This window comes from Streptomyces sp. NPDC002867, assembly GCF_053591895.1.
This window is the reverse complement of sequence record NZ_JBSFUR010000023.1, coordinates 1-56,294: the sequence shown is the minus strand read 5'-3', so window position 1 is coordinate 56,294 and position 56,294 is coordinate 1. Positions and strand designations below refer to the sequence as shown.

Annotated in this window: 54 protein-coding genes and 1 pseudogene (1 of these 55 running past the window's edge); 32 read left to right on the top strand and 23 right to left on the bottom strand. The window is 72.3% G+C overall.

All coding sequences use genetic code 11. The features are described from left to right. A protein-coding gene (folE, locus tag ACWD0A_RS22030) for a GTP cyclohydrolase I FolE (protein WP_451300530.1) crosses the window boundary here: on the top strand, positions 1–132 show its 3' end. The gene continues 474 nt to the left of window position 1, outside the view; 132 of the gene's 606 nt are visible here — the last part of the coding sequence; its start codon lies off the left edge, out of view; its stop codon occupies positions 130–132. A 25-nt stretch (positions 133–157) separates the two neighbouring features. On the opposite strand, the gene ACWD0A_RS22025 is transcribed toward folE, so the two are convergent. The 6 genes from ACWD0A_RS22025 to ACWD0A_RS22000 all read right to left on the bottom strand — a co-directional run bounded on the left by ACWD0A_RS22025 (position 158) and on the right by ACWD0A_RS22000 (position 5,217). Next, the gene (locus ACWD0A_RS22025) at positions 158–646 is read right to left on the bottom strand and encodes a DUF3180 domain-containing protein (protein WP_451300619.1); all 489 of its coding nucleotides are present in this window, start codon (positions 644–646) and stop codon (positions 158–160) included. A gap of 104 nt (positions 647–750) precedes the next feature. Then, on the bottom strand, positions 751–1,401 hold the full coding sequence (gene folK, locus ACWD0A_RS22020) for a 2-amino-4-hydroxy-6-hydroxymethyldihydropteridine diphosphokinase (RefSeq protein WP_451300528.1): 651 nt from the start codon (positions 1,399–1,401) through the stop codon (positions 751–753). Continuing rightward, positions 1,398–1,757, bottom strand: coding sequence for a dihydroneopterin aldolase (gene folB / locus ACWD0A_RS22015; protein ID WP_177149541.1), 360 nt, complete (start codon positions 1,755–1,757; stop codon positions 1,398–1,400). The genes folK and folB overlap by 4 nt, the downstream gene beginning before the upstream one ends. A 196-nt stretch (positions 1,758–1,953) precedes the next feature. Next, the gene (locus ACWD0A_RS22010; RefSeq protein WP_307714181.1) at positions 1,954–2,400 is read right to left on the bottom strand and encodes a nuclear transport factor 2 family protein; all 447 of its coding nucleotides are present in this window, start codon (positions 2,398–2,400) and stop codon (positions 1,954–1,956) included. Then, complete coding sequence (folP, locus tag ACWD0A_RS22005) at positions 2,397–3,254, bottom strand: dihydropteroate synthase (RefSeq protein ID WP_451300526.1); 858 nt, start codon at positions 3,252–3,254, stop codon at positions 2,397–2,399. Before folP ends, ACWD0A_RS22010 begins: the two co-directional genes overlap by 4 nt. 106 nt (positions 3,255–3,360) lie before the next feature. Continuing rightward, positions 3,361–5,217 carry a phosphatidylglycerol lysyltransferase domain-containing protein gene (locus tag ACWD0A_RS22000; protein WP_451300524.1) on the bottom strand — a complete coding sequence of 619 codons (1,857 nt, stop codon included), beginning with the start codon at positions 5,215–5,217 and terminating at the stop codon, positions 3,361–3,363. Between the two features lie 188 nt (positions 5,218–5,405). Between ACWD0A_RS22000 and ACWD0A_RS21995 the strand changes: the two genes are divergently transcribed. Next, positions 5,406–6,515, top strand: a complete 1,110-nt coding sequence (locus ACWD0A_RS21995; protein WP_451300522.1) for an alpha/beta hydrolase — start codon at positions 5,406–5,408, stop codon at positions 6,513–6,515. Positions 6,516–6,547: 32 nt separating this feature from the next. On the opposite strand, the gene ACWD0A_RS21990 is transcribed toward ACWD0A_RS21995, so the two are convergent. Beyond that, on the bottom strand, positions 6,548–7,720 hold the full coding sequence (locus ACWD0A_RS21990; RefSeq protein ID WP_451300520.1) for an ABC transporter ATP-binding protein: 1,173 nt from the start codon (positions 7,718–7,720) through the stop codon (positions 6,548–6,550). Positions 7,721–7,861: 141 nt separating this feature from the next. Between ACWD0A_RS21990 and ACWD0A_RS21985 the strand changes: the two genes are divergently transcribed. The 4 genes from ACWD0A_RS21985 (at position 7,862) to ACWD0A_RS21970 (ending at position 11,391) form a co-directional block, all read left to right on the top strand. Beyond that, positions 7,862–8,560: an ABC transporter permease gene (locus tag ACWD0A_RS21985; RefSeq protein WP_451300518.1), complete on the top strand. Its 699-nt coding sequence runs from the start codon at positions 7,862–7,864 to the stop codon at positions 8,558–8,560. Beyond that, positions 8,560–9,243 carry an ABC transporter permease gene (locus ACWD0A_RS21980; RefSeq protein WP_451300516.1) on the top strand — a complete coding sequence of 228 codons (684 nt, stop codon included), beginning with the start codon at positions 8,560–8,562 and terminating at the stop codon, positions 9,241–9,243. The genes ACWD0A_RS21985 and ACWD0A_RS21980 overlap by 1 nt, the downstream gene beginning before the upstream one ends. A 70-nt stretch (positions 9,244–9,313) precedes the next feature. Further along, complete coding sequence (locus ACWD0A_RS21975) at positions 9,314–10,291, top strand: glycine betaine ABC transporter substrate-binding protein (protein ID WP_451300514.1); 978 nt, start codon at positions 9,314–9,316, stop codon at positions 10,289–10,291. Between the two features lie 83 nt (positions 10,292–10,374). Next, on the top strand, positions 10,375–11,391 hold the full coding sequence (locus ACWD0A_RS21970) for a hypothetical protein (protein WP_451300512.1): 1,017 nt from the start codon (positions 10,375–10,377) through the stop codon (positions 11,389–11,391). A gap of 53 nt (positions 11,392–11,444) precedes the next feature. On the opposite strand, the gene ACWD0A_RS21965 is transcribed toward ACWD0A_RS21970, so the two are convergent. Together ACWD0A_RS21965 and ACWD0A_RS21960 are read right to left on the bottom strand one after the other, a co-directional pair. Continuing rightward, the gene (locus ACWD0A_RS21965; RefSeq protein WP_451300510.1) at positions 11,445–12,587 is read right to left on the bottom strand and encodes an NADH-quinone oxidoreductase subunit D; all 1,143 of its coding nucleotides are present in this window, start codon (positions 12,585–12,587) and stop codon (positions 11,445–11,447) included. Further along, positions 12,584–13,609: an SAM-dependent methyltransferase gene (locus ACWD0A_RS21960; protein WP_451300508.1), complete on the bottom strand. Its 1,026-nt coding sequence runs from the start codon at positions 13,607–13,609 to the stop codon at positions 12,584–12,586. Before ACWD0A_RS21960 ends, ACWD0A_RS21965 begins: the two co-directional genes overlap by 4 nt. 96 nt (positions 13,610–13,705) lie before the next feature. Between ACWD0A_RS21960 and ACWD0A_RS21955 the strand changes: the two genes are divergently transcribed. Together ACWD0A_RS21955 and ACWD0A_RS21950 are read left to right on the top strand one after the other, a co-directional pair. Then, entirely contained in the window at positions 13,706–14,905 is a 1,200-nt protein-coding gene (locus ACWD0A_RS21955) for a sensor histidine kinase (RefSeq protein WP_451300506.1), read from the top strand. A 42-nt stretch (positions 14,906–14,947) separates the two neighbouring features. Beyond that, positions 14,948–15,625, top strand: a complete 678-nt coding sequence (locus tag ACWD0A_RS21950; RefSeq protein WP_307717760.1) for a response regulator transcription factor — start codon at positions 14,948–14,950, stop codon at positions 15,623–15,625. A 225-nt stretch (positions 15,626–15,850) separates the two neighbouring features. Here the strand turns inward: ACWD0A_RS21950 and ACWD0A_RS21945 are convergent. Beyond that, a pseudogene (locus ACWD0A_RS21945) lies at positions 15,851–17,082 on the bottom strand (threonine aldolase family protein). Between the two features lie 118 nt (positions 17,083–17,200). On the opposite strand from ACWD0A_RS21945, the gene ACWD0A_RS21940 reads away from it, so the two are divergent. The 10 genes from ACWD0A_RS21940 (at position 17,201) to ACWD0A_RS21895 (ending at position 25,148) form a co-directional block, all read left to right on the top strand. After that, positions 17,201–18,121 (top strand): Rossmann-like and DUF2520 domain-containing protein, encoded by a 921-nt coding sequence (locus ACWD0A_RS21940; RefSeq protein ID WP_365992560.1) that lies wholly within the window; start codon positions 17,201–17,203, stop codon positions 18,119–18,121. Beyond that, positions 18,118–19,143: a pantoate--beta-alanine ligase gene (gene panC / locus ACWD0A_RS21935; RefSeq protein ID WP_451300503.1), complete on the top strand. Its 1,026-nt coding sequence runs from the start codon at positions 18,118–18,120 to the stop codon at positions 19,141–19,143. The genes ACWD0A_RS21940 and panC overlap by 4 nt, the downstream gene beginning before the upstream one ends. Beyond that, positions 19,140–20,840 (top strand): L-aspartate oxidase, encoded by a 1,701-nt coding sequence (locus tag ACWD0A_RS21930; RefSeq protein ID WP_451300501.1) that lies wholly within the window; start codon positions 19,140–19,142, stop codon positions 20,838–20,840. The genes panC and ACWD0A_RS21930 overlap by 4 nt, the downstream gene beginning before the upstream one ends. After that, complete coding sequence (gene nadC / locus ACWD0A_RS21925) at positions 20,837–21,844, top strand: carboxylating nicotinate-nucleotide diphosphorylase (RefSeq protein WP_451300499.1); 1,008 nt, start codon at positions 20,837–20,839, stop codon at positions 21,842–21,844. Before ACWD0A_RS21930 ends, nadC begins: the two co-directional genes overlap by 4 nt. Next, positions 21,844–22,641 carry a type III pantothenate kinase gene (locus tag ACWD0A_RS21920; RefSeq protein WP_451300497.1) on the top strand — a complete coding sequence of 266 codons (798 nt, stop codon included), beginning with the start codon at positions 21,844–21,846 and terminating at the stop codon, positions 22,639–22,641. Before nadC ends, ACWD0A_RS21920 begins: the two co-directional genes overlap by 1 nt. A gap of 130 nt (positions 22,642–22,771) precedes the next feature. Continuing rightward, positions 22,772–23,446, top strand: coding sequence for a hypothetical protein (locus tag ACWD0A_RS21915; RefSeq protein WP_451300617.1), 675 nt, complete (start codon positions 22,772–22,774; stop codon positions 23,444–23,446). Between the two features lie 14 nt (positions 23,447–23,460). Further along, on the top strand, positions 23,461–23,634 hold the full coding sequence (locus tag ACWD0A_RS21910) for a hypothetical protein (RefSeq protein ID WP_307714165.1): 174 nt from the start codon (positions 23,461–23,463) through the stop codon (positions 23,632–23,634). A 101-nt stretch (positions 23,635–23,735) separates the two neighbouring features. Beyond that, entirely contained in the window at positions 23,736–24,131 is a 396-nt protein-coding gene (locus ACWD0A_RS21905) for a BlaI/MecI/CopY family transcriptional regulator (protein WP_451300495.1), read from the top strand. Between the two features lie 9 nt (positions 24,132–24,140). Next, positions 24,141–24,668, top strand: a complete 528-nt coding sequence (locus tag ACWD0A_RS21900; RefSeq protein ID WP_307714163.1) for an amino-acid N-acetyltransferase — start codon at positions 24,141–24,143, stop codon at positions 24,666–24,668. A gap of 144 nt (positions 24,669–24,812) precedes the next feature. Continuing rightward, on the top strand, positions 24,813–25,148 hold the full coding sequence (locus ACWD0A_RS21895; protein WP_307714162.1) for a histone-like nucleoid-structuring protein Lsr2: 336 nt from the start codon (positions 24,813–24,815) through the stop codon (positions 25,146–25,148). Here ACWD0A_RS21895 and ACWD0A_RS21890 read toward each other — a convergent pair. Further along, a complete protein-coding gene (locus ACWD0A_RS21890) occupies positions 25,127–25,687 on the bottom strand; it encodes an SCO3374 family protein (RefSeq protein WP_451300493.1) in 561 nt (186 codons plus the stop codon). The genes ACWD0A_RS21895 and ACWD0A_RS21890 overlap by 22 nt on opposite strands. 431 nt (positions 25,688–26,118) lie before the next feature. Here ACWD0A_RS21890 and ACWD0A_RS21885 point away from each other — a divergent pair, with 431 nt between their 5' ends. Then, entirely contained in the window at positions 26,119–28,644 is a 2,526-nt protein-coding gene (locus tag ACWD0A_RS21885; protein ID WP_398905995.1) for an ATP-dependent Clp protease ATP-binding subunit, read from the top strand. A 79-nt stretch (positions 28,645–28,723) separates the two neighbouring features. Here the strand turns inward: ACWD0A_RS21885 and dacB are convergent, their stop codons facing one another. Next, positions 28,724–30,325: a D-alanyl-D-alanine carboxypeptidase/D-alanyl-D-alanine endopeptidase gene (gene dacB, locus ACWD0A_RS21880; protein ID WP_451300491.1), complete on the bottom strand. Its 1,602-nt coding sequence runs from the start codon at positions 30,323–30,325 to the stop codon at positions 28,724–28,726. Between the two features lie 543 nt (positions 30,326–30,868). On the opposite strand from dacB, the gene ACWD0A_RS21875 reads away from it, so the two are divergent. Then, complete coding sequence (locus ACWD0A_RS21875; RefSeq protein WP_451300489.1) at positions 30,869–31,576, top strand: M23 family metallopeptidase; 708 nt, start codon at positions 30,869–30,871, stop codon at positions 31,574–31,576. 169 nt (positions 31,577–31,745) lie between these two features. Here ACWD0A_RS21875 and cseC read toward each other — a convergent pair whose 3' ends face one another. The 6 genes from cseC to ACWD0A_RS21845 form a co-directional block, all read right to left on the bottom strand. Next, positions 31,746–33,062, bottom strand: a complete 1,317-nt coding sequence (gene cseC / locus ACWD0A_RS21870) for a two-component system sensor histidine kinase CseC (RefSeq protein WP_451300487.1) — start codon at positions 33,060–33,062, stop codon at positions 31,746–31,748. Positions 33,063–33,098: 36 nt separating this feature from the next. Further along, positions 33,099–33,800: a two-component system response regulator CseB gene (gene cseB / locus ACWD0A_RS21865; RefSeq protein ID WP_307714157.1), complete on the bottom strand. Its 702-nt coding sequence runs from the start codon at positions 33,798–33,800 to the stop codon at positions 33,099–33,101. 68 nt (positions 33,801–33,868) lie between these two features. Continuing rightward, positions 33,869–34,534 (bottom strand): hypothetical protein, encoded by a 666-nt coding sequence (locus ACWD0A_RS21860; protein ID WP_451300485.1) that lies wholly within the window; start codon positions 34,532–34,534, stop codon positions 33,869–33,871. Further along, entirely contained in the window at positions 34,522–35,094 is a 573-nt protein-coding gene (locus tag ACWD0A_RS21855) for a SigE family RNA polymerase sigma factor (protein ID WP_451300483.1), read from the bottom strand. Before ACWD0A_RS21855 ends, ACWD0A_RS21860 begins: the two co-directional genes overlap by 13 nt. A gap of 169 nt (positions 35,095–35,263) precedes the next feature. Next, positions 35,264–36,178 carry an A/G-specific adenine glycosylase gene (locus ACWD0A_RS21850; RefSeq protein ID WP_451300481.1) on the bottom strand — a complete coding sequence of 305 codons (915 nt, stop codon included), beginning with the start codon at positions 36,176–36,178 and terminating at the stop codon, positions 35,264–35,266. Positions 36,179–36,349: 171 nt separating this feature from the next. Further along, positions 36,350–36,997, bottom strand: a complete 648-nt coding sequence (locus tag ACWD0A_RS21845; protein WP_451300479.1) for a phosphatase PAP2 family protein — start codon at positions 36,995–36,997, stop codon at positions 36,350–36,352. 175 nt (positions 36,998–37,172) lie between these two features. Between ACWD0A_RS21845 and ACWD0A_RS21840 the strand changes: the two genes are divergently transcribed. After that, positions 37,173–37,982 carry a hypothetical protein gene (locus ACWD0A_RS21840; protein WP_451300477.1) on the top strand — a complete coding sequence of 270 codons (810 nt, stop codon included), beginning with the start codon at positions 37,173–37,175 and terminating at the stop codon, positions 37,980–37,982. Positions 37,983–38,060: 78 nt separating this feature from the next. Here ACWD0A_RS21840 and disA read toward each other — a convergent pair whose 3' ends face one another. Together disA and radA are read right to left on the bottom strand one after the other, a co-directional pair. Further along, the gene (gene disA, locus ACWD0A_RS21835; protein ID WP_451300475.1) at positions 38,061–39,212 is read right to left on the bottom strand and encodes a DNA integrity scanning diadenylate cyclase DisA; all 1,152 of its coding nucleotides are present in this window, start codon (positions 39,210–39,212) and stop codon (positions 38,061–38,063) included. Positions 39,213–39,293: 81 nt separating this feature from the next. Further along, positions 39,294–40,688: a DNA repair protein RadA gene (radA, locus tag ACWD0A_RS21830; RefSeq protein ID WP_307714151.1), complete on the bottom strand. Its 1,395-nt coding sequence runs from the start codon at positions 40,686–40,688 to the stop codon at positions 39,294–39,296. 206 nt (positions 40,689–40,894) lie between these two features. Here radA and ACWD0A_RS21825 point away from each other — a divergent pair, with 206 nt between their 5' ends. After that, positions 40,895–42,568 carry a hypothetical protein gene (locus ACWD0A_RS21825; RefSeq protein WP_451300473.1) on the top strand — a complete coding sequence of 558 codons (1,674 nt, stop codon included), beginning with the start codon at positions 40,895–40,897 and terminating at the stop codon, positions 42,566–42,568. Between the two features lie 111 nt (positions 42,569–42,679). Here the strand turns inward: ACWD0A_RS21825 and ACWD0A_RS21820 are convergent, their stop codons facing one another. Then, positions 42,680–43,531: a hypothetical protein gene (locus ACWD0A_RS21820; protein WP_451300471.1), complete on the bottom strand. Its 852-nt coding sequence runs from the start codon at positions 43,529–43,531 to the stop codon at positions 42,680–42,682. A gap of 40 nt (positions 43,532–43,571) precedes the next feature. Here ACWD0A_RS21820 and ACWD0A_RS21815 point away from each other — a divergent pair, with 40 nt between their 5' ends. From ACWD0A_RS21815 to ilvD, 4 genes are all read left to right on the top strand, one after another. Continuing rightward, a complete protein-coding gene (locus ACWD0A_RS21815; protein WP_451300469.1) occupies positions 43,572–44,504 on the top strand; it encodes a Ppx/GppA phosphatase family protein in 933 nt (310 codons plus the stop codon). A 22-nt stretch (positions 44,505–44,526) separates the two neighbouring features. Continuing rightward, on the top strand, positions 44,527–45,372 hold the full coding sequence (locus ACWD0A_RS21810) for a sugar phosphate isomerase/epimerase family protein (RefSeq protein ID WP_177149500.1): 846 nt from the start codon (positions 44,527–44,529) through the stop codon (positions 45,370–45,372). A 30-nt stretch (positions 45,373–45,402) separates the two neighbouring features. Continuing rightward, positions 45,403–46,029, top strand: a complete 627-nt coding sequence (locus tag ACWD0A_RS21805) for a TetR/AcrR family transcriptional regulator (RefSeq protein WP_451300467.1) — start codon at positions 45,403–45,405, stop codon at positions 46,027–46,029. 128 nt (positions 46,030–46,157) lie between these two features. Further along, on the top strand, positions 46,158–48,011 hold the full coding sequence (ilvD, locus tag ACWD0A_RS21800; RefSeq protein ID WP_451300465.1) for a dihydroxy-acid dehydratase: 1,854 nt from the start codon (positions 46,158–46,160) through the stop codon (positions 48,009–48,011). 36 nt (positions 48,012–48,047) lie between these two features. Here ilvD and ACWD0A_RS21795 read toward each other — a convergent pair whose 3' ends face one another. Next, a complete protein-coding gene (locus tag ACWD0A_RS21795) occupies positions 48,048–50,201 on the bottom strand; it encodes a serine/threonine-protein kinase (protein ID WP_451300615.1) in 2,154 nt (717 codons plus the stop codon). Between the two features lie 151 nt (positions 50,202–50,352). Between ACWD0A_RS21795 and ACWD0A_RS21790 the strand changes: the two genes are divergently transcribed. The 6 genes from ACWD0A_RS21790 to proC all read left to right on the top strand — a co-directional run bounded on the left by ACWD0A_RS21790 (position 50,353) and on the right by proC (position 54,529). Next, positions 50,353–50,661: a peptidase gene (locus ACWD0A_RS21790; RefSeq protein ID WP_307714144.1), complete on the top strand. Its 309-nt coding sequence runs from the start codon at positions 50,353–50,355 to the stop codon at positions 50,659–50,661. A gap of 31 nt (positions 50,662–50,692) precedes the next feature. After that, entirely contained in the window at positions 50,693–51,226 is a 534-nt protein-coding gene (locus ACWD0A_RS21785) for a hypothetical protein (protein WP_451300463.1), read from the top strand. Between the two features lie 25 nt (positions 51,227–51,251). Beyond that, entirely contained in the window at positions 51,252–52,004 is a 753-nt protein-coding gene (locus ACWD0A_RS21780) for a class I SAM-dependent methyltransferase (protein WP_451300461.1), read from the top strand. Between the two features lie 111 nt (positions 52,005–52,115). Beyond that, positions 52,116–52,883: an ABC transporter ATP-binding protein gene (locus tag ACWD0A_RS21775; RefSeq protein ID WP_451300459.1), complete on the top strand. Its 768-nt coding sequence runs from the start codon at positions 52,116–52,118 to the stop codon at positions 52,881–52,883. Next, a complete protein-coding gene (locus ACWD0A_RS21770) occupies positions 52,880–53,617 on the top strand; it encodes an ABC transporter permease (protein WP_451300457.1) in 738 nt (245 codons plus the stop codon). The genes ACWD0A_RS21775 and ACWD0A_RS21770 overlap by 4 nt, the downstream gene beginning before the upstream one ends. Positions 53,618–53,719: 102 nt before the next feature. Then, a complete protein-coding gene (gene proC, locus ACWD0A_RS21765) occupies positions 53,720–54,529 on the top strand; it encodes a pyrroline-5-carboxylate reductase (protein WP_451300455.1) in 810 nt (269 codons plus the stop codon). A 54-nt stretch (positions 54,530–54,583) separates the two neighbouring features. On the opposite strand, the gene trpS is transcribed toward proC, so the two are convergent. Beyond that, a complete protein-coding gene (gene trpS, locus ACWD0A_RS21760) occupies positions 54,584–55,579 on the bottom strand; it encodes a tryptophan--tRNA ligase (RefSeq protein ID WP_451300453.1) in 996 nt (331 codons plus the stop codon). Positions 55,580–56,294: the final 715 nt, after the last annotated feature.

Below are 56,294 nucleotides of genomic sequence, written 5' to 3'. Positions count from 1 at the left end.
TGCGAGCACATGTGCATGTCGATGCGCGGCATCCGCAAGCCCGGAGCCAAGACGATCACCTCGGCGGTGCGCGGCCAGCTGCGGGACGCGGCGACGCGCAACGAGGCGATGAGCCTGATCATGGCGCGCTGACGGCTCTCGCCGCAGGCGCCGCGGATCACACCGCCCGGGCCGCCTGGTCGGTGTCGTCGTCGCCGTCCTCGGGCAGCCTGCAGACGCGCTCCAGGAACATCGCGGCCGCGATCACGGCGATGCCCGCCACCACCGAGACCCCGGCGTACATCGCCTGGTCCCGGCGGGCGGGCACGTCGAGCGAGCCGAGCAGGAACACGCCGGTGCCGCCGTACATCCCGCTCACCAGCGCCGCGACCAGTGCGCTCGCCTGGCCGAAGACCACGGCGCGCGCCGCCATCAGCGGTTCGACGCCCTTCGCCCCCGGGCGGCGCTCGCGCTGAGCCTTCAGCCGGGCGCGCAGCGACAGGGCCGTGGCGGCGAGGACGGCGGCGATCACCCCGAGCACGATGGGCGCGGCCAGCGGCACGCTCGGCAGGGTGCCCAGGGAGTCCCACAGACGGGCGCCGCCCCAGGAGAGGACTCCTGCCGCGGCGAAGAGTCCGGCCAGCACACCGAGCCGTAGTTGCTTCACCGCTAAGAGCCGCCCTTCAGCTGTGGTGTCGTACGGGGCATCCCGCACGCGTCGTCCCGCACGGGACCGCGCCGCAGCGCGATCGTCCCGTACGAGCCTAACGACTACTCGGGCAGCCGCAGTTCCAGGTCGGCCCGGGGCTGCACGCCGGCGACGCCTATGCCCGCGAGCAGTTCGGCGACCGCGCCGTGGCCCGGCAGCTGGGCCTCGGGCTGGACGTCGTGCCAGGGGGCGAGCACGAAGGCGCGCTGGTGGGCGCGCGGGTGGGGGAGGGTGAGGACCGGGTCGTCGGAGACGACGTCCGCGTACGCCACGATGTCGACGTCGATCGTGCGCGGGCCCCAGCGCTCGTCGCGGACGCGGTCGAACGCCTCCTCGATGGCGTGGCCGCGCTCCAGGAGCGAGGACGGCGGCAGGGTCGTCTTGATCACGACCACCGCGTTGAAGTAGGACGGCTGACTGCCGGGCTCGACGCCCCACGGCTCCGTCTCGTACACCGGGGAGACCGCCTTGACCCGCAGACCCGGGGTGTCCTCGAGGGCGTCGATCGCGCCCTGGAGGGTCTCCAGGCGGTTGCCCAGGTTGGAGCCGAGCGAGATCACCGCTTGTTTGGGGTTGGACAGAGTGATGTCGGCGGCGTCCACCTGATCCACCACGGAGGTGGGCACCGGCTGCACAGTGGGGTCGCCATGGACCGGGCGCCGGGCAGCGGCTGCCTGGGGGGCGGTGACCGGGTGACGGGTGGGCCTGGTCATACGCGGCTCCGGGTGATCGTGATGGTCACATCGTCGAAGGGCACCGTGATCGGGGCGTCCGGCTTGTGCACCACCACCTCGACCTCCTCGACGCCGTCGTGCTTCAGACACTGCTGGGCGATGCGCTCGGCCAGCGTCTCGATCAGGTCGACCGGCTCGCCCTCGACGACCGCGACGACCTCCTCCGCCACCACGCCGTAGTGCACGGTCTTCGCCAGGTCGTCGTCGGCCGCCGCCGGGCGGGTGTCCAGGCCGAGCACCAGGTCGACGATGAAGGTCTGGCCCTCCTCCCGCTCCCGGGGGAAGACGCCATGGTGCCCGCGGGCCTTGAGGCCGCGCAGCGCGACACGATCCACGCGAATCACTCCTGCTTTCTGTACGAGCGGGATGCGGGCTCCCGGCCACGTGCGGATGGCGCGGTACCCGCATTCGAATCTACCTGCGAGCACCGACACGACATGCCCACGGGTCCCGGGGAACCGCGTGGGCTTGGGGTTAGCCGCGTATACCCGGGGGAGGCTGCCACGAACCTCCTGTGGGGCGCTTACCCACTTACGAGGGGCTGTCCTCGTCCTCTTCGCCCTCGGTTTCGGTCAGTACGGGGGAACCGTGGTGTGACCAGATCTTCCAACCGTCGGACGTGCGGCGGAACACATTGGTGGCGACGACCAGCTGGCCGACGAGCGGCCCGAGTTCGCCCGCCTCCTCGGCGGGACCGCCGCTGAGAATGTTTTCGGTGCAGGTGACGAGCGCCGTGTCGCCGGCCACGCTCACCTTCACGTCGGTCAGGAAGAACTGGATGTACTCGGTGTTCGCCATGATCAGCGCGTACGAGCGCAGGACCTCACCGCGTCCCGAGAGGACGGGCCACCCGGGGTGGACGCAGGAGATGTCCTCGTCCAGCCAGAGCGTGGACAGTTCCTCGAAGTCGCCCTGTTCCATCGCCTCGTAGAAGGCGGTGTTGGCCTTCTCGACCAGCTCCGTGTCGGTAGGGCTCACCGGGCGCCCTCGACGGCGCGTGCGACGCGCACGGCGTCGGCCGTGGCCCGCACCTCGTGGACCCGTACGGCCCAGGCGCCCTCGTGGGCGGCGATGGCGGAGACGGCGGCGGTGGCCGCGTCGCGTTCCCTGGCCGGTGGTGCGGTGCCCTCCTTGGCGAGCACCCGGCCGAGGAACCGCTTGCGGGAGGCGGCGACGAGGACCGGGCGGCCGAGGGCGCGCAGCTCGTCGAGATGGGCCACGAGCGCGAGGTCGTGCTCGGCCGTTTTGGCGAAGCCGAGGCCCGGATCGATCACGATGCGCTCGGGCGCGATGCCGCCCGCGACGACCGCCTCCATGCGCTCACGCAGCTCCGAGACCACCTCGGCGACGACGTCGCCGTACACCGCGCGGCTGTTCATGTCCTCGCTGAACCCGCGCCAGTGCATGACGACGAACGGGGCGCCGGTCTCGGCGACGGCGGGGACCATGCGGGGGTCGGCGAGACCGCCGCTGACGTCGTTGACCAGGACGGCACCGGCGGCGATCGCCTGCTCGGCGACGGAGGCGCGCATCGTGTCGACGGAGACGACCACGCCCTCGGCGGCGAGCCCGCGGACGACCGGGACGACCCGGCGCAGCTCCTCGGCCTCGTCGACGCGGGTCGCTCCGGGCCTGGTGGACTCGCCGCCGACGTCGACCAGGTCGGCGCCCTGGGCGACCAGGTCCAGGCCGCGCTTGATCGCTGCCGTGGTGCCGAACCAGCGGCCTCCGTCGGAGAAGGAGTCGGGCGTCACATTGACGACCCCCATGACCGCACAGCGATCCCACTCCGGCAGGCCGTCGGCCGTACCTCGTGCGCGCAACGTACTCATGTGGCCAGCCTAGGGCCTGCCCGGCGGATCGTGGCCGGGGCCGGTCGCGGGGGCCGGTCGCCCGGCATCCGGGCCCGGCCCCGTCGCCGGGCGCACCCAGGCGCGGTCAGGCGGCGCGGACCTCGTGCTGTTCGGCGCGGCGGGTGAGGTGGGCGCAGGGGCGCGGCTCGCGTGCCGCGCGGCGGCGGGCGAACGGGCGGGGCGGCGAGAGGTTCACGAAGCCCTCCGCCTGCATCGCGGCGAAGCCGATGCGGGGCAGATCGCGGGTGCTGCGGAAAACCACGAATCGCGGTTCCCAGCGCGGCCGGAACTTGGCGTTGAACTTGTACAGCGACTCGATCTGGAACCAGCGGGAGAGGAAGACGAGCAGCCCGCGCCACAGTCGCAGCACCGGGCCGGCGCCGATCTTCTCGCCGCGGGCGAGCGCCGAGCGGAACATGGCGAAGTTGAGGGAGACCCGCTCGATGCCGAGGGCGGGGGCGGCCTGGAGGGCGGCGACGATGAGCAGCTCGTTCATTCCGGGATCGGCGGAGCGGTCGCGGCGCATCAGCTCCAGGGACATGCCGTCGTCCCCCCAGGGAACGAAGTGGATGATCGCCTTCAGATCGCCGTACGGGGCGTGCTCGTCGGCCTTGTGGGCGGTGGCGATCACGGCGTCGCCGTCGGCCGGGTCGCCTATCCGGCCGAGCGCCATCGAGAAGCCGCGCTCGGTGTCGGTGCCGCGCCAGTCGGCCGCGGCCCGGCGGATCCGTTCCAGCTCCTCGTCGGTGAGGTCACGGGCGCGCCGTACGCGGGTCTCGTAGCCGCCTCGCTCGATGCGCTTGACCATCTGGCGTACGTTCCGCATCGCACGCCCGGCCAGGGAGAAATCCGCGACGTCCACCACCGCCTCGTCCCCGAGTTCCAGCGCGTCGAGGCCGGTCTCGCGCGTCCAGACCTCGCCGCCGGTCTCCGAGCAGCCCATGACGGCGGGGGTCCAGGAGTGGGCCCTGGCCTCGTCCATGAAGCGCTCGATGGCGCCCGGCCATGCCTCGACGTCGCCGATCGGGTCGCCGCTGGCCAGCATCACGCCGGAGACGACGCGGTAGCAGACAGCGGCCTTGCCGCTGGGCGAGAAGACGACGCCCTTGTCGCGGCGGAGCGCGAAGTGGCCGAGCGAGTCGCGGCCGCCGTGCGTGGCGAGCAGGGCGCGCAGCCGGCGCTCGTCGTCGGCGGTGAGGCGGGCGGCGGGGTGCTCGGGACGGAAGGCGAGGTAGATCGTGGTGACGGCGGTCAGCAGGCCGAGCGAGCCGAGCGAGTAGCCCACGGTCCACGGGACGTTGCCGGTCCAGTCGACCGGGCCCTCGAAGCCGGCCAGCCCGTACATGACGTGTTCGAGGCGGTCGGTGAGACCGGGGCTGCCGACGATCCTGCCCGGGTGGGCGCTCACGATCACCAGTCCGAGGCCGAGCGAACCGGCGCTCATCACGACGAAGTTGGCCAGCGCGCGCCACCGGCTGCGGGGGTCGGGAAGGGCGGCGAACTCGCCCCTGTGGCGCAGCAGGAGGGTGAGCAGGCCCAGCGAGAGAAGGACGCCGACGACGGAGTGGCGGTAGACGAACTGGGCGACGGCCCCGGCCGGCAGGAGGATCACCGCGGCCCGCCAGGCGCGCCGCTTGTGGCGTCTGATGCCGTGTGCCAGCAGGAGCAGCAGGACTCCGGTGCTGAGCGAGAGCGCGGCGGCGAACGGGCCGAGGGCTCCGGGCAGCACCTCGGCGAGGGTGTGCATCCTGCTGTGCCGGAACCGCGGGAAGACCCCGGCCGCGATGTCGATCAGGCCGACGAGGGTGCAGGCCGAGCCGACGAGCGCGGGTACCGCCTCCGGGCGGGGCCCGCGCAGGACGCGGCGTACCCGGTTCATCGCCCGATGCGTCGCCCGTTTCGGAACCAATGCTGATTTGTCCCCATCTACCGTTGCAGACATCGCTTCCCGTGACTCCGCGAGAGATCGTGCGTCCGGGCCACAGGTCGGTCGGCCCCGGACGATGTGCGCTCTCTAGGACGGCACTTACAGGAAGCGGGTTCATCCGCCGCCGGGAAATTCTCGGCGAACCGGCCCTGTGCCGGGCGCCGACCACCGACGCCGGCCCGTAGCAGAAAGCACTCGCCACCATGGGTCTGACCAGCAACAAAGTCCTGGCCTTCGCCATAGCCGCAGCCGTGCTGCTGTTCGCCGCCACCGTGTGGCTGTGGCCCAGGCTGGCCCGCAGGGGTCTGCGTCCGGTGGCCGGGCGGATCGGGCTGCTGCTCGCCACGCAGCTGGCGCTCTTCGCCGCCGTCGCCCTCGCGGCCAACAACTCCTTCCTCTTCTACGGCTCCTGGGCCGACCTCTTCGGGCAGGAACAGGAGACGGGCGTGGTCGAGGACCAGGCAGCGGGCAGCAGCATCGAGGTCGTCGAGAGGCGCGCGCCCGACGTGCCGGGCGGGTCCCGCGCGGTGACCGGCGGGCAGATCCACAAGGTCGTCGTGTCGGGCGCGACGTCGGGGATCGACAGCCCCGCGTACGTCTACCTGCCGCCGGAGTACTTCCAGGAGAAGCACCGGAAACGCACCTTCCCCGCGGCCGTCGTGCTCACCGGCTACCCGGGCACGGCCGAGAACCTGCTCAAGGGCCTCAAGTACCCCGCCACTGCACACCGGTTGGCCGGGCAGGGCCGGATGCAGCCGATGATCCTGGTGATGCTGCGGCCGACCGTCGCGCCGCCGAGGGACACCGAGTGCGTGGACGTGCCGGGCGGGCCGAAGGCCGAGACGTTCTTCGCGACGGACCTGCCGATGGCGGTCTCGGAGACCTACCGGGTGGGCACGGCCCCGCGGAACTGGGGCTTCATCGGCAACTCCACGGGCGGCTACTGCGCCCTGAAGATCGCACTGCACCATCCCGGGCAATTCGCGGCGGGCGCCGGCCTGTCCGCGTACTACAAGGCCGCGGAGGACCCGACCACAGGCGACCTCTTCCACGGTGACGACCGGGCGCGGAAGCGGGCCGACCTGCTGTGGAGCCTGGACCATCTGCCGCAGGGCAGGTCGTCGTTCCTGGTCACGACGTCCCGGCAGGGCGAGGGCAACCTGAAGGGGACCCTCGCCTTCATCGAGAAGGTCAAGGCGCCCGCGCGGGTGTCGTCGATCGTGCTCGACAGCGGCGGTCACAACTTCAACACGTGGCGGCGGGAGATCCCGCCGGCCCTGGAGTGGCTGAGCGGACGGCTCAGCGCGACGTGACCCCGGCGCGACGCGCCCCGGGCCCGCCGCCGTCAGGGCTTGTCCACGGACAGCGGCGGCGGGACCGTGCCGATCGACTCCAGGGTGACGTCCGCGCGCGCGATGTCGTGGGCGTCCGCGTCGATCGAGCGGCGCAGCGCCTCGTGCAGCCGGGCCGGGGTCAGCACTCCGAGGAAGCGGCCGGTCTCCTCCTTGTCGATCACCGCGATCCAGCCCGCGTCGTGCTGGAGCATCGTGGCGAACGCCTGCTTGAGCGAGGCGCCGACCGGCAGCCACGCCTCCATGCGGCGGGCGTGCTCGCGCACCGAACCGCTGCGCCGCGCCTGTTCGGCGGAGATCCAGCCGTGCAGGTTGTCCGCCCCGTCCAGGACCACGGCCCAGCGCGAGCCGAGTTCGCGAGGGAGCGGATCGTCCAGGTGCACCACAGGGGGCTGCTCCAGATCGTCCTCCTCGATGAGGGTGACCGAGAGCCGCTTGAGCCCGCGGTCGGCGCCGACGAAGTCGGCCACGTAGTCGTTGGCGGGCGCGCCCAGCACGGTGGCGGGAGCGTCGAACTGCTCGATCCTGCCCTGGCCGTAGACGGCGATGCGGTCCCCGAGCCGTACGGCCTCCTCGATGTCGTGCGTGACGAACAGGACCGTCTTGCGCACCTGCGACTGAAGCCTGAGGAACTCGTTCTGCAGGTGCTCGCGCACCACGGGGTCGACCGCGCCGAAGGGCTCGTCCATCAGCAGCACGGGTGGGTCGGCGGCGAGCGCGCGGGCGACGCCGACGCGCTGGCGCTGGCCGCCGGACAGCTGCTCGGGGTAGCGGTCGCCGTGGACGGACGGGTCGAGGCCGACAAGGTCGAGCAGTTCGGCGGCGCGCGCACGGGCCTTGGCGCGGCCGGTGCCGAGCAGGTGGGGGACAGTGGCCGTGTTGTCGAGGACGGTCCGGTGCGGGAAGAGACCCACCTGTTGGATCACGTAACCGATCCGGCGCCGCAGCGCGACGGGGTCGACGGTGGAGATGTCCTGTCCGCCCACGGAGATGCGGCCGCTGCTCGGCTCGATGAGGCGGTTGACCATTTTCATCGTGGTCGTCTTGCCGCAGCCCGAGGGACCCACCAGCGTGACCAGTTCACCCTCGGCGACCTCGAAGGAGAGGTCGTCCACGGCGGTCGTGCCGTCGGCGTACCGCTTGGTGACGTTGTCGAAACGGATCATGGCTCCCCATTGTGACGGCGCATGTGTGAAAGCCATGTTGCGGCAATGTGCCGGTCCCCGGCGATTGTCAGTGGCGAGGGTTAGGGTCGAATCCGTGGACCGCCGGCATTGATCCGGCGTTCCGGGGGAGGTTGGGGAGGGATGAGTGCGGAGCGGGCCGCGAGCAGCTGCCTCGCGGCGAACGACTGGTTCTGCGCGGAGTATCTGCGCAGCCGCAGCGAGGAGCTGACGGACGCGACGGTCCAGCACGTCTGGATCACCGCGGCCTCGGTGCTGATCGGGCTCGCGGTGGCGCTGCCCCTCGCGCTGCTCGTGCGCGCCCGGCCGCGGTTCGCCGGACCGGTCCTCGGCCTGACGACCCTGCTCTACACGATCCCCTCGCTCGCGATGTTCTCGCTGCTGCTGCCCTTCTTCGGACTGTCCGCGGCACTGGTCGTGACGGGCCTCGTGCTCTACTCCCTCACCATCCTCGTGCGGAACATCCTGGCCGGGCTCCGGGCGGTGCCCGCCGAGGCGCGTGAGGCCGCCCGCGGCATGGGTTACGGACCGGTCCGCCTGCTGTGGGAGGTGGAACTGCCCCTGGCGCTCCCCGCGTTGATGGCGGGCGTGCGCATCGCCACGGTGTCGACGATCGCGCTGACCACGGTCGGCGCCCTCGTCGGCAAGGGCGGCCTGGGCAATCTCATAGACGACGGGGTGCAGACCACCTTCAAGGCACAGGTGCTGACCGCATCCGTGCTGTGCGTGCTGCTGGCGGCGCTCGCGGACCTGCTGCTGCTCGGAGCGCAGCGGCTGCTCACCCCCTGGACCCGCGTGCGCGCGGCGGAGGCGAAGGTCTGATGGCTGTGCCGGCCGACGCGTGGACCTGGCTCACCACCGGGGCCAACTGGTCGGGCGAGAGCGGTGCCTGGCACCGGCTCGGCGAGCATGTGTACGTCAGCGGTGTGGCGCTCGCCCTGGCCTGCGCGATCGCCCTCCCGGTGGCCCTGTGGCTGGGGCACATCGGCAAGGGCGGCGCCCTGGCGGTCAACATCTCGAACGCGGGCCGGGCGATCCCCGTCTTCGCCGTCCTCGCGCTCTTCATGCTCACGCCGCTGCGCAGCGCCGGCTACGTGCCGACGATCACCGCGCTGGTGCTGTTCGCCGTGCCCCCGCTGCTGACCAACGCGTACGTGGGGATGCGGGAGGTGGACCGGGCGGTGGTCGAGGCCGCGCGGGGGATGGGCATGTCGGGCGGCCAGCTCTTCCTCCGGGTGGAGCTGCCCCTCGCCTACCCCCTGCTGATGACCGGGCTGCGGTCGGCCGCCGTCCAGGTGGTGGCCACGGCGACGATCGCCTCGATGGTGGGCCAGGGCGGCCTGGGCCGGATCATCACCGCCGGCTTCAACACGTACAACACCGCTCAGGTCGTCGCGGGCGCGCTGCTCGCCGCCGTGCTCGCGCTCCTCGTGGAGGGGCTGCTGGTCGCCGCCGACCGGCTGCTGAACCCGCTGCGCAAGGCCGCGACGGCGCCGGCCGGCTGATACGGCGAGAGCGGATGGACCCTTTTGTTCGATTTTGTTCGATGTGTCGGTCGCAGGGACGGAGAACCTGATGAGCAAGACCTCGCGCGTCGCGGGCGCGGTACTCGGTGTGGTGGCCCTCGTGGGTTCTCTTGCCGCGTGCGGCGGTGAAAGCCTGGAGCAGGAGAAGGACAGCGCCGCATCGGCCGGCGGATCCGGGGAGAAGGGCACGCTCGTCGTGGGCGCGGCGGCCTTCACCGAGTCCAAGGTGCTCGCCGAGCTCTACGCCCAGCTGCTGGCCGACGCGGGATACGAGACGTCGGTCACCACGGTGAAGAACCGCGAGCTGTACGAACCGTCCCTGGAGAAGGGCGAGATCGACGTCGTACCGGAATACGCGGCCACCGTCGCGGAATTCCTCAACGCGAAGGTGAACGGGCCGAAGGCGCCGGAGGAGAAGCCCGTCGCCTCCAGCGATGTGGGCGCCACCGTCGCCGCGCTCACCGCGCTCGCCGAGCCGCGCGGACTGAAGGTGCTCGACGCGGGCGAGGCCGTCGACCAGAACGCGTTCGCGGTCTCCCGGGAATTCGCCGAGAAGAACAAGCTCAAGACACTTTCGGATCTTGGGAAGTCGAAGCTGAAGGTGAAGATCGCGGCGGGCGACGAGTGCGAGGTCCGGCCTTTCTGCGCCCCCGGTCTGAAGAAGACGTACGGAATCGACGTCGCCGGCGTGGACCCCAAGGGGGTCGGGACGCCGCAGGCCAAGCAGGCCGTCAAGGACGGTGAGGACCAGCTCGTCCTGACCACCACCACCGACGCCACGCTGGAAAGCTTCGGCCTGGTCCTGCTGGAGGACGACAAGAAGCTCCAGAACGCCGACAACGTCCTTCCGCTGGTCAATGCGCGGGACGCCGGGGACAAGGAGATCGCCGAAGTCCTCGGCGCACTCACCGAGGTGCTGACCACCGCGGATCTCGCCGAGTTGAACCGCACGGTGGACGCCGAGCGTGCGAAGCCCGAGGACGCCGCGAAGGACTATCTCCTGTCGAAGGGGCTGATCGAGAAGTAGAGGCGTGCCGGCCCGGAGTTCTCGTCCAGAGATTTGCCGGGCCGACACCCCATTCCCCGCCTACGCACGGTAAATTTCGGGCCATGCCACGTGGACGCCACCGCCATTCCCCGCCCCTGCACAAACTGCTGCCGCCCTCGGCCGTGGCCGGAGCGTCGGTACTGTGCGCCGCCGGCGCGTGGCTCGTCGGGGATGCCGTCGTGCTGCGCATCCTGGTGGGGGCCGCCGCTGCCGCCGCCGTCACCGGTGCGGTCCTCATGCGAAGTTGGGACCGGAGCGCCGGCCGCCGGGTCGCGGAGCTCACGCGCGCCCGCGCCGGCGACCAGTGGAAGACCGAGGAGCGCATAGCGGAGCTCGAGGCGGACATCGAGGAGTCGCGCGAACTGCGCATCAAGCTCGATGCCAAGCTGCGTGCCAAGCGGGTCGAGCTGGCCGGGCTCCGCGGCGAACACGCCGCCCTGCTGCGGCGGTACGCGAACGCCGAGACGGAGCGGGCCAGCGCCCTGGAGGGCCGCAGGCAGCTCGCGATCGAGGCGGCCGCGCCCTCGAAGGCGCTGCCCCCGGCCGGTTCGACGCCCACCCCGGCCACGTACCTGCGGGCCGCCAAGGCGCTGGACGAGCTGTCACGCAACGCCGCGGCCCAGGAGGCCAGGCGCACCGTCGAGGAGGCGCGCGCCCGGGATCTGGCGGAGCGATCCCAGGAGGCGGACGAACCGCAGGGGAAGCACGCGGCGGGCGCCGGGGCCGGGCAGCACGCCCGTCCGGCGTCCGCCCTGCCCGCGCGCCGTCCCGTGCCCGCCGCGTCGGCGATCGTCCCCTACGGCGCCGAGCGTGCGCGCGCCAAGCGCCCCGAGGGCGGCTTCGACTTCTTCGGCACGGGGGCGGGCAACGGCACCGGCTCCGCGCCGGCGGAGGCGCAGCCCGCACAGAAGGCGATCGAGGCCGTGCAGCATGAGGACCTGGCCGACGTGGTGGGCGAAGAAGCCCTCGCGGCCGTGCGTATGAAGGACCCCCGCGCGATCGGCAAGGTCATCGACCTGACGGCCCACGACGAGACGGAGCAGCTGGACGTGGCCCACCTGCGCAACGCCGTCTCGTAGCGACGAGGAAAGACCCGATCGGAAGGCCGCCCGCGCAGGGCGGCCTTCCGCGTCTACTTGTCGATGTCGCCGACGACGAAGAACAGCGATCCCAGGATCGCCACCATGTCGGCGACGAGCGTCCCCGGCAGCAGCACGGCCAGCGCCTGGATGTTGTTGTACGACGCCGACCGGAGCTTGAGCCGGTACGGCGTCTTCTCGCCCTTGGACACCAGGTAGTAGCCGTTGATGCCGAGCGGGTTCTCGGTCCAGGCGTAGGTGTGGCCCTCGGGCGCCTTGAGCACCTTGGGCAGGCGCTGGTTGATCGGGCCCGGCGGCAGCCCGGCGATCCGGTCGAGGCAGGCGTCCGCCAGGTCCAGCGCGTTGTGCGTCTGCTCCAGCAGAACCTCGAAGCGGGCCAGGCAGTCGCCGTCGGTGCGGGTGACGACCGTGAGGGTGTCCTGAAGCTCCCCGTACGCGAGGTACGGCTCGTCCCGGCGCAGGTCGAAGTCGACGCCCGACGCCCGGGCGATGGGTCCGCTCACCCCGTACGCGTGCACGGCCTCCGCCGACAGGACGCCCACGCCGCGGGTGCGGCCGCGGAAGATCTCGTTGCCGAGGACCAGCCGGTCGTAGACGTCCATCCGCGAACGGACGTCGGCCACCGCGTGCCGGACCCGGCCGAGCCAGCCGGCGGGCAGGTCCTCCTTGAGGCCGCCGACGCGGTTGAACATGTAGTGCATCCGGCCGCCGGAGACCTCCTCCATGACGTGCTGGAGCTCCTCCCGCTCGCGGAAGGCGTGGAACACCGGGGTGATACCGCCCAGTTCGAGCGGATACGACCCGAGGAACATCAGGTGGTTGAGGACCCGGTTGAGCTCGGCGAGCAGCGTGCGGGTCCACACCGCGCGCTCCGGCACCTCCATGCCGAGCATGCGCTCGACGGCCATCACCACGCCGAGCTCGTTGGAGAAGGCGGAGAGCCAGTCGTGGCGGTTGGCGAGCACCACGATCTGGCGGTAGTCGCGCGCCTCGAAGAGCTTCTCGGCGCCGCGGTGCATGTAGCCGACGACCGGCTCAGCGTGCCGGATGCGCTCGCCGTCCAGCACGAGGCGCAGCCGCAGCACACCGTGGGTGGAGGGATGCTGGGGACCGATGTTGAGCACCATGTCGGTGCTCTCCGCCGCTCCACCGATGCCGACCGTGGTCTCCGTCATGCGCACCAGTCTGACAGAGGCCCGCCGGGCCGCCCCGGCCCGATCCGCCGCACCAGCCAGGCGAAGTCGCCCAGGCCGCCCCGCGCCGTCAGCTCCGTCGCCTCGCCGGCCCGCGACAGGGCGCGGACGTACGCCGCGGGGTCGGACGACGCCAGGGCCAGCGGCGGCCGCCCGGCCGTCACGCCCAGCCGGTTCAGGGCCTCGCGCTGCGTCAGCAGCCGGGCCGCCGGCACCGCGGCGGCGCACGCGTCCAGTGCCACATGGGCCGTGATGTCGCAGCTGCCGTCCGGGACCGGGCGTACCTCCCGACCGTCCCGGAAGCCCGTCAGCGTGCCGAAGGGCGGTCGGGCGCCGGCCGTGTGCGCGTAGTCGACGGCCACCGCGAGGCCCGACGCCACCCGGCCGGACGCCCGCGCCCACGCCTCGTCGCGCGGCCGGCCGATCTCCGCCCGGGATCCCGGCTCCGTCAGCGGCCACCAGCGGGCCAGCCACGCGGCGTCGTCGCCGTCGACCTCGTCACCGAGCCGCTCCTGCCCGGCGGAGTCCACCAGCACCCTGCGCACCGTGCCCTGCTCGTCCGCCTCGGCGACGTCGACGGGGACGTTGTCCAGCCACTCGTTCGCGAACAGCAGCCCGCGCACCCCGTCCGGGGGCGTGTCCGTCCACGCGATGCGCGGATCGAGCCCGGCGGGCCGCGCCGCCCGCTCCACGGCGCAGGCGCGCACCGGGTAGCCGGGGGGCAGAGCGGCCAGCACGCCCGTGAGCAGCTCGCCGCGGCCCGCGCCCATGTCGACGAGCGCGGGCTCGTCGATCCCGTACGCGTCCGCCACGTCGAGCAGCAGCCGCGCGACGGCCGAGGCGAACAGCGGGGAGGCGTGCACGGACGTACGGAAGTGCCCGGCGGGGCCTTCCGGCCGCAGGTAGAAGCCGTCCGGCCCGTAGAGCGCGGCCTCGGTCGCGGCCCGCCACCCGCGCAGGCCGGAGCCCACGGCAGGGGGTCCGGCAGAGGTCTCGTACGTCACGCGCACCAGTCTCCACCTTGCGGAGTACGCCTTCGCCTACCGGATCGCCCCTCCGGTTGACTCCGGCACCTATCCCCCTTCCTTACGCTTGGTCACGTGCAGCGCCTCTACGACTTCCTCCGCAGACACCCGACGGGCGTCGACTGCTTCTGGGCCGTCGTGCTCTTCGGGTTCGCCATGATGTGGGCTGTCCAGGAGCCCGTCGGCGCGGGGCCCCGGCTCACGGCGGTCGGGGTCGTCCTGGTGCTGAGCGTCGTGGTCGCGCTGCGCCGCCGTATGCCGGAGAAGATGCTGGTCCTCGCGGCGCTCGCGGGTGTCGCGCAGCTGGTGCTGGACGTCGAGGTCAACCCGGCCGACTTCGCGATGATGGTCATCATCTACACGGTCGCCGCGCACGACGGTCCGCGCTGGGCCTCCCGGCTCGCCCTGGTCGGCGGCCTGTCCGCCGCCACGCTGGCGCAGATCCGCTGGCCCGCGGAGGAGCAGGGCACCCTCGGCCGGATCTTCGTCACCGTGGTCATGAGCCTGCCGTTCGCCCTCGCCTGGGTCCTCGGCGACTCGATACGCACCCGGCGCGCGTACTTCGCACAGCTCGAGGAGAGGGCGACCCGGCTCGAGAAGGAGCGCGAGGCGCAGGCGAAGGTCGCCGTCGCGGCCGAACGCGCCCGTATCGCTCGCGAGCTCCACGACGTCGTCGCCCACAACGTCTCCGTCATGGTCGTCCAGGCGGACGGCGCCGCCTACGTGCTCGACGCCGCGCCCGATCAGGCCAAGCAGGCGCTGGAGACCATTTCCTCCACCGGCAGGCAGGCGCTCGCCGAGATGCGGCGGCTGCTCGGCGTGCTGCGCACCGGGGACGCCCCGGAGAGCGGCGAATACGTGCCGCAACCGGACGTCGAGCAGATCCAGGAACTGGTCGAACAGGTCCGCGCCGCCGGGCTGACCGTCGACTTCAAGATCGAGGGCACGCCGCGGCCGCTGCCGAGCGGCGTCGAGCTCACCGCGTACCGCATCGTGCAGGAAGCCCTCACCAACACCCGCAAGCACGGCGGCCCGGAAGCCGGCGCCAGCGTGCGGCTCGTCTACTTCGACGACGGGCTCGGCCTGCTCGTCGAGGACGACGGGCGCGGCTCGTCGCACGAGCTGTACGAGGACGGCGGCGCGGACGGCCGCGGCCACGGGCTGATCGGCATGCGGGAGCGCGTCGGTATGGTCGGCGGCACGCTGGACGCCGGGCCGCGGCCGGGCGGCGGCTTCCGGATCAGTGCTCTGCTGCCGCTCAAGCCCGCCCACTGACCAGCCCCCTACAGCCACCTACAGGCCGAGGAGCCGACCGTGCTGCCCATCCGAGTGATGCTCGTCGACGACCAGGTGCTCCTGCGCACCGGATTCCGCATGGTGCTCGCCGCCCAGCCGGACATGGAGGTCGTCGCCGAGGCCGGGGACGGCGCGGAGGCGATCGAGAACCTGCGCTCCACCGCCGTGGACGTCGTCCTGATGGACGTCCGCATGCCGCGCCTCGACGGTGTCGAGGCCACCCGCCGCATCTGCGCCGAGCCGAACGCGCCGAAGGTGCTGATCCTGACCACCTTCGACCTCGACGAGTACGCCTTCTCCGGACTCAAGGCAGGTGCCAGCGGCTTCATGCTCAAGGACGTACCGCCGGGCGAACTGCTCGGCGCCATCCGCTCCGTGCACAGCGGCGACGCGGTCGTCGCGCCGTCCACCACGCGCCGGCTGCTCGACCGGTTCTCACCGATGCTGCCGAGCTCCGGCGCGGAGCCGCAGCACAAGGAGCTGCAGCGTCTCACCGATCGTGAGCGCGAGGTCATGATGCTCGTCGCGCAGGGCCTGTCGAACGGCGAGATCGCGGCCCGGCTGGTGCTTTCGGAGGCCACCGTGAAAACCCATGTGGGCCGCATCCTCACCAAGCTCGGCCTGCGCGACCGGGTGCAGGTCGTGGTGCTGGCGTACGAGACGGGCCTCGTGCGCGCGGGCGGCGGCGGACAGGTCTGAGCGCCGTGCCGCGCAGGCATCGCGGGACGGCTGCGGCGGGAGGACGGTATGAACGCGATGCACCAGTACATGATCGACAACTACCGCGCCGCCGTGCGGGGTGATCAAGGTCCCGCACCAGCCGCGCCGGCACGACTGGCAGGTGATCCGCGAGATCGGACGCGTACCGCCGCTTCCGTCGCGTGGCCGCCTGCCGTCCGGCCGAGGGCCGCGTCCGCCGGGCGGTCACCCGCCCGCTGTGCCCCCCCCGCCGGCCTGCCGCTGACGTCCGCCCCCTCCCCACCCCGGCCGCGGGTGGGCGGACCCCGGCCGGCCGTCACCCAGCCGGCGCACGAACTCGCCCACCGCTTCCGCCACGTCCCCGGCCGTCCACTCCAGACCCTCCGACGACACGGTCATCTCCGTCATCGAGACCCCGGGCGGACAGCCCTCCGCGAACCAGCGGCGGAAGAGCGTCACCCCCGTCTCCTCCGACTGCGCCGGCGCCGCCTCGTTCAGCGCGTCCGTCTCGTACGGCAGCCACACCTGGAACTGGTGCGTGTGCGGGACCGGCGGATGGACGCGCGACCAGGGGACGCCCGCCTCGCGGAGCGCACCCGTCAGCGCCGTCGCGACCACCTTCGCGTGGGCGACGTACGACGGCAGGCGCGGCAGCTCGCGCTCCAGGCCGATGAGGGCCGACAGCACCGCCGGGTACTGCTGGAACACCTGGCCGCCGTACCGGTGGCGCCAGGCGCGTGCCTCGTCCGCGAGCGACTCGGGCCCCGCGAGCACGGCACCCGCCATGCCGCCGGGGGACTTGTAGAAGGAGACGTACACGCTGTCCGCGAGCGCCGCGATCTCGTCCAGCGGGCGGCCGAAGTGAGGGCGCATTCCCACAGACGCGCGCCGTCGAAGTGCACCACCGCATCACGTGCGCGCGCCGCCTCCACGACGGCGACCAGGTCGTCCCACGACGGCAGGACGAAACCCGCGTCCCGCAGCGGCAGTTCGAGCATCAGCGTGCCGAAGGGCTCGTCGCACTCGGCCACTTCGTCGGCCGTCGGCAGCCGCGGCCGGTTCGTCGGATGGATCGTGCGCAGGCCGCTGACCACCGAGAGCGCCGAGCGCTCGTGCACCTCGGGATGCGCCTGCGGATGCGGCGCCACCGCGTGGTTGCCGGTGCGGCCGGCCCAGCAGCGCAGGGCCACCTGCTGCGCCATCGTCCCGGTCGGGAAGTACACCGCCGCCGGAAGGCCCAGCAGGGCGGCCGTGCGCCGCTCCAGCTCCGCCACGACCCCGTCGCCGTACATGTCGACCGGCTCGTCGGGGTCGTAGACGTCGGCGGCGCCCGAGGCGAGCGCCGCAAGGCCGTCCCCCACGCGCAGTTCGGCGGACGTCCGCCACAGCACGCGCTCCGACGTGCGCCACGCGGCCAGTCTGCGCCGCCGCTCGCCGTGCTCGCTCGTATCCGTCACGGTCCGATCATCGCCCACAGCCTGTGGACAACTGCGGGGGCGGCGGAAACGCTGGCGTAGCATCGTGACGAGAAATCGTCCGGTACCCCCCGCGGACTGGAACGGAAGGCACCGCCGCGTGAACGCCACACCACCACAGGAACCGCTCGACCCGCGGGACCGCCCCGCCCGGCTGACCGTGGGCGTGGTCGGGGCGGGCCGTGTCGGCCCCGCCCTCGCCGCCTCGCTCCAGCTGGCAGGGCACCGGCCGGTGGCCGTATCGGGCGTCTCGGACGCCTCCGTGCGCCGGGCCGCCGAGCTGCTGCCGGACGTGCCCCTCGTGCCGCCCGCCGAGGTGCTCGCCCGTGCCGAGCTCGTGCTGCTCACGGTCCCCGACGACGCGCTGCCCGGCCTCGTCGACGGCCTGGCCGGCGCCGGCGCCGTGCGGCCGGGTCAGCTGCTCGTGCACACCTCGGGCAGGTTCGGCGCCAAGGTGCTCGACCCGGCGACCCGCGCCGGGGCGCTGCCGCTCGCGCTGCACCCGGCGATGACGTTCACGGGTACGGCCGTGGACGTGCAGCGGCTCGCGGGCTGCTCGTTCGGCGTGACCGCGCCCGAGGAGCTGCGGCTCGCGGCCGAGGCGCTGGTCATCGAGATGGGCGGCGAGCCCGAGTGGATCGAGGAGGCGGCCCGCCCGCTGTACCACGCGGCCCTCGCGCTCGGCGCGAACCACCTCGTCACCCTGGTCGCCCAGTCCATGGAGCTGCTGCGCGCGGCGGGGGTCGCGGCCCCCGACCGTATGCTCGGCCCGCTCCTCGGCGCGGCCCTGGACAACGCGCTGCGTTCGGGGGACGCCGCCCTGACCGGCCCCGTCGCCCGCGGCGACGCGGGCACCGTCGCGGCGCACGTCGCCGAGCTGCGCAAGCACGCCCCCGGCGCCGTCGCCGGATATCTGGCCATGGCCCGTACGACCGCGGACCGGGCCCTCGCACACGGCATGCTCAAGCCGGAGCTCGCCGAAGACCTGTTGGGCGTCCTCGCGGAGGGGGACCTGCGATGAGCCGTAAGACCAGGCGAGACGTCGAGCTGGTGCCGACGCGGGAGGACCTCGGGTACGTCGTCGGGCACTACGCCGTCCCCGGCCGCACCGCCGTCGTGATGACCATGGGCGCCCTCCACGAGGGCCACGCCGGGCTCATCCGGGCCGCCCGTGAGCACGTCGGCGACAAGGGCTTCGTCATCGTCACCGTCTTCGTCAACCCGCTGCAGTTCGGCGCGGGCGAGGACCTCGACCGCTACCCGCGCACGCTGGACGCGGACCTGGCGGTGGCCCAGGAGGCGGGCGCCGACGTGGTGTTCGCCCCGTCCGTCGAGGAGGTCTACCCGGGCGGCGAGCCGCAGGTGCGCATCACCGCGGGCCCCATGGGCGGCGTGCTGGAGGGCAGGACACGCCCCGGCCACTTCGACGGCATGCTCACCGTCGTCGCCAAGCTGCTGCACCTCACCTCACCGGACGTCGCGCTGTTCGGCCAGAAGGACGCCCAGCAGCTCGCCCTGATCCGCCGCATGGTCCGCGACCTGAACTTCCCCGTGGAGATCGTGGGCGTGCCCACCGTCCGCGAGGACAGCGGCCTCGCCCGCTCCAGCCGCAACGCCTACCTCTCGCCCGCCGAGCGTCGGACCGCGCTCGCCCTGTCCCACGCGCTGTTCGCCGCCCGTGACCGCCTCGCCGCGCAGCAGGCGCTGCACGCGCGGGCCGAGGCGGTCCCCGCCGCCCCGGCCCGCGCCGCCGCCCTGTCCGCGATGGGCGAGGCCCGGGCCGCCGCCGACGCCCACGCGGTCGCGCAGGCCGCCCCGCCGGGCGGCGCGGACGCCGTGCGGGCCGCCGCCCGCACCGTGCTGGACGAGGCCGCCCAGGCCGACCCGCCGCTGGTGCTCGACTACCTGGCACTCGTCGATCCCGTCACCTTCACCGAGGTCCCCGACGACCACACCGGTGAGGCGATCCTCGCCGTCGCGGCCAAGGTCGGCACGACCCGCCTGATCGACAACATTCCGCTGACGTTCGGAGCCCAGCAGTGACCGGAATACGGCTGACCGCCCCCGCTCCCGGCTGGGCCATCGAGGCCGACGTCGTCGTGGTCGGCTCCGGAGTCGCCGGCCTCACCGCAGCCCTGCGGTGCGCCGCGTCCGGTCTGAGCACCGTGGTGGTCACCAAGGCCCGCCTCGACGACGGCTCCACCCGCTGGGCGCAGGGCGGCATCGCGGCGGCGCTCGGCGACGGCGACACACCCGAGCAGCATCTCGACGACACCCTCGTCGCGGGCGCGGGTCTGTGCGACGAGGAGGCGGTACGCACCCTGGTCACCGAGGGCCCCGACGCCGTACGGCGGCTGATCGCCACCGGCGCGCGTTTCGACACCGACCCGGCGTCCGGCGAGATCGAGCTCACCCGCGAGGGCGGCCACCACCGCCGGCGCATCGCGCACGCGGGCGGCGACGCGACCGGCGCCGAGATCTCCCGCGCCCTGGTCGACGCGGTCCGCGACCAGGGCCTGCGCGCCATCGAGAACGCCCTGGTCCTCGATCTGCTCACCGACGCCGAGGGCCGCACGGCCGGCATCACGCTGCACGTCATGGGCGAGGGCCAGCACGACGGCGTGGGCGCCGTGCACGCCCCCACGGTCGTGCTCGCCACCGGCGGCATGGGCCAGGTCTTCTCGGCGACGACCAACCCCGCCGTCTCGACCGGCGACGGCGTGGCGCTCGCGCTGCGCGCCGGAGCCGAGGTCTCGGACCTGGAGTTCGTGCAGTTCCACCCCACCGTGCTGTTCCTCGGCCGGGACAGCGAGGGCCAGCAGCCGCTGGTGTCCGAGGCGGTCCGGGGCGAGGGCGCGTACCTCGTGGACGCGGACGGGATCCGCTTCATGGCCGGGCAGCACGAGCTGGCCGAGCTCGCCCCGCGCGACATCGTGGCGAAGGGCATCATGCGCCGGATGCAGGAGCAGGGCACCGAGCACATGTACCTGGACGCCCGCCACTTCGGCGCGGAGATGTGGGAGAACCGGTTCCCCACGATCCTGGCCGCCTGCCGCGCCCACGGCATCGACCCGGTGACCGAGCCGATCCCGGTCGCCCCGGCGGCCCACTACGCCTCCGGCGGCGTGCGCACCGACCTGCACGGCCGGACCACCGTCCCGGGCCTGTACGCGTGCGGCGAGGTGGCCTGCACGGGCGTCCACGGCGCCAACCGGCTCGCGTCCAACTCCCTCCTGGAGGGCCTGGTCTTCGCCGAGCGGATCGCGGCCGACATCGCGTCCCGCGCGGACGCCCGCGCCGGTGCGCCCCAGGAGGCGGCCGGCGACACCGTCCCGCTGCTCGCCCCCGAGGAGCGCCACGAGGTCCAGCGGATCATGACCCACGGCGCCGGCGTGATCAGGACGGCGGCCAGCCTCGACGACGCGGCCGACGCCCTGGAGGCGCTGTCGCTGAACGCGGCCCACGACGCCGACGGACCCAAGGCGGCCGAGCCCGGCGTCGAGTCCTGGGAGGCCACCAACCTGCTCCTCGTCTCCCGGGTCCTCGTCGCCGCGGCCCGCGAGCGCGCCGAGACCCGCGGGTGCCACTGGCGTGAGGACCAGCCCGACCGCGACGACGCCGGCTGGCGCCGTCACATCACGGTGCGCCTCACGCCAGACCGCGGCCTCGTCCCACGGCGTACCGCCAGTGAAGCCTTTCCGCCCGTAACGCCCATCGCCCCCAGGGAGCCGCAACCGTGACCACGCCCGAAGAACGTCCGGAGCCCGTGGACGTACCGCTGATCCAGATCGGCGCCCCCGCCGCCGGCACGGGTTGCGGCGACGGCTGCGGCTGTGCCGACGAGACGTACGAGAGCGGCCTCGACCCCGCGCTCGCCGAGCTGCTGGCCGCGGCCGGCCTGGACCCCGTGCAGGTCGAGGACATCGCCCACCTCGCCATCGAGGAGGACCTCGACGGCGGCGTGGACGTCACCAGCGCGGCGACCGTCCCGCAGGACGCCGTGGCCACCGGCGACTTCACGGCCCGCGAGGCCGGCACGGTCGCGGGCCTGCGGGTCGCCGAAGCCGTCCTGTCGATCGTGTGCACCTCCGACTTCGAGGTCGAGCGGCACGTCGAGGACGGCGACCGCGTCGAGGCGGGCCAGAAGCTGCTCTCCGTCACCGCGGGCACGCGCGACCTGCTCACCGGCGAGCGCAGCGCACTGAACATCCTGTGCCGCCTCTCCGGCATCGCGACCGCGACGCGCGCCTGGGCCGACGCCCTCGAAGGCACGAAGGCCAAGGTGCGCGACACCCGCAAGACGACGCCCGGCCTGCGCGCCCTGGAGAAGTACGCGGTGCGCTGCGGCGGCGGCGTCAACCACCGGATGTCGCTGTCCGACGCGGCGCTGGTCAAGGACAACCACGTGGTGGCGGCGGGCGGGGTCGCCGCGGCGTTCAAGGCCGTGCGGGACCGTTTCCCGGACCTCCCGATCGAGGTCGAGGTCGACACGCTGCACCAGGTCCGCGAGGTCATCGACGCAGGCGCCGACCTGATCCTGCTGGACAACTTCACCCCGGCCGAGACCGAGGAGGCTGTCACGCTCGTGGCCGGCCGCGCGATCCTCGAGTCCTCCGGCCGGCTCACCCTGGCCAACGCCCGCGCGTACGCCGAGACGGGCGTCGACTACCTCGCGGTGGGCGCGCTGACGCACTCGTCGCCGATCCTCGACATCGGTCTCGACCTCCGCGAGGTCGACGCCTGATGCTGCTCACCATCGACGTCGGCAACACCCACACCGTGCTGGGCCTCTTCGACGGCGAGGAGATCGTCGAGCACTGGCGCATCTCCACCGACTCGCGCCGCACGGCGGACGAGCTCGCCGTCCTGCTGCAGGGTCTGATGAGCATGCACCCGCTGCTGGGCGAGGAGCTGGGCGACGGGATCGAGGGCATCGCCATCTGCTCCACCGTCCCCTCGGTTCTGCACGAGCTGCGCGAGGTCACCCGCCGTTACTACGGCGACGTCCCGGCGGTCCTCGTGGAGCCCGGCATCAAGACCGGCGTCCCGGTCCTGACGGACAATCCCAAGGAGGTCGGCGCGGACCGGATCATCAACGCGGCCGCGGCGGTCGACCTCTACGGGGGGCCCGCGATCGTGGTGGACTTCGGCACGGCGACGACGTTCGACGCGGTGAGCGTGCGGGGCGAGTACGTCGGCGGCGTGATCGCCCCCGGCATCGAGATCTCCGTCGACGCGCTCGGCGTCAAGGGCGCGCAGCTGCGCAAGATCGAGGTCGTCCGCCCCAGGAGCGTGATCGGCAAGAACACGGTCGAGGCGATGCAGGCGGGCATCGTCTACGGCTTCGCCGGCCAGGTGGACGGGGTGGTCCACCGGATGAAGCGGGAGCTGGCGGAGGACCCGGACGAGGTGACGGTGATCGCGACGGGCGGTCTGGCGCCGATGGTGCTGGGCGAGTCGTCGGCGATCGACGAGCACGAGCCGTGGCTGACGCTGATCGGTCTGCGCCTGGTCTACGAGCGGAACGTCTCGCGCCTGTGACGGCCCGGGGCGGTGGCCGGGAACCGGCACCACCTTGGGCGCAACGCCCGCTTTCGTACCATTAAACGGAATTTGTGCCGTCGGCTCGTATGGTCGGGCCATGCCCACGCCATACGGATCCCACGGCGGCATGGCGTTCGGCGCTGACGAGCTGCGAGTGCTCCGACGCGCCCTCGCCGCCGCCCTCCATCCCGCTCCGCTCGCCGACGAGGACGTCAGGGACTGCCTGCGACTGGCCGATTCCGTCGACGAGGCCGTGCGCGAGGCGGGCCGGCAGCGGGACTTCCTCGTCGCCGATCTCGCCCGCTACCGCGCTGCCCTGCCCGGCTCCGCCACCGGCTATCTGGAGCTCCTCCAGGAAGCGCTGGCCGCCGGCCACGAGCCCCTGACCGACGATCTCGCCGCCCTGCGCGCACTGCGCGGCCATCCGGTGGCCGCCGCCGTGCTCCGGCGCTGCCTGGCGCTCGCCGAGCAGTCCGTGCAGGCCCGGCTCGCCCGGCAGGCCGTCCCCGTGCCGGGCGTCCCCGTGCCGGGCGTCCCCGTGCCGGGCGTCCCCGCGTCGGCCGTGCACGTGCCGGCGCCGGCGGGCGCCCGTCGTGCCCGGCTCACGGCGCTGCCCGGCGGACGTGCCGCCGAGAACCCGAAGAGCAAGCCGCAGCCGCAGCAGCCGCAGCAGCCGCAGCAGCCTCAGCAGCCGAAGCCCACGCCGCCCGCCCCGGACGAGCGGCCGGTGCCGAAGCCCTCGGAGGTCTTCCCGCCACGCCGCAAGCCGGTGCCCCCGCCGGAGCAGCGCGCCGCCGGATAGCTACTCTGGAGGGCATGGACTACGTTTCCGCGCTCGTGCCCCCGGTGGTGATGGCCGCCTTCTTCATCGGTCTGGTCGTGACGATCGTCAAGAGCCAGGGCGGTTCGAACAAGGCCAAGGAGGACGCGGCGGTGGACGCCGCGCTCGCCCGCGCCGAGTCGGCGAAGCAGGCGGGGCCCGACGCCTGACCCGAGCAGCACAACGAGGACGTACGGCAGATTTGCGGCCGTACGTCCTTTTTGCTCCATCAATAGGCGATGACTCCAGGATCTCCCACTATGGTGGCAATGTGCCCCGTCAATTGGGAGAGCTCGAAGACGCCGTCATGACTCGGGTCTGGCAATGGAACCGGCCGGTCACGGTCAGGGAAGTCCTGGAAGACCTCCAGCAGGAACGGTCCATCGCCTACACCACCGTCATGACGGTAATGGACAATCTCCATCAGAAGGGCTGGGTGCGCAGGGAAGTCGAGGGCCGCGCCTATCGATATACGGCCGTCTCGACCCGGGCCGCCTACTCGGCCGCACTGATGAACGAAGCCTGGTCCCAGAGCGACAACCCGGCCGCCGCACTCGTCGCCTTCTTCGGGATGATGTCGCCCGAGCAGCGCGAGCAGCTGCAAGCCGCCATGCACATCGTTCAGGGCGGCGAGGCCGCCGACGGCACCGGCGCCGCGGGGCGATAGCGTCGGGCCATGCCTTATGCCGCAGCAAATGCCATCACCGTCCGGCGGGCCCGGACCAGCGATGTGCCGGACGTCCGCCGTCTCGTGGATCCGTACGTGAGCGAAGGCATCCTGCTCGACAAAGCGACGGTCACCCTTTACGAAGCCATCCAGGAGTTCTGGGTCGCGGAACGCGACGCGGACGCGAGGGTTGTCGGCTGCGGCGCCCTCCATGTGATGTGGGAAGACCTCGCCGAAGTGCGCACACTCGCCGTGGACCCGGCCTTCCAGGGGCACGGCATCGGTCACCAGGTGCTGGGCAAGCTGTTGCAGACCGCCCGCTGGCTGGGAGTGCGCCGGGTTTTCTGCCTCACCTTCGAAGTGGACTTCTTCTCCAAGCACGGCTTCGTCGAGATCGGCGAGACACAGACTCCGGTGGACACGGATGTCTACGCCGAGCTGCTGCGCTCCTATGACGAGGGTGTCGCCGAGTTCCTGGGGCTCGAACGAGTGAAGCCGAACACCTTGGGCAACAGCCGGATGCTTCTGCACCTGTGATCGCCGCAAGAGCCCGGATCTCTATGTCCGAATCGCGCACGTTTCCCGTGTTCTCGCGGTTCTGAACCTCTGCCGAGGGTTTGTGTTTTCCAGGGAAAAGCGGTTTCCTTTCCGCGTACTGCATTTTCGATGAAAGGAAATCCGGTGGCACAGAAGGTTCAGGTCCTTCTTGTCGACGACCTCGACGGTGGCGAGGCGGACGAGACGGTGACGTTCGCTCTGGACGGCAAGACCTACGAGATCGACCTCACCACCGCCAATGCGGACAAGCTCCGGAGCCTCCTCGAGCCCTACGCGAAGAACGGCCGGCGCACCGGCGGTCGCGCGGCGACCGGCCGTGGCAAGGGCCGCGCGGCGTCCGGCGGCAACAAGGACACCGCCGAGATCCGCGCCTGGGCCAAGGCGAACGGCTTCGAGGTCAACGACCGCGGCCGCGTCCCGGCGACGGTCCGCGAGGCCTACGAGAAGGCGAACGGCTGAGTTCCCGTCGGCTGCATCCGCGCGCGTCCGGCACGCAGCAGTCGGACGCGGTGGCACTCCGTGGCCGCCGTGTCCACCAGCCGTACGAGATCGGGGGCATCCCCACTGTCCCCGAATGCGGCGAGAGCCGGCAGCCGGCTCCAGCGCCCCGGAGGGCGCAGCCAGCGGGCGGTTCCCCGGACGTCGCCGCGTCCGGGCGGCGGCGGGGCGGTCATCCGCCCGCCCTCGCCCATGGCGGTCAGGTCGAGATCGACCCCGCCCCATTCGAGCCAGTCGAGCAGCCCCGGCAGCTCCTCCGCGCTCCCAGCGGCCACCAATAGCCGCATCCTGCGCCCCTGAACGGCCACGGGCCCGCTGCGGTCCGTCAGCCGCAGCACGGCGGCCCCGGCCTCCGCGGGCAGCTCCAGTACGTCGAAATCCCGTCCGGTCACCAGCTCCGGGGGTGAGCCGTCGGCCACCGCCCAGCCGAGTGCGCTGCGGTACCAATGCGCGGCGCCGCCTTCGAGAGGCGCGCGGGGGTGCGGGACGGCGAGGACCATGTCCGGGGAACTGCGTACCGCCCTGGTGGGTTACGCAAGGTGCACGTTTCGTCGCACAACGTGGGCGAATCGGCGCTGTCCGGACGCGTGCACCGGCGCAAGGTTGTTCGCCCGTAGCTGAGGGAACGGCTGCGTGCCGCATGGACTGTCGGTGGCAACGGGTAAGACATTCCTAGTGGGGAGGGGCGACACGCTCGCCGGGCCGGCTCACGTTCGCCATCGGCGTACTGCTGGTGGGGGTAACTGCCTGGCCTGCGGGAACATCGTCTCGCACCATCGGGTTGGAGCAGTTGTCGGCGTTCAGGGGTCAGGAGGCCACAGACGGGTGTCGGCAGTTGGAATGAGCGGTCCCCGCTTGCGGGACTAAGCTGCGGAAGGACAGGGAGGGGACCGACCCCTTACTGCCTGACCGCTCTGAGGAGCGATTAACGATGTTCGAGAGGTTCACCGACCGCGCGCGGCGGGTTGTCGTCCTGGCTCAGGAAGAAGCCCGGATGCTCAACCACAACTACATCGGCACCGAGCACATCCTCCTGGGCCTTATCCACGAGGGTGAGGGTGTCGCCGCTAAGGCCCTGGAGAGCCTCGGGATTTCGCTCGAGGCGGTCCGCCAGCAGGTGGAGGAGATCATCGGCCAGGGCCAGCAGGCCCCGTCCGGTCACATCCCCTTCACGCCCCGTGCCAAGAAGGTCCTGGAGCTGTCGCTCCGGGAGGCTCTTCAGCTGGGCCACAACTACATCGGCACCGAGCACATCCTGCTCGGCCTGATCCGCGAGGGCGAGGGCGTCGCCGCCCAGGTCCTCGTGAAGCTGGGCGCCGATCTCAACCGGGTGCGGCAGCAGGTCATCCAGCTGCTCTCCGGTTACCAGGGCAAGGAGGCCGCCACGGCCGGCGGCCCGGCCGAGGGCACTCCCTCGACCTCCCTCGTCCTCGACCAGTTCGGCCGGAATCTCACCCAGGCCGCTCGTGAGTCCAAGCTCGACCCGGTCATCGGGCGCGAGAAGGAGATCGAGCGGGTCATGCAGGTGCTGTCCCGCCGTACCAAGAACAACCCCGTGCTCATCGGCGAGCCCGGCGTCGGCAAGACGGCGGTCGTCGAGGGCCTGGCGCAGGCCATCGTCAAGGGCGAGGTGCCCGAGACCCTCAAGGACAAGCACCTCTACACCCTCGACCTGGGTGCGCTGGTCGCCGGCTCCCGCTACCGCGGTGACTTCGAGGAGCGCCTGAAGAAGGTCCTCAAGGAGATCCGCACCCGCGGCGACATCATCCTGTTCATCGACGAGCTCCACACCCTCGTGGGTGCGGGTGCCGCCGAGGGCGCGATCGACGCCGCGAGCATCCTCAAGCCGATGCTGGCGCGAGGCGAGCTGCAGACCATCGGCGCCACCACGCTCGACGAGTACCGCAAGCACCTGGAGAAGGACGCGGCCCTGGAGCGCCGCTTCCAGCCCATCCAGGTCGCGGAGCCGTCGCTGCCGCACACGATCGAGATCCTCAAGGGTCTGCGCGACCGCTACGAGGCCCACCACCGGGTCTCCATCACCGACGAGGCGCTGGTCCAGGCCGCCACCCTGGCCGACCGGTACATCTCGGACCGCTTCCTGCCGGACAAGGCGATCGACCTGATCGACGAGGCCGGTTCCCGGATGCGTATCCGCCGGATGACCGCGCCGCCGGACCTGCGCGAGTTCGACGAGAAGATCGCCGGCGTGCGCCGGGACAAGGAGTCCGCGATCGACTCCCAGGACTTCGAGAAGGCGGCCTCTCTCCGCGACAAGGAGAAGCAGCTGCTGGCGGCGAAGGCCAAGCGGGAGAAGGAGTGGAAGGCCGGCGACATGGACGTCGTCGCCGAGGTCGACGGCGAGCTGATCGCCGAGGTCCTCGCCACGGCCACCGGCATCCCGGTCTTCAAGCTGACCGAGGAGGAGTCCTCGCGTCTGCTGCGCATGGAGGACGAGCTCCACAAGCGCGTCATCGGCCAGAAGGACGCCATCAAGGCGCTGTCCCAGGCGATCCGGCGTACCCGCGCCGGTCTGAAGGACCCGAAGCGCCCCGGTGGTTCGTTCATCTTCGCCGGCCCCTCCGGCGTCGGTAAGACCGAGCTCTCCAAGACGCTCGCCGAATTCCTCTTCGGCGACGAGGACGCGCTGATCTCCCTCGACATGTCGGAGTTCAGCGAGAAGCACACGGTTTCGCGTCTCTTCGGCTCCCCGCCCGGATACGTGGGTTACGAAGAGGGCGGCCAGCTCACCGAGAAGGTGCGCCGGAAGCCGTTCTCCGTCGTCCTCTTCGACGAGGTCGAGAAGGCCCACCCCGATATCTTCAATTCCCTTCTGCAGATCCTGGAGGACGGTCGTCTGACCGACTCCCAGGGCCGCGTCGTGGACTTCAAGAACACGGTCATCATCATGACGACCAACCTCGGGACCCGGGACATCTCCAAGGGCTTCAACCTGGGCTTCGCCGCCCAGGGCGACGTCAAGACCGGCTACGAGCGGATGAAGGCGAAGGTCAACGAGGAGCTCAAGCAGCACTTCCGGCCGGAGTTCCTCAACCGTGTCGACGACACGGTCGTCTTCCACCAGCTCACCGAGGAAGACATCATCCAGATCGTCGACCTCATGATCGCCAAGGTGGACGAGCGTCTGAAGGACCGGGACATGGGCATCGAGCTCAGCTCCACGGCCAAGTCGCTCCTCGCCAAGAAGGGCTACGACCCGGTCCTGGGTGCCCGGCCGCTGCGCCGCACCATCCAGCGCGAGATCGAGGACATCCTGTCGGAGAAGATCCTCTTCGGCGAGCTGCGCCCCGGTCACATCGTGGTCGTGGACACCGAGGGCGAGGGCGAGCAGCAGAAGTTCACCTTCCGCGGCGAGGAGAAGTCGGCTCTGCCGGACGTCCCGCCGATCGAGCAGGCGGCCGGCGGCACGGGGCCGAACCTGTCGAAGGACGCGTGACGGCCCTGCGGGCCGGTTGACGTGAAGGGCCCGGCCCCGGACCTGAGGTCCGGGGCCGGGCCCTTTCGTCTGCGCATGCTCAGCAGCGCGCGGGCTTGCGCCAGGAGCATTCGAGGGCGGCGTCCGGTTCCACCGCGCGGGCGCCGGTGGGGCGGGCGGTCCTGATCGTGCCCTTCGCGGTGTCCGAGGACGCCAGCGTCACGACGACCGCGTCCTCGATGCTCTTGACCGAGGACGCCAGGTAGTCGTTCAGGACGACGCTGAAGACGAGTTCCCGGCCGCCCGCGTCCGTGACGTATCCCGACAGCGCAGAGGCGCCGGTGAGCGAGCCCGTCTTGGCGCGGGCGTTGAGCGCCGCGGGCGTGGAGCACATCCGGGAGCGCAGGGTGCCGCCGACCGGGCGGTCCGGGGCGCAGGCCACGGGCAGGGACGCGTACCAGTCCGCGTACCAGGGCTCGTCGCGCACGGAGAGCAGCAGGGTGGCCAGCTCCTCGGCCGGGAAGAGGTTCATCCGGGACAGGCCGGAGCCGTCGGCCTGGCGCAGGGTTCCGGTCCGTACGCCTTCCTTCGCCAGATGGGCGCCGATGGCCTTCAGACCCGCGTCCCACGTGCCGTGGCCGGAGGTCCGGTGGCCGATCGTCTTCGTCAGGGCCTCGGCGTGCATGTTGTTCGAGAGCTTCATGAAGGGGTGCAGCAGCTCCTTCAGCGGCATGGAGCGGTGCGAGGCGAGCGTGCGGGCGCCGGGCGGGGTGGGGCGGCCCAGGCGCGGGCTGCCCGCGATCCGTACGCCGTGGGCGGCGAGCGCGTCCGCGAAGAAGGCGGCGGCGTAGCCGGTGGGCTCCCAGACGGTGATCCACTCCTTGGTGGGATTCGCGCCGAGGGGGATGTCGCCGCTGACAGTGATCGTGTTGGTGCCGTGGCGGCGCTCGACAGAGAGGGTGTCGGGACGGCCCTGCTCCACGGTCGTGCCCTGGACGTCGAGGCGTACGTAGTCGTTCGGCGGGGTCAGTTTCACCGTCGGCGGGTCGCCGGGGCGGGCGCCCGGCCTGGCCTCGACGACGACTGTGCCGGAGTCGTAGTCGGTGTCGGGTGCGAGGGTGAGCGCGGAGATCTGCGCCGAGTAGTACGAGGACTCGTCGTCGGCCGCCCAGGAGCGGCCGAGGCGCTGGTCGTCGAACCGGGTGTCGTCGGCGACGAGACGTCCGGTGACCCGCCGGATCCCGCTCGCGGCGAGGTCGGCGGCGAGGCGGTCGTAGTCCTTCGCGAGCGTCGTGGGGTCGCCGCTGCCGCGCAGGTAGAGGTCGCCGTGCAGGGTGGAGCCGAGGCGGGTGCCGGTGGTCAGGACGTCGGTGGTGTAGCGGTGGTCCGGGCCGAGGAGCGCCATGGCGGCGACGGACGTGGGGAGCTTGGTGTTCGAGGCGGGCATCAGGCGGTCGGCCGCGTCGCGCCGGTAGAGGCGCTCCCCGGTGGTGGCGTCGGCGATCACGACGCTCACCGCTCCGCCGTCGAGGCGGGCGTCGGAGAGGATCGTGTCGATCGCGTTCCCCAGGCCGGTGTCCGCGGGGCCGGCGCCCGCGGGGGAGCTCAGGGTGAGGGTGCAGGCGAGTCCGGCGACGGCGGTCCAGATCCAGCCGCGGCGGAGACCGGGGCGGCGGTTCACGGGATTCACGGGTCTGCTCATGCCACGGGAGGATCCCGCAAGCGCACCCGCTCCGGAAGGACGCCTCGGGGCCGTGTCATGTGGCCCCGGTCACCGCGAAATGCCGCATTCCGGGCGCTCTTCACCACCCCGTGGAGGCCCCGAGTCCGTGGCCTGGGTCACGATCCGGGGGCTCCGGGCGGGCCCCGGCCGTGACAAGGCGCACAGGACGAATCGGACCTACTAGACGTAATAGTGCCGTTGTGGCGGCCGGAACGGGCATGTTCGGTCCACTGTGGGGCGGGACTTTCGCCCCTTCGTCGGCCAGTGACCCCCTGGATGTCGCCCGCACCGGACGGACAGGGCCCCGACATGCGGCTAAACCCCGACCTGTAGGCATATATCGACCTGTTTTCGGCTGTCTGTGTGCGCGTTCCGAGGGCGTCAAGAGATGCCGTTCACAGGGGCTTCCCTACGACGTGATGTCGTAGTTGAGGCATTTGAGACGTCTTGGGGGGCCGGGTTACCAATGTGGAGCCAGCCCGGCGAGCACGCCGGGTCCATTCATGCCCGGAGGTCTCCCGTATGTCGAAGCGCACCGTGATCAACCGTCTCCGCCCGTCCGTGCTCCGTACCCGTGGGGCTGTCGTGGCCGCCGGTATGGGCGCCGTGATGGTCGTCGGAGCCGGTGCGGGTGTCGCCTCCGCCGATGCGGGCAAGGCCGCCAAGCCGGCCGTCGTGGACGCCGCGTCCGCCGTCGCCGCCCAGGCCGACGCCCAGGCGAAGGTCGCCGCGCAGCTGAAGGCGAAGGCCGCGACGGCCAAGGCCGAGGCCGCGAAGAAGGCCCCGGCCAAGAAGGCCCCCAAGAAGCCGGCCGCGTGGGTCAAGCCCGTCAACAAGTACACGCTGACCGCGAGCTTCGCCCAGGGAGGCGCCATGTGGTCCGCCAAGCACTCCGGCCAGGACTTCGCCGTTCCGGTCGGCACCCCGGTCAAGGCGGCCGGCGCCGGTACGGTCGTCAAGGCCGGCCCGAACGGTGGCGGCGACGGCCCCGCGTACGGCAACGCCGTCGTGATCAAGCACGCCAACGGCAAGTACTCGCAGTACGCCCACCTGTCGACGATCAAGGTCTCCATCGGCTCGACCGTGAAGGCCGGCCAGACGATCGCGAAGTCCGGCAACACCGGAAACTCGTCCGGCCCGCACCTGCACTTCGAGATCCGTACGACCCCGAACTACGGCTCGGCGCTCAACCCGGTGTCCTTCCTGCGCACCGTCGGCGTCACCATCTGACGCGACCCCGAAGGGCTCGGCCCCGGGCTGGCGCGGCCGGCTGGGCGATCGGATCGAGGGCGACCCCGAGGACGGCATCACGCTGTCCTCGGGGTCGCCCTCGACGCCGTTCGGGGCCCGACGGCCCGACGGCCCGCCGCGCTGGCCCCGCCCCGCCCGATCCGAGCCGTCAGGCGTCCAGGGGGAGCATCGGGAAGCTGCCCGTGTTCGTCGGGGCGTGTTCCGGCAGCCAGAGCACCGCGATCGCCCCGCCCGAAGCGCCCAGCGGCGTCGAGCCCTCCGGGGCCGCGTTGCGGAAGGTCAGGCGGGCGCCCAGCACCCGCGCCTGGCCGACCGCGATCGTCAGGCCCAGGCCGTGGCCCGTTCCCGCCCGGTCGCTCGCGCCCGTACGGAACCGGCTCGGCCCCTCGCGCAGCAGCGCCTCGGGAAACCCGGGCCCGTGGTCCCGTATGCGCACCACGCGGCCCTCGACGGTCACCTCGATGGGGCCCTTGCCGTACTTCACGGCGTTGGTCAGCAGATTGCCCAGGATGCGCTCCAGGCGCCGCGGGTCGGTGTTCACCCAGGACTCGTGGACGACCCGGATCTCGGCCTCGGGGTGCAGCGCGGCCACCCGCCTGCCGACGAACTCCGCGAGCTGGATCTCCTGGAGCTCGGCCCGCTCCGACGCGCTGTCGAGCCGCGCCACCTCCAGCACGTCCTCCACCAGCGTGCGCATCGCCTGGGCCCGGTCCCGTACGAGCTCGGTGGGGCGGCCGGGGGGCAGCAGCTCCGCCGCGGTCAGCAGACCCGTCACGGGCGTGCGTAGCTCGTGCGCGATGTCGGCCGTGACCCGGCGTTCCGCCTCGATGCGGGACTGCAGGGCGTCGGTCAGGGCATCCACGGCGCGGGCCAGCTCGTCCGTCTCGTCGCGCACGAGCCCGCCGATGGCGTCCCTGACCCGTACGTCGGTGTTGCCCTGCGCCACATTGCCCGCGGCCGCGGCCGCCTTGCGCAGCCGGCGCGAGAGCTGACCGCCGATGAGCACGCCGAGCGCGGAGCCGCACAGCACGACGGACACCGAGCCGATGATCAGCGCCCGGTCGAGGTCCTTCATCACGGTGGCGCTGCGCCCGGTGAACTCGGTGCGCAGGGAGAGCACGTCGCCGTTCGCCAGCGGCACGGCGGCCCAGATCTCGGGCGTCTCGCCGCTGTCGTCGACGTAACTGCCGCGCCGGTTCTCGCGCATCAGCTTCTGCAGCTCGTCGGGGAGGGCCGAGTCGTTGATCTTGCTGTTGAAGCGCGGGTCGCGGTTCTTGGAGGTCTCGTACCAGCGCTGGGCGAGCAGGACGCGGTCCATCTGCACGTCACGGGCGTTGCGGAGCATGGAGACGCGCGCCGCGTTGTGCACGACCAGGCTCAGCGCCATGGCGATGAGGGCGCCGACGCCGGCGATGGCGATGCTGATCTTCCACCGGACGCCGGTGCGCAGGGAGGGGCGTCTCATCCGACGGGGTCCTGTCCGGAGCTCATACGGCCTGCGTCACGCCTTCAGCTTGTAACCGAAGCCGCGGACCGTCTCGATGCGATCCTGTCCGATCTTGGTCCGCAGCCGCTGCACATGGACGTCCACGACGCGGGTGTCACCGCCCCAGCCGTAGTCCCAGACCCGCTCCAGCAGCCTGTCGCGGGAGAGCACCGTACCGGGCGTCGACGAGAACTCCAGCAGCAGCCGCATCTCCGTGGGAGTCAGCCCGACCTGCTTGCCGCCCCTGCGGACCTCCATGCCCTCGGTGTCGATCTCCAGGTCCCCGAAGACCAGCACGCCGTCCTGCTCCCGCTGCCCGGCGGACGCCTCGGCCGCGCCGCCGCCGGCATGTCCGAAGCGGCGCAGCACCGCGCGGATGCGGGCCACGAGGACCGCGCCGTCGAAGGGCTTCGTCACGTAGTCGTCGGCGCCGGCCTCCAGACCGAGCACCACGTCGATGGAGTCCGCGCGCGCCGACAGCATGATCACGGGAACCGTCGACTCGTCGCGGATGCGGCGGCACAGGCTGACGCCGTCCAGGCCCGGCACCATCACGTCGAGCAGCGCGATGTCCGGCCGGTCGGCCCGGAACGCCTCCAGGCCCTGGAGCCCGTCGGGCATGGCCGTGACCGTGAAGCCGTCGCGCTCCAGCGCGAGCTGGGTGGCCTCGCGGATGACATCGTCGTCTTCGACGAACAGGACATGGGTCTCGGCCATCCGTCAGCTCTCAGCTCTCGTTCGGGATCGTTTCTCTGCGGACACGTCTCAGGGGGGACGCGGGGTCGTCAGTTGTCGCTCGGGGCGGGCGGGTCCGTGGCCACGACCTCCCCCTCGCCGACCGACCGGCTGTACTCGTTGCGCACCCAGAACTGCTGGATGAACTTCCCGGCGGACCAGCGGTAGGTGGTGACCTCCTCGCCGGACGGCTCGGCCACCGGATCGCCCTTGGCGTACACCTGCTTGGTCACCACCAGGTCGCCCCGGTCGATCGCCGAGTACACCGCGGGCTCTTCGACGGCGAAGACGTTCTCGTACGAGTCGCCGTTCTCCCGGTACACGTAGGTGCCCATGCCGACGGCGTCGGCACAGGTCATCACGTTCACCACGACATCGGGGGCGGAGCTGCCGGTGAGGACTCCGTACGAGGTGTCCACCGGGTACGAGTCCTTGGCGCACGGCCGCAGGTCCGCCTTGACCCGGGCGCTGACCTTCGGGTCGTTCTTGAGCAGCTCCACCGCGTCGACCGCCTTCGAGAACTGTCCGGCGCTCCCGGACGGCGCCGGGGAGGGCGTGGCCTTCGCCGCGTGGCCGGACGGGGCGGCCCCCTCGTCCTGCAACCCCGAGCCTCCGGTGGAACAGCCGGCGGCCAACAGGGCGAAGGCGACCAGCCCGGCCGTCGCCGTGCTGCCCGCCACCCGTGTCCCGCTGCCTCTGCCTGTCAGGCCGCGCACCGCTCCCGCTCCCGTTCGCCCTGCCGGTGGATACGCCGCGACTCGTCGCGCTCCAGGGCGCGGGCGTCCAGGTCCCGCGACTCGAGCTCCTGGCGGAGCTTCGCGAGCGCCCGGTGCAGCGTGCTCTTCACCGTACCCGCCGACATTCCCAGCGCTGCGGCGGTCTCCTCGGTGCTCATCTGCTCCCAGTGCCGCAGCACGACCACGCTGCGCTGCTTGGGGGCCAGCACCTTGAGGACGTCCATCAGCAGGGCGCGGTTCGCGCGCTGCTCGCTGCCGTCGTCGACGCTCGCGTCCGGGAGCTGCTCGGTGGGGACCTCTTCGAGCTTGCGGGCACGCCACCACTCGGTGCGCGTATTGATCATCACGCGGCGAAGGTACGCGTCCGCGAGCGACTTGTCCGCGATTCCGTCCCAGCGGCCGTACGTGCGCACCAGCGCGGTCTGCAGGAGGTCCTGGGCCTCGACGGGGTCGGGGACGAGGCGCCGGGCGCTGCGCAGCAGCGCCTCCTGCCGGGTGCGTACGTACTCCTCGAATTCGAGCACCTCGCCGTGCGCCATTCCAACCGCCTCCGTCCCCGTGAAAACCCCGTGTGTCGTTGCGTGACAGAAGCTACGGGCGGGTTGTCACGGCGCTGTGCGGAGCAGCCCTCGGGCGACGCACGGCCGTCCATCGGTTGTGTAACAACCGATGTTTGAGATGCGGTGGTGACGGGGTAGAGCTTTTGGTTCAGCCGAGCGGGAGCCGGTAGAGGCCGCCGTCCAGAGGCTCGACGAGCCCGTCGGCCACGAGCCCGTCGAGTGCCCGGGCCCGCTGCACCGGTTCGTCCCAGACCGCGTCCAGCGCCGACTGCGGTACGGGTGTCGCGGCCTCGCGCAGGACCGCCAGCAGCCGGCCGCGTACCTGGCGGTCCGTGCCGGCGTACGTCTGGCCGCGGCGCGCGGGCCCGTCGTGCGCGGGCTTCCCCGCGAGCCTCCAGGCGCACCGCGCGGCGATCGGGCAGCGGCCGCAGTCCTCGTTCCGTGCGGTGCACACCAGCGCGCCGAGCTCCATGGACGCCGCGGCCCAGCGGGCCGCGGTGCTCTCCTCGGCGGGGAGCAGAGCGCGGGCGAGGCGGCGTTCGGCCGCGGTCGTCGCGTTCGGCGGGTACTGGACGCCGGTCGCGGCGCGGGCGAAGACCCGCCGCACGTTGGTGTCCAGCACCGCGTGCCGCTGGCCGTACGCGAAGGAGGCCACCGCCGCCGCCGTGTACTCGCCGATGCCCGGCAGGGCGAGCAGTTGCGCGTGGACGCGCGGCACCTCGCCGCCGTGCCGCTCCGCTATGGCCCGTGCGGCGCCGTGCAGCCGCAGCGCACGGCGCGGGTAGCCGAGCCGCCCCCAGGCGCGGACGGCCTCGCCGGGAGCCTCCGCCGCGAGGTCGGCGGGGCGCGGCCAGCGAGCCAGCCACTCCTCGTACACGGGGAGCACCCGGGAGACCGGGGTCTGCTGCAGCATGAACTCGCTGACCATCACGCCCCACGCGCCGGCCTCCGGGCGGCGCCAGGGCAGGTCACGCGCGTGCCGGTCGAACCAGGCGATGACGGGGACGTGGAGGGCTTCGGGGTCGAGGGCGTCGGGCGTCTGGGAATCATGAGTGACAGTCATGGCACGCACGATCCTGGCATGCCCCGGCGGCCGGCGGACGTATGCACCCGCCCGGGCGGGCCCGCGCGGCGGCCGCGGAGGGCCGGCAGGGCGGGCCGGGTGCGGTGAGCGGCGCCCAGGGAGCGCGCAGGCCGGGCCCGTGCGGGAGCGGGCGCCCCCGCACGCCCCGCGTCACGGCACCCGGACGGCGTGCGTCGTCTCGTGGGCGGGCCGCGGGGCAGGGCCGGGGCCTGCGAACCAGAGCACGATTCCGGTGCGGCTCGCGCGCATGGCGCCGAACAGCGCCCGGGCCGGGCGCAGCAGTGCCGTCGCGCAGACCGCCGCGACGAGCGCGCCGACCACCAGGCCCGTCAGCACGTCGTGCGGGTAGTGGACTCCGACGAAGACCCGGGAGAAGGCCATGAGCAGCGCCATCGGCACCGTCAGCACCGCGATCCGCGGCCACGCGATCGCGAGCGCCACGGCCCCGGCGATGGCCGAGTGGTTGCTCGGGAAGGACCAGTCGCCGTACCTCGGACAGGGCACCAGCGACGCGGCGGCCTCCGTGACCGTGCGGCACGGACGCTCCTCGTCCACCAGGGACTTGAGGGATTCGCTGACCACGTAGCCGGCCGCCGTCACCAGCGGTGCGAGGACGGCGAGGGCTATCGCGCGCAGCTCACCGGTGCGCGACCGCCACCAGGCGACGAGGAACAGCACGCCGAAGAGCAACAGTCCTGCTTCCGTCCAGAGTTCGGCGAGGTGCCGCACCCAGGAGGGCGTGGTGTGGGCGAAGCCGACGATGTCGCGGTAGAGAGCGCGTGTGATGCTGCTGTCCATGGTCACGGACCGTATCGTCCCAGTCGGTCCGGTCACCCTTCGCGATCGTCCCGAGCGACTCCCGACGGAAGTCATGGCCTCGCGGGGCGCGGCCCGTGATGATGATCAGCAGAACTTCGTGCCAGGGCGGCGGGTGGGGCGGGAGTTGGGCACGTTCTCTCGTAGAGTTCGGTCCGTGGGATCTCTGCGCAATCCGATCGGGCCGCTTCCCTCCTCCATCTACTGGCGACGGAGGGCAGTCGCGGCGTCACTGGTCGCGCTGCTCGCGGTGCTGATCGTGTGGGCCGTCACGTCCGGCGGGGACGACGACGGCAAGAACACCGCGGACGGCAAGGGCCCGGCCCCCGCGCACTCGATCACTCCCGGACCCGACCAGTCCGGTCCCGCGATCAGCCAACAGCCCGGCGGGCGTGACGAGTCGGGCGACGGTACGAGCGGTTCCGGCGGTGCGGGGGGCTCCGGCGACGGCTCCGCGAGCCCGGGCGGCGCGAGCGGCGGGGACGGTGCCACCACGGGTGGCCCCGGCGCCACGGGCGGCGCCTCGCAAGGCGCCCCCGGCGTACACGTCCCGGCCGGTTCGGCACTCCCCAACTGCGCGCCCGGCGCACTGCGGTTGACCCTCAGCACCACTGAGGTGTCCTACGCGCCGGGTGAGAAGCCCGCGTTCAGGCTCGTCGTCACCAACTCGTCGCCCACGACGTGCAAGGCGGACTTCGGACCGAAGGCCGCGGTGTTCACCGTCACCGACAGGGAGGACAAGGACGTGTGGTCCTCGGGCCACTGCCCGCGCACGGCCCCGTCCCGGTTCCTGAGCGTCCCCGGCAACGGGACGATCACGCACACCGTCCAGTGGGACAGGAAGCGCAGCACGCCGCAGTGCCCGACGACGTCCCCGGGCGGCGCGGCTCCGGGCACCTATCTCGTCGAGGTCACGTTCCCGGGGGTGAAGGTGCTGCCCGCGTCGTTCCGCCTCGACAAGGACTGAACGGCCGGCCGCTGAGCCGCCGGGACACGGGCGAGGGGCCTCACGACCAGGTCGTGAGGCCCCTCGCCCGTACACGTCTCAGACGTACCGCTCCAGGATCGACGACTCCGCGAGCCGCGACAGGCCCTCGCGTACGCTGCGCGCCCGCGCCTCGCCGACGCCGTCCACGGCCTGGAGGTCGTCCACGCTGGCGGCCAGCAGCTTCTGCAGTCCGCCGAAGTGCTCGACGAGCCGCTCGATGATCGCGCCCGGCAGCCGGGGCACCTTCGCCAGCAGGCGGTAACCCCGCGGCGAGACCGCGGAGTCCAGGGTCTCGGGCGAGCCGCTGTAGCCCAGCGCCCGTGCCACGACGGGCAGTTCGAGCAGCTCGGTGTGGGTGAGGGCGTCCAGCTCCGCCAGCGCCTCGTCCACCGTGCGCGAGCGCTGGCTGCCCCTCCCGGGCGCAGCTCTGGGGGACGTCGGCTCGGGCACGTAGTCGCGGACGACCAGCTCGCGCTCGGGCTCCACGCCCGCGATCAGCTCGTCGAGCTGGAGCGAGAGGAGGCGGCCGTCGGTGCCCAGCTCCACCACGTACTCGGCGATCTCGGTGGCGATCCGGCGCACCATCTCCAGGCGCTGCGCGACCGCCGTGACGTCCCGGACGGTGACCAGGTCCTCGATCTCCAGCGCCGACAGCGTGCCCGCGACCTCGTCGAGGCGGAGCTTGTAGCGCTCCAGGGTGGCCAGCGCCTGGTTGGCCCGCGACAGGATCGCCGCGGACTCCTCCAGGACACGGCGCTCCCCGTCCACGTAGAGCGCGATCAGCCGCATCGACTGGGACACGGACACCACGGGGAAGCCGCACTGGCGCGAGACCCGGTCCGCGGTGCGGTGGCGGGTGCCGGTCTCCTCGGTCGGGATGGAGGCGTCCGGGACCAGCTGGACACCGGCCCGGTGGATCTTCGAGATGTCCTTGTCGAGGATCAGCGCGCCGTCCAGCTTGCACAGCTCGCGCAGCCGGGTCGCGGTGAACTCCACGTCCAGCACGAAGCCGCCCGTGCACATCGACTCGACGGTCTTGTCCATGCCGAGAACGATCAGTCCACCGGTGTTCCCCCTCAGGATGCGCTCCAGGCCGTCGCGCAGGGCGGTGCCCGGTGCGACCGCGCTCAGGGCGGCGCGGATCAGCGCTTCGTTGCCCGTGCCTTGGCCGGACTTTCCGGGTGCTGCTGCCCCGTCCTTGGCTGCCACTGCACTCCTCCGGCTCGTACGGGTGGGCGAGACCAGGGCAAAGTCTACCGGCGAGCCTCGTCGCCCCGGGGGGCGTACGCCTCAGGCGCCGTCGGGAGCCTTCCGGCGGACGCGTGGGAGCACCCGCAGAGCATCCCCCATGTCGGCGACTTCCGTGACCCTCATGCCCGCCGGGATCTTGCCCGGATCGGACGGCACCAGGGCGTGGGTGAAGCCGAGACGCTGCGCCTCGGTGAGCCGCCGCTGGACGCCCGTCACCCGTCTGACCTCGCCGGCGAGTCCCACCTCGCCGATCGCGACCAGGTTCTTCGGCAGCGGGGTGTCGCTCGCCGCCGACGCCAGCGCGAGGGCGATCGCGAGGTCGGCGGCGGGCTCGGAGAGCTTCACACCGCCGACCGTCGCGCTGTAGATGTCGCGCTTGCCGAGCGCGGAGATCCGGCCCCGCTGCTCCAGGACCGCCAGCATCATCGACACCCGCGAGGTCTCCAGACCCGAGGTGGTGCGCCGGGGGGAGGGGATCTGCGAGTCGACCGTCAGCGCCTGCACCTCGGCGACGAGCGGGCGGCGGCCCTCCAGGGTGACCGTCAGACAGGTGCCGGGGACGGGCTCGTCGCGGCGCGTGAGGAACAGGCCCGAGGGGTCGGCCAGGCCGGTGATGCCCTCGTCGTGCAGCTCGAAGCAGCCGACCTCGTCCGTCGCCCCGTACCTGTTCTTCACGCCGCGGACGAGGCGGAGGCGGGCGTGCCGGTCGCCCTCGAAGTGGAGCACCACATCGACGAGATGCTCCAGCAGCCGGGGACCCGCGATCGCGCCGTCCTTCGTCACATGGCCCACCAGCAGCGTGGACATGCCGCGCTCCTTGGATGCGCGGATCAGGGCGGCCGCGACCTCGCGGACCTGGGCCATGCCGCCGGGCGCGCCGTCGATCTCGGGGGAGGCCACCGTCTGCACGGAGTCGAGGATCAGCAGGGACGGCTTGACCGCGTCCAGATGGCCGAGGACCGCGGACAGGTCCGTCTCCGCCGCCAGGTAGAGGTGGTCGTGCAGGGCCCTGATCCGGTCGGCGCGCAGCCTGACCTGGCTCGCGGACTCCTCGCCCGTCACGTACAGCGTGCGGTGGTCGTCGCTCGCCGCCTTGGCCGCGACGTCGAGCAGCAGCGTCGACTTGCCGACGCCCGGCTCGCCCGCGAGCAGCACGACGGCCCCCGGCACGAGACCGCCGCCGAGGACCCGGTCGAGCTCGTCCACGCCCGTGGAGCGCGCGGTCGCCTGCCGGCCGTCGACCTGACCGATGGGCAGCGCGGCGGTGGAGACCCGGCCGGCGGCCGTGGTGCGGACGGCGGGCGCGCCGTACTCCTCGACCGTGCCCCAGGCCTGGCACTCGGGGCAGCGGCCGAGCCACTTCGCGGTGGTCCAGCCGCATTCGGTGCAGCGGTAGGACGGCCGGTCCTTCGCGGATTTCGTACGGGCAGCCATGCGCAAACCGTAGCGGGGCCCGCTGACAGCCCTGCCCGGCGCCCGCTGCCGGAGGGCGCGCTGCCCGGCGCGCAGCGCGAAACAGTGGGCACCCGGGGCGCGGAACCTGTCCCTTCCGTCCTCCCGAGAGGGAACGGTTCACCCGTATGGATTAAAAGTGCTCAAGGGGTACGAACAGGGTCCGGTGCTGCCCCTACGGTCACGGAGTGACGAGCAGCAGGCTGGAAACCCCTACCCACATCACCGGCGCACACCGCGCGCACCGCCGCGCGCCCCGTCCGTCCGCCGAGCGACCGCCCGCGCGTTACGAGCCGCATCTCGACGGCCTGTTCACCTACTGCCTCTCCGTGCTGTGCGACCACGACGCGGCGACGGCGGTCCTCGGTGACGTCCTCGCCATCGCCGAACGGCAGCACGGACGCTGCCCGTCCGGCGAGGCCGAGCGGAGGGCCTGGATGTACGCGCTCGCGCGCTGGGCCTGTCTGCGCCGGCTCAGCGAGCAGCGCCGCAGGCGCCAGGGCTCCCACACCGGACGGCCCGCCGCCGGCGGCGGGCCCGCGCCCCGCGTCGCCCCCGAGGCCGCCGAGCGCCGCCGCGCCGAACTGGCCCTGCTGGCCTGGCCCGAGGCCGCCGGCACCACCCCCGAGCAGCGCGAGGCCCTCGAACTGGCCGTGCGCCACGGCCTCGGCCCGGCCGCCGTCGCCTCGGTCCTCGGCCTCGGCGAGACCGCGGCCCGCGAGCTGCTGGCCGCCGCGGCCTGCGAGGTGGAGCGCACGCGGGCCGCGCTCGCCGTCGTCGAGACCGGCAACTGCCCGGCCGTCGCCCGGCTCACCGGCGACAACCGCGTCCTGCTCTCGGCCGCGCTGCGCCGTGAGCTCGTGCGCCACGTGGACGACTGCCCCCGCTGCCGTCGCGCCGCCGAGCGCGCCGGCGCCCGGGGGCCCTGGCCCGGCTCGTCCGTCACACCGGCCGCGCTGCCCCTGGTCGAGGCGCCGCGCGCCGCCGCGTACGTCGCGATGCGGCACGTCCCGCGCGCCCGCGCCGGCGCCCCGCGCTTCGGCCCGGACGGCTTCCCGCTCGATCCCAAGGACCACGCCGCCCGGCGCGACAGGATGCGCGCCCGCGTGGTGACCACCACGGTCGTGGCCACTGTCGTGGCCGCGCCGGTGCTCGCCCTGTGGGCGGCGTACCGGGGGGCGCCGCTGACCGGTGAGGGCCATCGCGGACCGGTCATCAGCGCCGGCGACCAGGACGCCTCGGCCGAGGGTGACCGGTACGGTCATTACGAGCACGCGGGCAACGCGAGCGCGACGCCCGACCCCCGTTTCACGGCCGACCGCCCCACGTCCGACGTCTCCGTCGAGGTGGTCAGCACGGGCACCCCCGCCCCGCCCTCCGCCTACGGGCGGGGCCCGGGCAGGCTCACGGTCGAGGCGCAGCCCGCCGGGGACACCACCGTCATCACGCTCATGGCGTCCGGCGGCGCCCCGGTCGACTGGTCGCTGTGGACGGACGTGCCCTGGCTGCGCACCACGCGCTCGTCCGGCACTCTCTACCCTGGCGAAACGATCACTCTGTACCTCACCGTCGACTCCTCGCGGGAGCCGTCCGGATACTGGCGGGCGCAGGTCGGCATCGAGCCGGCCGGCGCGGTCGTGGCGATCCACGGCCGCGGGGCGGCCAGCCCGCCGCCCTCCTCGCCCGACCCGACCCCCACGCCGCCGTCGAGCCCGCCGCCCTCCAGCCCGCCGCCGTCCTCGCCGGACCCGACGCCGCCGACCTCTCCGCCGCCGTCCTCGTCCGACCCGTCCGACCCGCCCACGTCACCGCCCGCGTCGGAACCGCCGTCCGAGCCGGCGACCCCGCCGCCCTCGGACTGACCCGGCCGAAACGGTCCTCCGCGGCGTCCCCCCGGCATTCCGCGCGCCGGGGGGCGTACCCCCCGGCGGCCCGGGCGCCGAGGGCGGGCCGCCGCCCGCCCGGCCCGCCCGTCAGCGGGGCTTCGGGTCCGCCGGGTGCGGCGCCACCAGCGGAAGCGACGACGCCAGACGCGCCTCGCACAGCTCCACCAGCACGTCGTACGCCGCCTTGCCCATCAGCTCGGTCAACTCCGGGCGGTACGTCACGTACACGGGCTCGCCCGCGCCGTGCGCCGACGTCGCCGACGTGCACCACCAGTGCAGGTCGTGCCCGCCCGGGCCCCAGCCCCGGCGGTCGTACTCGCCGATCGACACCTGCAGCACGCGGGTGTCGTCCGGCCGGTCGATCCACTCGTACGTACGCCGCACCGGCAGCTGCCAGCACACGTCCGGCTTGGTCTCCAGCGGCTCCCGGCCCTCGCGCAGCGCGAGGATGTGCAGCGAGCAGCCCGCGCCGCCCGCGAAGCCCGGGCGGTTCTGGAAGATGCAGGAGCCCTCCCAGCGGCGCGTCTGGCGCTCACCGTCCTCGTCCTGCTGCACCCAGCCGGTCCGGGTGCCGACGTCGTGGAACTGCCACAGGTCCGGCGTCAGGCGTGCCACGTGCTCCGCCACGCGCTGTTCGTCCTCCTCGTCGGAGAAGTGCGCGCCCAGCGTGCAGCAGCCGTCGTCCGCCCGCCCGGCCTGGATTCCCTGGCAGCCGCTGCCGAAGATGCAGCTCCAGCGTGAGGTGAGCCACGTCAGGTCGCACCGGAAGACCTGTTCGTCGTCGGCGGGGTCGGGGAACTCCACCCATGCTCGGGGGAAGTCCAGGCCCTTTTCGTCGGGCTCGGTCTTCTTCGCGGAGCGCTTGTCGGGGTTGTCGGGCCGTTCGGACCTCGTAGCGGGCGCTGCTTTGCCCGGCTTCGCCTTTTTCGTCTTTGGCACGGCTCCAGCGTATGCGCGCGACCGCAGTAGCGTTCCGCCCATGAGACTCGGAGTCCTCGACGTCGGTTCGAACACGGTTCACCTGCTGGCGGTGGACGCCCACCCCGGCGCCCGCCCTCTTCCCGCGCACTCCCACAAGGCGGAGCTGCGTCTTGCCGAGCTGCTCGACGAGGGCGGTGCCATCGGCGAGGAGGGCATCGAGCGGCTGGTCCACACCGTTGCCGACGCGTTGCAGGCCGCCGAGGACAAGGGCTGCGAAGAGGTCCTCTCCTTCGCCACCTCCGCCGTGCGCGAGGCGACCAACGCGGACATGGTCCTGTCCCGCGTCAAGGCTGAGACGGGGGTCGAGCTGACGGTCCTCTCGGGCGAGGAGGAGGCGCGTCTCACGTTCCTCGCGGCCCGCCGCTGGTTCGGCTGGTCGGCCGGGAAGCTGCTGGTCCTCGACATCGGCGGCGGCTCGCTGGAGATCGCGTTCGGCATAGACGAGGAGCCCGACGCCGCCGTCTCCCTGCCGCTCGGCGCGAGCCGGCTGACCACGGGACTGCTGCCGGGCGACCCGCCGGACCCGCAGGACGTGAAGTCGCTGCGGCGCCATGTGCGCGCCGAGATCGCCCGTGTCGTCGGCGAATTCAGCCGGCTGGGCCCTCCGGACCACATCGTCGCCACCTCCAAGACTTTCAAGCAGCTGGCCCGCATCGCGGGTGCGGCCCGCTCCGGCGAGGGCCTCTACGTCCAGCGCGTGCTGAGTCGTTCGTCACTCGTCGGCTGGGTGCCCAAGCTCGCCGCCATGACGGTGGAGCAGCGCGCCGGCCTGCCCGGTGTCTCCCCGGGCCGGGCCCGTCAGCTGCTGGCAGGAGCCCTGGTCGCGGAGGGGGCGATGGACCTCTTCGGCGCCGAGGAGCTGGAGATCTGCCCCTGGGCGCTGCGCGAGGGCGTCATCCTGCGGCGCCTCGACCATCTGCCGACCGCCTAGCGCGTGCCTTTAGGCTGTCTCCGTGGCAGAACCAGTCGTGCGCATCCCGGATGCGAAGGTTGTCCTGTCGACGGCTTCCGTCTATCCGGAGTCGACGGCGACCGCCTTCGAGGTCGCCGCGCGCCTCGGCTACGACGGGGTCGAGATCATGGTCTGGACGGACCCCGTCAGCCAGGACATCGAGGCGCTGCGCAGGCTCTCCGACTACCACCAGGTCCCCATCCACGCCGTCCACGCCCCGTGCTTGTTGATCACCCAGCGGGTCTGGTCCACCGATCCGTGGGTCAAGCTCCAGCGGGCGCAGGCCGCCGCCGAGAAGCTCGGGGCCTCCACGGTGGTCGTGCACCCGCCGTTCCGCTGGCAGCGGCAGTACGCGCGCGACTTCGTCCGCGGCATCTGGCGCATGGCGGACGAGACGGACGTCCGGTTCGCCGTGGAGAACATGTACCCCTGGCGCTACCGGGACCGGGAGATGCTCGCGTACGCCCCCGACTGGGACGTCACCAAGGACGACTACCGGCACTTCACGATCGACCTGTCGCACACGGCGACCTCGCGGACCGACACGATGGCGATGGTGGACCGGATGGGCGACCGGCTCGGCCATGTGCACCTGGCCGACGGCAAGGGTTCCGCGAAGGACGAGCACCTGGTGCCCGGCCGCGGCGACCAGCCCTGCGCCGAACTGCTGGAGCGCCTGGCCGGCAACGGCTTCGACGGCCACGTCGTCATCGAAGTCAACACGCGGCGCGCCATGTCCGCCGCCGAACGCGAGGCCGACCTGGCGGAGGCGCTGGCCTTCACGCGGCTGCACCTGGCCTCCGCGGCCTCGTCGCGCGTCCACGGCGGGACCGGTAGGACGCGATGACGGGCAAGACGCGATGACCGGTACGGCCCGATGACCGGCGCGGCGCCCCGGCGGCGCGGGCGGCCGGCCCGCAAGGCGGCCGACGAGGGGCCCGGCGCGCGCGAGCGGATCCTTCAGGCGGCGCGCACCGAGTTCGCCGAGCGCGGCTACGACAAGACGACGATGCGCGGGATCGCGCGGGCCGCCGGGGTCGACGCGGCGCTCGTGCACCACTACTTCGGCACCAAGGACGACGTCTTCGCCGCGGCGATCGAGGTCTCCTTCGAGCCCGCGCTGGCCATCCCCGCGATCCTCGGCACGAGCACCGAGGGCATCGGCGAGCGGCTCGCCCGCTACTTCATCGGCGTCTGGGAGAACCCGGCGACCCGTGCCCCGCTGCTCGCCATCATCCGTTCCGCGCTGACCTACGAGGCGGCGGCGACGGTGCTGCGCGGGTTCGTCCTGCGGCGACTGCTGGAGCGGGTCGCGGGCGACCTCGACGTACCGGACCCGACCTTCCGTGCCGAGCTCGCCGCGTCCCACATGATCGGTATCGCGATCCTGCGTTACGTGATCAAGGCGGAGCCGCTGGCCTCGGTGGACACGGAGGAGATCGTGCGGATGGTGGCGCCCACGCTGCAGCGCTACCTCACGGACCCCGGCCCGACCGGCGTCTGAGCGGACCAGGGACCGAGCCGACCGAGTACTGAGCCGGGCGTCCCGCATTCCGGACACGCTGTCCAGATCTTGGAGCCGCGGCGTACGCTCGAGACAGGTACACCCATCACGACGAGGAGCGAGCGACGATGCCCGAGCTGAGGTCCCGCACTGTCACCCACGGCCGCAACATGGCGGGCGCCCGCGCCCTTATGCGGGCCTCCGGTGTACCGGGCGCGGACATCGGCCGCAAGCCGATCATTGCCGTCGCCAACTCCTTCACGGAGTTCGTGCCGGGCCACACCCACCTCCAGCCGGTCGGCCGGATCGTCTCCCAGGCGATCAGCGAGGCGGGCGGCATCCCGCGCGAGTTCAACACGATCGCCGTCGACGACGGCATCGCCATGGGCCACGGCGGCATGCTCTACTCGCTGCCCTCGCGCGACCTGATCGCCGACTCCGTGGAGTACATGGTCGAGGCGCACTGCGCCGATGCCCTGATCTGCATCTCCAACTGCGACAAGATCACCCCGGGCATGCTGAACGCGGCCCTGCGCCTGAACATCCCGACGGTCTTCGTCTCCGGCGGCCCGATGGAGTCCGGCCGGGCCACCCTGGTCGACGGCACGGTCCGCACGCTCGACCTGGTCGACGCGATGTCGGACGCCGTCAACGACAAGATCTCCGACGCGGACATGCTCCGTATCGAGGAGAACGCCTGCCCGACCTGCGGCTCCTGTTCCGGCATGTTCACCGCCAACTCGATGAACTGCCTGACCGAGGCCATCGGCCTGTCCCTGCCCGGCAACGGCTCGACCCTGGCCACCCACACCGCCCGCCGCGCCCTGTACGAGAACGCCGCCCGTACGGTCGTCGAGCTCACCGACCGCTACTACGCCCAGGGCGACGAGTCGGTCCTCCCGCGCAACATCGCCACCATGGCCGCCTTCGAGAACGCCATGGCCCTCGACATCGCCATGGGCGGCTCGACCAACACGATCCTGCACCTGCTGGCGGCGGCCCAGGAGGCGGGCGTCCCCTTCGGCCTGGACGAGATCGACACCGTCTCGCGCCGGGTGCCGTGCCTCGCCAAGGTCGCGCCGAACGTCGCGAAGAACCGCACGTACTACATGGAGGACGTCCACCGCGCCGGCGGCATCCCCGCCCTGCTGGGCGAGCTGCACCGCGCCGGGCTGCTGAACGAGGACGTGCACAGCGTCCACAGCCCCTCGCTCGCCGACTGGCTGAAGACGTGGGACGTGCGCGGAGGCTCCCCGTCCGCGGAGGCCGTCGAGCTGTGGCACGCGGCCCCCGGCTGCGTCCGCTCCGCCGAGGCCTTCTCCCAGTCCGAGCGCTGGGACACCCTCGACGAGGACGCCGAGGGCGGCTGCATCCGCTCCGCGGAGCACGCGTACTCCAAGGACGGCGGCCTGGCGGTGCTGAAGGGCAACCTGGCCGTCGACGGCTGCGTCGTGAAGACGGCGGGGGTCGACGAGTCCATCTGGACCTTCGAGGGCCCGGCGGTCGTCTGCGAGTCGCAGGAGGAGGCCGTCGAGAAGATCCTCAACAAGCAGGTCACGGACGGCGACGTGGTCGTCATCCGCTACGAGGGCCCCAAGGGCGGCCCCGGCATGCAGGAGATGCTCTACCCGACCTCCTTCCTCAAGGGCCGCGGCCTCGGCAAGACCTGCGCCCTGATCACCGACGGCCGCTTCTCCGGCGGCACGTCCGGCCTGTCGATCGGCCATGCCTCCCCGGAGGCCGCGTCCGGCGGCACCATCGCCCTCGTCGAGGACGGCGACCGCATCCGCATCGACATCCCGGGCCGCTCGATCGAGCTGCTGGTCGACGAGGCCGAACTGGCCCGCCGCGAGCAGGCGATGGGCGGGGCGTACGCCCCGAAGTCCCGCGAACGCAAGGTCTCGGCGGCGCTGCGCGCCTACGCGGCGATGGCGACGAGCGCGGACAAGGGCGCGGTGCGGGACGTCTCCAAGCTGGGCTGACCCGCCCGTATCGCAGTCACCGGGGACCCGGCGCGCTCACCAGCGCGCCGGGTCCTTCGCGTCGACGGCGAAGACGGACCCGTCGGGTGCGGTGGCGAAGACCGTGCCGGGCGCGGTGACGGGGGCGGGCAGCAGGGCCGCGTACGTGAACCGTCCGTCGTCCATCCGGGGCCTGGTCTGGCCGGTCAGCGTGCCGCGGGCGACGTCGACGGCGAGCAGCCGCCCGTCACCGGCCGACACGTACACGGAGCGGTCGTCGGCCGCCGGCCGGGACAGGTGGGTCACCGCGGTCTCCAGGCGCCACAGCTGCGCGTCCCCGGCCGGCCGGGACGTGTCGACGGCGAGGAGCGAACCGCCCGCGCCCGACAGGTAGACGACGGACCCGGCGACCGTGGCCTGCGCCTGGTCGACCGGGGCCGCCAGCGGGACACGGCTGACGGCGCGGTCCTCGGACGCGGTGTCCACACGGACCACGGCGTCGGTGAACCCGTCCGCGTCGGACGAGAGCAGATACAGCGCACCGTCCACGGCCCCCGCCGGGGTCAGCGAGCCCTGGAGCCGCTCGCTCCACAGCCGCCGGCCGCTCGCCGGATCGATCGCGCCGACGCGTGTGGTCGTTCCGTCCGCGGAGAGCGTCGCGTCGAAGGCGGGACCCTCGCCGTCCGCGGCCCGGACCCACTGCGTGCCCGGCCCGCCGAGCCGCTTACGCCACCGGTCCGCACCCGTCGCGGCGTCGACGGCCCGCACCTGCCCGCCCTCCGTGACCAGCAGCACGACGTCACCGAGGGGGCGCACCGCGGCGTACGCGGAGATGTCGAGGTCCCACCGCACCGCGCCGGTCGCTGGGTCGAGCGCCTCGTAGCGGTCGCCGCCCGCCGTGACGACGTGCAGCAGGCCGCCCGCGAGTACGGGCTCCTGACCCGCGTCGCCCTGCCCCTGGGCCGTCCGCGGCCCCGCGCTCCCCGCCGACCAGTCGGTGCTGCCGTCGGCCGGGTCGAGCCGTACGGCTCCGGTGCCGGGAGCCGTACAGAAGAGGGCAGGGCCGGCCCCGGTGCAGACCGGGGTCCGGTTCTCGCCGTCGCCGCGGTGCAGTGCCACGCTCCAGGGGCGGAAGGACCGCTCGGCGCGCGGTGCCGCGCGGCCCGGTCCCGGATCGTCCGACGTGGCGGTGACGGTCACGACCGCACCGGCGGCCAGCACGGCGAGGCCGGCGGCGACGGCCGCCCACCGGGCCCGGCCGTGGTGCTTCGCACCGGCCCTCCCTCCGGGGGCGGCGGCCTCCTCCGCCGCGGGGAGCCGCCTCTCCCGCTGCTCCGGTCCACGCTGCGCCGGTATGTAGGCCTGGGTGTCGCACCCCGACGACGGCGACGACGCGCGCAGCGCCACCATCAGCTCGTACGGCGTGGGCCGTTCCCGCGGGTCCTTGGCCAGGCACCTGCGCAGCAGCGGTACGAGATCCTCCGGCACGCCCGCCAGATCGGGCTCGTTGTGCACGACCTGGTACGCCACGATGTAGGGGCTGTCGGAGTCGAACGGACCGCGCCCGGTCGCCGCGTGCACGAGCACGGCACCCAGGGCGAACACATCGGCCTCGGGCCCGACTTCACGCGGGCGCTGGAACTGCTCGGGCGCCATGAACGGCGGCGTCCCGATCAGCTTCCCGGTCTCCGTGCGCAGATCGCTGTCCGCCGGACGGGAGATCCCGAAGTCGATGACTTTCGGTCCGTCAGGGGCCAGCAGCACATTGCTGGGTTTGAGATCCCGGTGCACCACGCCGGCGCGATGGATGTCGCGCAGCGCCTCGGCGAGCCCCGCGCCGGCCCTGCGCAGCTCCGGCGCGTCCAGGGGACCGTTCCGCTTGACCCGGTCCGACAGCGTCGGACCGTCGATGAACAGCGTTGCCATCCAGGGGCGTTCGGCGTCGGGGTCGGCGTCCACGACCGGTGCCGTGAACGCGCCGCTGACCCGGCGGGCGGCGGCGACCTCCTGGCGGAAACGCGCCCTGAACTCGGCGTCCGAGGCGTGCTCGGCGTGAATGACCTTGACCGCGAGCCGCAGGCCCGAAGCGGAGGTGGCGAGGTGGACGACGCCCATGCCGCCGTTGCCGAGGCAGGCCTCGAGGCGGTACTGCCCGGCATACTCCGGATGCTCCGCTTCCGGGAACCACCCGGTACTGCGCAGCGGTGGCATCTCCCACCCCCGTCTGATGGTGCGCACGCGCGACGCTCGGAGCCTAGTCGATGATGCGTACGATCCAGCCATGGCTTGCTAGCCTGCGCGCGGCGAGTCACGCCGCTTTCACACGACGTGCATCAGACGTGCATCAACGGGGGAGAACTCGATGGCTGTTGAGGAAGTACAGGGCGAAGAGGCGGGGACCGAGGCCGTGGAGACCTTCACGGTCAAGCGCTACCCGGTCGCACCGGGCGTCCGGCTGAACGTGCGCTCCGGCCCCGGTACCCAGTACCGGCTCATCCGGGTGCTGCCGTACGGCGCGAGCGTCCCGATCAACTGCCAGAAGCCGGGCGAGACGATCACCGGCCCGTACGGCACCACCAACATCTGGGACAACATCGCCAACGGCGAATTCGTCTCCGACGCCTACGTCCAGACGGGCAGCGACGGCTACGTCACCATCCGCTGCTCCTGACCCGCACCCTCGCCGCGGGGATAATCGACCCGTGAGCGAGCACACCGAGAGCCCCGGCGACAGCACTGGCACCGGCAGCGGCACCGGCCCGCGGCCCGAGCCCATCCGTTACTTCGGCACCACGTGGGTGGAGCACGACGGGGGCTACGGGCTGCGCCGGGCCGCCGTCGGCGCCGGGGCGCTCGTCACCGCCTTCGCCGCCGCGCTCGTGCTGCGCTTCGCCTACCAGGGCCTGGCCATCGCCGAGGTCGGCGGCTTCGTGAACGTCCTCGTCGTCGTGATGTTCGCCGTCTGCAGCGCCATCGCCTTCCGCAAGACCTGGGAGAGCTTCGGCCGGCGGCCGACCGGCTCCGCCTCCGAGGACTCGCTGCGCAGCCTCAAGGCGATCGGCTTCATCGGCTCCCTCATCGCCTACTCCCTGCGCTGCCTGACGGAAGCCCCCGGCGAGCAGCTGCGCCGCGCCGAGTACGAGACGGCGCTCCGGCAGTACGAGAAGCGCCGCGGCAGCCGCTCCGGGAACCCGGCGGCCCGCGCCCGCCGGAACGGCAGATCCCGGCGCAACTAGCCGCCCCGCGGGAAGGATGAGGGGCATGACGGATTCCGATCGGTCCCGGCGTGCCCTCTCCTTCGACACCGCGGCGGACCAGTACGACGCCGCCCGCCCCGGTTATCCGCCCGCCCTCTTCGACGCCGTCGAGGAACTGTCCGGCCGCCTGCTCACCGGCGCCCGGACCGTGGACGTCGGCGCCGGCACCGGTATCGCCACCCGGCTGCTGCGCGAGCGCGGCGCCCGCGTCACCGCCGTGGAGCCGGGCGCCGCGATGACCGACCGGTTCCGCCGGTCGCTGCCCGGCGTGCCCGTCGTCCGCGGCGTCGGCGACGCCCTCCCCCTCGCCGACGCGAGCACCGACTTCCTCACGTACGCGCAGTCGTTCCACTGGACGGACCCCGCCCGCTCCCTCCCCGAGGCCCTGCGCGTCCTGCGGCCCGGCGGCGCACTCGCCCTGTGGTGGAACGTCGCGGACCGGGACGTCCCCTGGATCGCCGCCCAGGAGGAGCGGCTGAGGCGTGACTTCGGCGGCGCGGCACGCGGCGCGCCCGGCGCCGCCCGCCTGCCCGACGGCGTGCCCTGCGCCGAACACCGCCTGTACTGGACCCGGCGCGTCCCCCTCGACACCCACCTCGCCAACCTCGGCAGCCACTCGCTCTTCCTGGTGGCGGGCAAGGCCGCGGCCCGCGCCTTCCTCGATCGCGAGCGGGCCGAGCTGCTGCGGCTGTTCCCGGACGGATCGGTCGAGGAGGCGTACGCCGTCGACCTCACGGTCACCCGCCGCCCCGTCTGATCCCCGTCCCTACCGGCCCCCGTCCCTACCGGCCCCCGCTCCCGACCTTCCTCCCTGTCCTCGACCCGCTGTCCTTGACGCCAGGGCACCGCCAGGCGCATTATTCATCACATGATGAATTCCTCTGGCGTCGCGATCCTGGCCCGCGGCCTCACCGTCGTACGAGGAGACCGCACCGTCCTCCGCGGCCTCGACTTCACCGTCCTGCCCGGCCGCATCACCGGACTCCTCGGGCCCTCCGGCTGCGGCAAATCGACCCTCATGCGGGCCGTCGTCGGCACCCAGGCGAAGGTCACCGGCACCCTGGAGGTCCTCGGCCGCTCGGCCGGCGACGCCGGACTGCGCTCCCGGATCGGCTACGTCACCCAGGCGCCCTCCGTCTACGACGACCTCACCGTCCGCCAGAACCTCGACTACTTCGCCTCCGTCCTGCTCCCCGGCCGGGCCCACCAGGACGCCCGCGAGGAGTACGTCGCGCGCGCCGTCGCCGACGTCGACCTCACCTCGCACGCCGACGCCCTCGCCGGCCGCCTCTCCGGCGGTCAGCGCAGCCGCGTCTCGCTCGCCGTCGCCCTGCTCGGCACCCCCGAGGTCCTCGTCCTCGACGAACCCACCGTCGGCCTGGACCCCGTCCTGCGCCGCGACCTGTGGGACCTCTTCCACCGCCTCGCCGACGACCGCGGCGCGACGATCCTCGTCTCCTCCCACGTCATGGACGAGGCCGAGCGCTGCCACCGGCTCATGCTCATGCGCGACGGCGAGATCCTCGCCGAGGACACCCCGGACGACCTGCGCGCCCGCACCCGCACCGAAACCGTCGAAGCGGCCTTCCTCCACCTGGTCGACGAGGCCGACGCCCTCCAGGAGGACCCCCGATGAGCACAGCCCGCACCCTCGCCACAGCCGCCCGCGTCCTGCGCCAGCTCCGCCACGACCCGCGCTCCATCGCCCTGATGCTGCTCGTGCCGTGCCTGATGCTCCTGCTGCTGCGCTACGTCTTCGACGGCAGCCCGCGCACCTTCGACTCCATCGGCGCCTCGCTGCTCGGCATCTTCCCGCTCATCACGATGTTCCTGGTGTCCTCCATCGCCACCCTGCGCGAACGCACGTCGGGCACCCTGGAACGACTGCTCGCCATGCCCCTCGGCAAGGGCGACCTCATCGGCGGATACGCCATCGCCTTCGGCCTCGTCGCCGTCGTCCAGTCCCTCCTCGCCACCGGGCTCGCCCTGTCGGTCCTCGGCCTCGACGTCGTCGGCTCGCCCTGGCTGCTGCTCCTGGTCGCACTCCTCGACGCGCTGCTCGGCACGGCACTCGGCCTGTTCGTCTCCGCCTTCGCCGCCTCCGAGTTCCAGGCGGTCCAGTTCATGCCGGCCGTGATCTTCCCGCAGCTGCTGCTGTGCGGCCTGTTCACCCCGCGCGACCGGATGCAGCCCGCCCTCGAAGCCGTCTCGAACGTGCTGCCCATGTCCTACGCCGTCGATGCCATGAACGAGGTCCTGCACCACACCGACACCACCGCCGCCTTCCTCCGCGACGTCCTGGTCGTCGCCGCCTGCGCCGTCCTCGTCCTCGCACTCGGCGCCGCCACCCTGCGCCGCCGCACCGCCTGAACCGTCCCGGCCGTGCCCGCCACGTGGACGGCCGCGGCACGTCACCGCCCCCGGTGAAAGGATGTGAGCGCACGCATCCCGACCGGCGAGGTGAACAGAGCCATGACCCAGACAGTCGCAGTCCTCGGTACGGGCAAGATCGGCGAGGCCCTGCTCAGCGGCATGATCCGCGCCGGCTGGCACCCCGCCGACCTGCTGGTCACCGCCCGCCGTCCCGAGCGTGCCGAGGAGCTCCGCACCCGTTACGGGGTCGAAGCGGTCACCAACGCCGAGGCGGCCAAGCGTGCCGACACCCTCATCCTGGCCGTCAAGCCCCAGGACATGAGCAAGCTCCTCGACGAGCTCGCCCCGCACGTCACCGCCGACCGGCTCGTCATCAGCGCCGCGGCCGGCATCACGTGCTCCTCCATCGAGGAGCGTCTGGCCGCGGGAACCCCCGTCGTCCGCGTCATGCCGAACACCCCCGTCCTCGTCGACGAAGGGATGTCCGTCATCTCCGCCGGCAGCCACGCCACCACCGAGCACGTCGTGCACGCCGAGGAGATCTTCGGCGGCGTCGGCAAGACCTTGCGCGTCCCCGAGTCCCAGCAGGACGCGGCCACCGCGCTCTCCGGCTCGGGCCCGGCCTACTTCTACTTCCTCGTCGAGGCCATGACCGACGCCGGCATCCTCCTCGGCCTCCCGCGCGCCCAGGCCCACGACCTCATCGTCCAGGCCGCCATCGGCGCCGCGGTGATGCTCCGCGACAGCGGCGAACACCCCGTGAAGCTCCGCGAGGCCGTCACGTCCCCGGCCGGCACCACGATCAGCGCCATCCGCGAACTGGAGAACCACGGCGTTCGCGCGGCCCTCATCGCCGCCCTCGAAGCCGCCCGCGACCGCAGCCGCGAGCTCGCCTCCGGCAACGGCTGACCGCCTCGTACGCGGGCCGCCCGCCATGAACGGCGGCGGCCCGCGCTCACCGCTTCAGGCCGGCAGCAACCCGATCGCGCGATAGGCGGCGTCGACCGTCGGACGCGCCATCCCTCTGGCCCGGTCGGCGCCCTTGCGCAGCACCTCGTCGATGTACGCCGGGTCGGCCGCCAGCTCGGCGTGGCGCACCCTGACCGGCCGCAGCATCTCCACCACCGCGTCGGCGACGTCCTTCTTCAACGCGCCGTACGAGCCGTACTCCCCGGCCAGCTCCCTCGGATCGTGCCCGGTGCAGGCCGCCATGATCTCCAGCAGATTGGTGACACCGGGCCGCTCCTCCCGGTCGTAAGCGACCTCGCGCCCGCTGTCCGTGACCGCACGCATGACCTTCTTGCGCACCACGTCCCCCTCGTCGAGCAGGTACACGATCCCGGCGCCGGCCTCGTGGGACTTGCCCATCTTCGACGTGGGGTCCTGCAGATCCATGACTCTTGCGGCCACCGGCGGATGCGTCACCCGCGGCACGGTGAAGGTGTGCCCGTACCGCTGGTTGAACCGGACCGCGAGGTCCCTGGTCAGCTCCACATGCAGGGTCTGGTCCTCACCGACCGGCACCTCGTCGGTCCGGTACGCCAGGATGTCCGCCGCCATCAGCGCCGGATAGGTGAGCAGCGACAGCCGCACGCTCTGCCCGGACTCCCGAGCCCGCGCGCTCTTCTCCTTGTACTGGATCATGCGCCGCAGCTCGCCGTCGGTGGCCGTGCACTCGAGGATGTACGAAAGCCGCGCGTGCTCGTCCACATGACTCTGTACGAAGAGCGTGCACAGTTCCGGGTCGAGCCCCGCGGCCAGCAGCAGCGTCGCCGCCTGCCGGCTGAGCCTGCGGACCCGCGCCGGATCGTGCTCGATGGTCAGCGCGTGCAGATCGACGACGCTGAACAGGGACTCCGACCGGTGCTGGTCGATCTCGACCCAGCGTCGCATCGCCCCGAGGTAGTTGCCGAGGGTCAGGTGCCCGGTCGGCTTGACGCCGCTGAAGATCCGCTTCATTCCGTACTCCACTCCATGTCGGGTCGGAGCCGCCGCTGCCGCGGCCGGACCCCCGGAGCGGGGAAACGCGAACGGCCGCCGAAGCGGCGGCCGTTGAAGAGCATGCGCAGGTGCCGGCCGCCGTCAGGCGGCCCACCAGAGATTGAGGCACGTGCGCGTGGTCATGCGGCTCAGCCTACGCGCCCGGGGTCCGAGTTGACACCGGGTTCCGCCATCCGTACTGTTCTCCGAGTTGTCCGACGTGAGCACCGGCTCAGGCTGGTCCCCGGACACCATTCCGCAAGACCCACTCGAGCGAGCGACAGACTTTCTGGCGCCCGTCTTTCGCGTGCGTTTTCGCGGAATGAGGAATCCGCGTTCGACCTTCGAACGAGCGAGACCCCGATTAGCGTCGGGGCCTGGGATTCCGCTAAAGTCTCACCTCGTCGGAACGGCCCAAGGGCCGGGAAGACAATCCCCTCTGACTGGGAATCAGGCCCGAAAGGATCTGGTAGAGTCGGAACCGCCGGAAAGGGAAGCGCGAAAGCGAAGAACCGGAAAGCACCGAGGAAATCGGATCGGAAAGATCTGATAGAGTCGGAACGCAAGACCGAAGGGAAGCGCCCGGAGGAAAGCCCGAAAGGGTGAGTACGAAGGAAGCGTCCGTTCCTTGAGAACTCAACAGCGTGCCAAAAATCAACGCCAGATATGTTGATACCCCGTCCATCTCCGGATG

Coding starts and splice junctions, on each gene's coding strand:
- folK (WP_451300528.1), bottom strand. CDS start 1,401: ATGACCAGGCCCACCCGTCACCCGGTCACCGCCCCCCAGGCAGCCGCT.
- folP (WP_451300526.1), bottom strand. CDS start 3,254: ATGAGTACGTTGCGCGCACGAGGTACGGCCGACGGCCTGCCGGAGTGG.
- ACWD0A_RS22000 (WP_451300524.1), bottom strand. CDS start 5,217: ATGTCTGCAACGGTAGATGGGGACAAATCAGCATTGGTTCCGAAACGG.
- ACWD0A_RS21995 (WP_451300522.1), top strand. CDS start 5,406: ATGGGTCTGACCAGCAACAAAGTCCTGGCCTTCGCCATAGCCGCAGCC.
- ACWD0A_RS21990 (WP_451300520.1), bottom strand. CDS start 7,720: ATGATCCGTTTCGACAACGTCACCAAGCGGTACGCCGACGGCACGACC.
- ACWD0A_RS21985 (WP_451300518.1), top strand. CDS start 7,862: ATGAGTGCGGAGCGGGCCGCGAGCAGCTGCCTCGCGGCGAACGACTGG.
- ACWD0A_RS21980 (WP_451300516.1), top strand. CDS start 8,560: ATGGCTGTGCCGGCCGACGCGTGGACCTGGCTCACCACCGGGGCCAAC.
- ACWD0A_RS21975 (WP_451300514.1), top strand. CDS start 9,314: ATGAGCAAGACCTCGCGCGTCGCGGGCGCGGTACTCGGTGTGGTGGCC.
- ACWD0A_RS21970 (WP_451300512.1), top strand. CDS start 10,375: ATGCCACGTGGACGCCACCGCCATTCCCCGCCCCTGCACAAACTGCTG.
- ACWD0A_RS21965 (WP_451300510.1), bottom strand. CDS start 12,587: ATGACGGAGACCACGGTCGGCATCGGTGGAGCGGCGGAGAGCACCGAC.
- panC (WP_451300503.1), top strand. CDS start 18,118: ATGAGCCGTAAGACCAGGCGAGACGTCGAGCTGGTGCCGACGCGGGAG.
- ACWD0A_RS21920 (WP_451300497.1), top strand. CDS start 21,844: ATGCTGCTCACCATCGACGTCGGCAACACCCACACCGTGCTGGGCCTC.
- ACWD0A_RS21915 (WP_451300617.1), top strand. CDS start 22,772: ATGGCGTTCGGCGCTGACGAGCTGCGAGTGCTCCGACGCGCCCTCGCC.
- ACWD0A_RS21910 (WP_307714165.1), top strand. CDS start 23,461: ATGGACTACGTTTCCGCGCTCGTGCCCCCGGTGGTGATGGCCGCCTTC.
- ACWD0A_RS21900 (WP_307714163.1), top strand. CDS start 24,141: ATGCCTTATGCCGCAGCAAATGCCATCACCGTCCGGCGGGCCCGGACC.
- ACWD0A_RS21890 (WP_451300493.1), bottom strand. CDS start 25,687: ATGGTCCTCGCCGTCCCGCACCCCCGCGCGCCTCTCGAAGGCGGCGCC.
- ACWD0A_RS21885 (WP_398905995.1), top strand. CDS start 26,119: ATGTTCGAGAGGTTCACCGACCGCGCGCGGCGGGTTGTCGTCCTGGCT.
- dacB (WP_451300491.1), bottom strand. CDS start 30,325: ATGAGCAGACCCGTGAATCCCGTGAACCGCCGCCCCGGTCTCCGCCGC.
- ACWD0A_RS21875 (WP_451300489.1), top strand. CDS start 30,869: ATGTCGAAGCGCACCGTGATCAACCGTCTCCGCCCGTCCGTGCTCCGT.
- cseC (WP_451300487.1), bottom strand. CDS start 33,062: ATGAGACGCCCCTCCCTGCGCACCGGCGTCCGGTGGAAGATCAGCATC.
- cseB (WP_307714157.1), bottom strand. CDS start 33,800: ATGGCCGAGACCCATGTCCTGTTCGTCGAAGACGACGATGTCATCCGC.
- ACWD0A_RS21855 (WP_451300483.1), bottom strand. CDS start 35,094: ATGGCGCACGGCGAGGTGCTCGAATTCGAGGAGTACGTACGCACCCGG.
- ACWD0A_RS21850 (WP_451300481.1), bottom strand. CDS start 36,178: ATGACTGTCACTCATGATTCCCAGACGCCCGACGCCCTCGACCCCGAA.
- ACWD0A_RS21845 (WP_451300479.1), bottom strand. CDS start 36,997: ATGGACAGCAGCATCACACGCGCTCTCTACCGCGACATCGTCGGCTTC.
- radA (WP_307714151.1), bottom strand. CDS start 40,688: ATGGCTGCCCGTACGAAATCCGCGAAGGACCGGCCGTCCTACCGCTGC.
- ACWD0A_RS21815 (WP_451300469.1), top strand. CDS start 43,572: ATGAGACTCGGAGTCCTCGACGTCGGTTCGAACACGGTTCACCTGCTG.
- ACWD0A_RS21805 (WP_451300467.1), top strand. CDS start 45,403: ATGACCGGCGCGGCGCCCCGGCGGCGCGGGCGGCCGGCCCGCAAGGCG.
- ilvD (WP_451300465.1), top strand. CDS start 46,158: ATGCCCGAGCTGAGGTCCCGCACTGTCACCCACGGCCGCAACATGGCG.
- ACWD0A_RS21795 (WP_451300615.1), bottom strand. CDS start 50,201: ATGCCACCGCTGCGCAGTACCGGGTGGTTCCCGGAAGCGGAGCATCCG.
- ACWD0A_RS21790 (WP_307714144.1), top strand. CDS start 50,353: ATGGCTGTTGAGGAAGTACAGGGCGAAGAGGCGGGGACCGAGGCCGTG.
- ACWD0A_RS21780 (WP_451300461.1), top strand. CDS start 51,252: ATGACGGATTCCGATCGGTCCCGGCGTGCCCTCTCCTTCGACACCGCG.
- ACWD0A_RS21775 (WP_451300459.1), top strand. CDS start 52,116: ATGATGAATTCCTCTGGCGTCGCGATCCTGGCCCGCGGCCTCACCGTC.
- ACWD0A_RS21770 (WP_451300457.1), top strand. CDS start 52,880: ATGAGCACAGCCCGCACCCTCGCCACAGCCGCCCGCGTCCTGCGCCAG.
- proC (WP_451300455.1), top strand. CDS start 53,720: ATGACCCAGACAGTCGCAGTCCTCGGTACGGGCAAGATCGGCGAGGCC.
- trpS (WP_451300453.1), bottom strand. CDS start 55,579: ATGAAGCGGATCTTCAGCGGCGTCAAGCCGACCGGGCACCTGACCCTC.